Annotated in this window: 53 protein-coding genes, 2 tRNA genes and 1 other RNA gene (1 of these 56 running past the window's edge); 44 read left to right on the top strand and 12 right to left on the bottom strand. The window is 68.9% G+C overall.

Annotated elements, in window-relative coordinates:
* The 7 genes from AX744_RS09200 to AX744_RS09230 form a co-directional block, all read left to right on the top strand.
* A partial coding sequence (locus tag AX744_RS09200; protein ID WP_331709303.1) for a carbohydrate ABC transporter permease occupies positions 1-1,102 on the top strand: 1,102 nt, incomplete at its 5' end.
* Entirely contained in the window at positions 1,099-2,061 is a 963-nt protein-coding gene (locus AX744_RS09205) for a carbohydrate ABC transporter permease (protein ID WP_046747883.1), read from the top strand. The genes AX744_RS09200 and AX744_RS09205, both read left to right, overlap by 4 nt.
* Before the next feature lie 96 nt (positions 2,062-2,157).
* Positions 2,158-3,534: a cystathionine beta-synthase gene (locus AX744_RS09210; protein WP_046747884.1), complete on the top strand. Its 1,377-nt coding sequence runs from the start codon at positions 2,158-2,160 to the stop codon at positions 3,532-3,534.
* A 75-nt stretch (positions 3,535-3,609) separates the two neighbouring features.
* Complete coding sequence (locus AX744_RS09215) at positions 3,610-4,764, top strand: cystathionine gamma-synthase (RefSeq protein ID WP_058632117.1); 1,155 nt, start codon at positions 3,610-3,612, stop codon at positions 4,762-4,764.
* 153 nt (positions 4,765-4,917) lie between these two features.
* A complete protein-coding gene (locus AX744_RS09220) occupies positions 4,918-6,318 on the top strand; it encodes a multidrug effflux MFS transporter (RefSeq protein WP_171011033.1) in 1,401 nt (466 codons plus the stop codon).
* A gap of 31 nt (positions 6,319-6,349) precedes the next feature.
* Positions 6,350-6,982 carry a phosphatase PAP2 family protein gene (locus AX744_RS09225; protein ID WP_058632116.1) on the top strand — a complete coding sequence of 211 codons (633 nt, stop codon included), beginning with the start codon at positions 6,350-6,352 and terminating at the stop codon, positions 6,980-6,982.
* Positions 6,983-7,011: 29 nt separating this feature from the next.
* On the top strand, positions 7,012-7,614 hold the full coding sequence (locus AX744_RS09230; RefSeq protein ID WP_058632115.1) for a GNAT family N-acetyltransferase: 603 nt from the start codon (positions 7,012-7,014) through the stop codon (positions 7,612-7,614).
* A gap of 177 nt (positions 7,615-7,791) precedes the next feature.
* Here AX744_RS09230 and AX744_RS09235 read toward each other — a convergent pair.
* Positions 7,792-7,876: transfer RNA gene (locus AX744_RS09235), tRNA-Ser, on the bottom strand.
* A 188-nt stretch (positions 7,877-8,064) separates the two neighbouring features.
* On the opposite strand from AX744_RS09235, the gene mpaB (AX744_RS09240) reads away from it, so the two are divergent.
* The 13 genes from mpaB (AX744_RS09240) to trhO are packed head-to-tail and all read left to right on the top strand — an operon-like array spanning position 8,065 to position 18,743.
* A complete protein-coding gene (gene mpaB, locus AX744_RS09240) occupies positions 8,065-9,117 on the top strand; it encodes a daptide biosynthesis RiPP recognition protein (RefSeq protein WP_230977812.1) in 1,053 nt (350 codons plus the stop codon).
* Positions 9,117-10,160 (top strand): daptide biosynthesis RiPP recognition protein, encoded by a 1,044-nt coding sequence (gene mpaB / locus AX744_RS09245; RefSeq protein ID WP_061016475.1) that lies wholly within the window; start codon positions 9,117-9,119, stop codon positions 10,158-10,160. The genes mpaB (AX744_RS09240) and mpaB (AX744_RS09245) overlap by 1 nt, the downstream gene beginning before the upstream one ends.
* Positions 10,157-11,416 carry a daptide-type RiPP biosynthesis aminotransferase gene (mpaD, locus tag AX744_RS09250; protein ID WP_061016476.1) on the top strand — a complete coding sequence of 420 codons (1,260 nt, stop codon included), beginning with the start codon at positions 10,157-10,159 and terminating at the stop codon, positions 11,414-11,416. Before mpaB (AX744_RS09245) ends, mpaD begins: the two co-directional genes overlap by 4 nt.
* Positions 11,413-12,603: a daptide-type RiPP biosynthesis dehydogenase gene (gene mpaC, locus AX744_RS09255; RefSeq protein ID WP_061016479.1), complete on the top strand. Its 1,191-nt coding sequence runs from the start codon at positions 11,413-11,415 to the stop codon at positions 12,601-12,603. Before mpaD ends, mpaC begins: the two co-directional genes overlap by 4 nt.
* A complete protein-coding gene (mpaA1, locus tag AX744_RS21210) occupies positions 12,604-12,738 on the top strand; it encodes an MpaA1 family daptide-type RiPP (RefSeq protein WP_257021926.1) in 135 nt (44 codons plus the stop codon). It begins immediately after the preceding gene.
* Positions 12,739-12,779: 41 nt separating this feature from the next.
* Positions 12,780-12,905 carry an MpaA2 family daptide-type RiPP gene (gene mpaA2, locus AX744_RS21215; RefSeq protein WP_257021928.1) on the top strand — a complete coding sequence of 42 codons (126 nt, stop codon included), beginning with the start codon at positions 12,780-12,782 and terminating at the stop codon, positions 12,903-12,905.
* A 36-nt stretch (positions 12,906-12,941) separates the two neighbouring features.
* Positions 12,942-13,061 (top strand): MpaA3 family daptide-type RiPP, encoded by a 120-nt coding sequence (mpaA3, locus tag AX744_RS21525; RefSeq protein ID WP_307723493.1) that lies wholly within the window; start codon positions 12,942-12,944, stop codon positions 13,059-13,061.
* A gap of 55 nt (positions 13,062-13,116) precedes the next feature.
* Positions 13,117-13,938 (top strand): daptide-type RiPP biosynthesis methyltransferase, encoded by an 822-nt coding sequence (gene mpaM / locus AX744_RS09260; RefSeq protein ID WP_231728773.1) that lies wholly within the window; start codon positions 13,117-13,119, stop codon positions 13,936-13,938.
* Positions 13,939-13,982: 44 nt separating this feature from the next.
* Positions 13,983-15,626: a daptide biosynthesis intramembrane metalloprotease gene (gene mpaP, locus AX744_RS09265; RefSeq protein ID WP_061016483.1), complete on the top strand. Its 1,644-nt coding sequence runs from the start codon at positions 13,983-13,985 to the stop codon at positions 15,624-15,626.
* Complete coding sequence (locus AX744_RS09270) at positions 15,623-16,345, top strand: ATP-binding cassette domain-containing protein (protein WP_046747893.1); 723 nt, start codon at positions 15,623-15,625, stop codon at positions 16,343-16,345. Before mpaP ends, AX744_RS09270 begins: the two co-directional genes overlap by 4 nt.
* A 32-nt stretch (positions 16,346-16,377) precedes the next feature.
* Positions 16,378-17,070 (top strand): ABC transporter permease, encoded by a 693-nt coding sequence (locus tag AX744_RS09275; RefSeq protein WP_231728774.1) that lies wholly within the window; start codon positions 16,378-16,380, stop codon positions 17,068-17,070.
* A complete protein-coding gene (locus AX744_RS09280) occupies positions 17,067-17,801 on the top strand; it encodes a hypothetical protein (RefSeq protein ID WP_061016488.1) in 735 nt (244 codons plus the stop codon). The genes AX744_RS09275 and AX744_RS09280 overlap by 4 nt, the downstream gene beginning before the upstream one ends.
* 51 nt (positions 17,802-17,852) lie before the next feature.
* Positions 17,853-18,743: an oxygen-dependent tRNA uridine(34) hydroxylase TrhO gene (trhO, locus tag AX744_RS09285; protein ID WP_061016490.1), complete on the top strand. Its 891-nt coding sequence runs from the start codon at positions 17,853-17,855 to the stop codon at positions 18,741-18,743.
* Positions 18,744-18,765: 22 nt separating this feature from the next.
* Here the strand turns inward: trhO and AX744_RS09290 are convergent, their stop codons facing one another.
* The 3 genes from AX744_RS09290 to AX744_RS09300 are packed head-to-tail and all read right to left on the bottom strand — an operon-like array spanning position 18,766 to position 23,213.
* Positions 18,766-21,036, bottom strand: a complete 2,271-nt coding sequence (locus AX744_RS09290) for a transglutaminase family protein (RefSeq protein WP_061016492.1) — start codon at positions 21,034-21,036, stop codon at positions 18,766-18,768.
* On the bottom strand, positions 21,023-22,213 hold the full coding sequence (locus AX744_RS09295) for a DUF58 domain-containing protein (RefSeq protein WP_058632103.1): 1,191 nt from the start codon (positions 22,211-22,213) through the stop codon (positions 21,023-21,025). The genes AX744_RS09290 and AX744_RS09295 overlap by 14 nt, the downstream gene beginning before the upstream one ends.
* Before the next feature lie 10 nt (positions 22,214-22,223).
* Positions 22,224-23,213, bottom strand: coding sequence for an AAA family ATPase (locus AX744_RS09300; RefSeq protein WP_061016494.1), 990 nt, complete (start codon positions 23,211-23,213; stop codon positions 22,224-22,226).
* Positions 23,214-23,371: 158 nt separating this feature from the next.
* Between AX744_RS09300 and ffs the strand changes: the two genes are divergently transcribed.
* From ffs to AX744_RS09380, 16 genes are all read left to right on the top strand, one after another.
* Positions 23,372-23,468, top strand: an RNA gene (gene ffs / locus AX744_RS09305) — signal recognition particle sRNA small type.
* 69 nt (positions 23,469-23,537) lie between these two features.
* The gene (locus AX744_RS09310) at positions 23,538-24,146 is read left to right on the top strand and encodes a rhomboid family intramembrane serine protease (protein WP_061016496.1); all 609 of its coding nucleotides are present in this window, start codon (positions 23,538-23,540) and stop codon (positions 24,144-24,146) included.
* Positions 24,143-24,835 carry a hypothetical protein gene (locus AX744_RS09315; protein ID WP_061016498.1) on the top strand — a complete coding sequence of 231 codons (693 nt, stop codon included), beginning with the start codon at positions 24,143-24,145 and terminating at the stop codon, positions 24,833-24,835. Before AX744_RS09310 ends, AX744_RS09315 begins: the two co-directional genes overlap by 4 nt.
* Positions 24,836-24,899: 64 nt before the next feature.
* Entirely contained in the window at positions 24,900-27,044 is a 2,145-nt protein-coding gene (pta, locus tag AX744_RS09320) for a phosphate acetyltransferase (RefSeq protein ID WP_061016500.1), read from the top strand.
* Positions 27,041-28,261, top strand: a complete 1,221-nt coding sequence (locus tag AX744_RS09325) for an acetate/propionate family kinase (RefSeq protein WP_061016502.1) — start codon at positions 27,041-27,043, stop codon at positions 28,259-28,261. The genes pta and AX744_RS09325 overlap by 4 nt, the downstream gene beginning before the upstream one ends.
* Before the next feature lie 100 nt (positions 28,262-28,361).
* A complete protein-coding gene (locus tag AX744_RS09330) occupies positions 28,362-29,120 on the top strand; it encodes an HAD-IA family hydrolase (protein WP_061016504.1) in 759 nt (252 codons plus the stop codon).
* A complete protein-coding gene (locus tag AX744_RS09335; RefSeq protein WP_061016505.1) occupies positions 29,117-31,624 on the top strand; it encodes a glycoside hydrolase family 65 protein in 2,508 nt (835 codons plus the stop codon). Before AX744_RS09330 ends, AX744_RS09335 begins: the two co-directional genes overlap by 4 nt.
* Before the next feature lie 45 nt (positions 31,625-31,669).
* Positions 31,670-34,009 carry a DNA polymerase III subunit gamma and tau gene (locus AX744_RS09340; RefSeq protein ID WP_197429202.1) on the top strand — a complete coding sequence of 780 codons (2,340 nt, stop codon included), beginning with the start codon at positions 31,670-31,672 and terminating at the stop codon, positions 34,007-34,009.
* Entirely contained in the window at positions 34,009-34,602 is a 594-nt protein-coding gene (gene recR, locus AX744_RS09345; protein ID WP_046747905.1) for a recombination mediator RecR, read from the top strand. Before AX744_RS09340 ends, recR begins: the two co-directional genes overlap by 1 nt.
* Positions 34,599-35,516: a DMT family transporter gene (locus AX744_RS09350; RefSeq protein ID WP_061016509.1), complete on the top strand. Its 918-nt coding sequence runs from the start codon at positions 34,599-34,601 to the stop codon at positions 35,514-35,516. The genes recR and AX744_RS09350 overlap by 4 nt, the downstream gene beginning before the upstream one ends.
* Before the next feature lie 105 nt (positions 35,517-35,621).
* On the top strand, positions 35,622-36,902 hold the full coding sequence (locus AX744_RS09355) for an aspartate kinase (protein WP_046747949.1): 1,281 nt from the start codon (positions 35,622-35,624) through the stop codon (positions 36,900-36,902).
* Between the two features lie 180 nt (positions 36,903-37,082).
* Positions 37,083-38,153 (top strand): aspartate-semialdehyde dehydrogenase, encoded by a 1,071-nt coding sequence (locus tag AX744_RS09360; protein ID WP_061016510.1) that lies wholly within the window; start codon positions 37,083-37,085, stop codon positions 38,151-38,153.
* Between the two features lie 82 nt (positions 38,154-38,235).
* Positions 38,236-39,708 (top strand): malate:quinone oxidoreductase, encoded by a 1,473-nt coding sequence (locus AX744_RS09365; protein ID WP_046747908.1) that lies wholly within the window; start codon positions 38,236-38,238, stop codon positions 39,706-39,708.
* Between the two features lie 9 nt (positions 39,709-39,717).
* Positions 39,718-40,371: a thymidine kinase gene (locus tag AX744_RS09370; RefSeq protein WP_046747909.1), complete on the top strand. Its 654-nt coding sequence runs from the start codon at positions 39,718-39,720 to the stop codon at positions 40,369-40,371.
* 104 nt (positions 40,372-40,475) lie between these two features.
* Entirely contained in the window at positions 40,476-41,198 is a 723-nt protein-coding gene (locus AX744_RS09375; protein WP_046747910.1) for a FadR/GntR family transcriptional regulator, read from the top strand.
* A gap of 10 nt (positions 41,199-41,208) precedes the next feature.
* A complete protein-coding gene (locus AX744_RS09380) occupies positions 41,209-42,468 on the top strand; it encodes an alpha-hydroxy acid oxidase (RefSeq protein WP_046747911.1) in 1,260 nt (419 codons plus the stop codon).
* Positions 42,469-42,506: 38 nt separating this feature from the next.
* On the opposite strand, the gene AX744_RS09385 is transcribed toward AX744_RS09380, so the two are convergent.
* From AX744_RS09385 to AX744_RS09415, 7 genes are all read right to left on the bottom strand, one after another.
* Entirely contained in the window at positions 42,507-43,349 is an 843-nt protein-coding gene (locus AX744_RS09385) for a DUF1295 domain-containing protein (RefSeq protein ID WP_061016512.1), read from the bottom strand.
* A 52-nt stretch (positions 43,350-43,401) separates the two neighbouring features.
* Entirely contained in the window at positions 43,402-44,157 is a 756-nt protein-coding gene (locus tag AX744_RS09390; RefSeq protein ID WP_061016514.1) for an HAD-IIB family hydrolase, read from the bottom strand.
* Positions 44,154-44,630, bottom strand: coding sequence for a VanZ family protein (locus AX744_RS09395; protein WP_058632090.1), 477 nt, complete (start codon positions 44,628-44,630; stop codon positions 44,154-44,156). The genes AX744_RS09390 and AX744_RS09395 overlap by 4 nt, the downstream gene beginning before the upstream one ends.
* Before the next feature lie 66 nt (positions 44,631-44,696).
* Positions 44,697-44,773: transfer RNA gene (locus tag AX744_RS09400), tRNA-Pro, on the bottom strand.
* A 55-nt stretch (positions 44,774-44,828) separates the two neighbouring features.
* Entirely contained in the window at positions 44,829-45,374 is a 546-nt protein-coding gene (locus tag AX744_RS09405) for a hypothetical protein (RefSeq protein ID WP_061016516.1), read from the bottom strand.
* 9 nt (positions 45,375-45,383) lie between these two features.
* Entirely contained in the window at positions 45,384-46,331 is a 948-nt protein-coding gene (locus AX744_RS09410; protein WP_082738470.1) for a metallophosphoesterase, read from the bottom strand.
* A complete protein-coding gene (locus tag AX744_RS09415) occupies positions 46,322-48,883 on the bottom strand; it encodes a transglycosylase domain-containing protein (RefSeq protein ID WP_061016518.1) in 2,562 nt (853 codons plus the stop codon). The genes AX744_RS09410 and AX744_RS09415 overlap by 10 nt, the downstream gene beginning before the upstream one ends.
* 89 nt (positions 48,884-48,972) lie before the next feature.
* Between AX744_RS09415 and AX744_RS09420 the strand changes: the two genes are divergently transcribed.
* Both AX744_RS09420 and AX744_RS09425 read left to right on the top strand, forming a co-directional pair.
* The gene (locus AX744_RS09420) at positions 48,973-49,197 is read left to right on the top strand and encodes a hypothetical protein (protein WP_021199127.1); all 225 of its coding nucleotides are present in this window, start codon (positions 48,973-48,975) and stop codon (positions 49,195-49,197) included.
* The gene (locus tag AX744_RS09425) at positions 49,194-49,652 is read left to right on the top strand and encodes a RidA family protein (RefSeq protein WP_061016521.1); all 459 of its coding nucleotides are present in this window, start codon (positions 49,194-49,196) and stop codon (positions 49,650-49,652) included. The genes AX744_RS09420 and AX744_RS09425 overlap by 4 nt, the downstream gene beginning before the upstream one ends.
* Positions 49,653-49,742: 90 nt before the next feature.
* Here AX744_RS09425 and acs read toward each other — a convergent pair whose 3' ends face one another.
* Entirely contained in the window at positions 49,743-51,710 is a 1,968-nt protein-coding gene (gene acs, locus AX744_RS09430; RefSeq protein ID WP_058632087.1) for an acetate--CoA ligase, read from the bottom strand.
* Between the two features lie 414 nt (positions 51,711-52,124).
* Here acs and AX744_RS09435 point away from each other — a divergent pair, with 414 nt between their 5' ends.
* From AX744_RS09435 to topA, 6 genes are all read left to right on the top strand, one after another.
* On the top strand, positions 52,125-53,135 hold the full coding sequence (locus AX744_RS09435) for a TadA family conjugal transfer-associated ATPase (RefSeq protein WP_231589625.1): 1,011 nt from the start codon (positions 52,125-52,127) through the stop codon (positions 53,133-53,135).
* Entirely contained in the window at positions 53,126-54,031 is a 906-nt protein-coding gene (locus tag AX744_RS09440) for a type II secretion system F family protein (RefSeq protein ID WP_061016523.1), read from the top strand. The genes AX744_RS09435 and AX744_RS09440 overlap by 10 nt, the downstream gene beginning before the upstream one ends.
* 64 nt (positions 54,032-54,095) lie before the next feature.
* Positions 54,096-54,293, top strand: coding sequence for a DUF4244 domain-containing protein (locus AX744_RS09445; RefSeq protein WP_046746461.1), 198 nt, complete (start codon positions 54,096-54,098; stop codon positions 54,291-54,293).
* A 20-nt stretch (positions 54,294-54,313) separates the two neighbouring features.
* Positions 54,314-54,700: a TadE family type IV pilus minor pilin gene (locus tag AX744_RS09450; RefSeq protein WP_061016525.1), complete on the top strand. Its 387-nt coding sequence runs from the start codon at positions 54,314-54,316 to the stop codon at positions 54,698-54,700.
* Entirely contained in the window at positions 54,700-55,026 is a 327-nt protein-coding gene (locus AX744_RS09455) for a hypothetical protein (RefSeq protein WP_061016527.1), read from the top strand. The genes AX744_RS09450 and AX744_RS09455 overlap by 1 nt, the downstream gene beginning before the upstream one ends.
* Before the next feature lie 80 nt (positions 55,027-55,106).
* On the top strand, positions 55,107-57,671 hold the 5' portion of the coding sequence (gene topA, locus AX744_RS09460) for a type I DNA topoisomerase (RefSeq protein ID WP_061016529.1). The gene runs 297 nt beyond the window's last position; only the first 2,565 of its 2,862 coding nucleotides appear in the window; its start codon is at positions 55,107-55,109; its stop codon lies off the right edge, out of view.

Below are 57,671 nucleotides of genomic sequence, written 5' to 3' on the forward strand. Positions count from 1 at the left end.
CCCGCCGATCCTGCAGGCGGTCGCCGTCGTCATCGCTTTCGCGGTGGTCGTGGCGCTCATCCTGTTCCTCGTGGACATCGCTCCACGCAGGGGAGCGCTCTACACCGGCATCCGGCTGGCGATGTGCCTGCTCATCCCGTTCGCCGTGATGTGGTTCTTCAACTCCTACTACTGGGCGATGGGAGTGGCGGTCGCGGTCGGGGCGCTGTTCTTCTGGCTCGACTATCGATCACGCGACGGCGCCGGCTATCTGATCCAGCTCGTCGCCTTCATGGCACCAGCCATCCTGCTGCTGCTGGTCGGTCTGATCCTGCCGTCCATCCAGACGATGTACTCGTCGTTCCTGAACTCGTCGGGGAAGGACTTCGTCGGGTTCGCCAACTACCTGTGGATCTTCACGCAGTCCGATGGCATCACCTCGGTCGTCAACACGATCATCTGGGTGCTGCTCGTCCCGACCGTGTCGACCATCGTCGGTCTCGCCTACGCGGTGTTCATCGACCGCACCCGCGGCGAGAAGATCTATAAGGTCCTCGTGTTCATGCCCATGGCGATCTCCTTCGTCGGGGCTGGCATCATCTGGCGGTTCATGTACGAGTACCGCGGCCCCCAGTTCGAGCAGATCGGTCTGTTCAACCAGATCATGGTGTGGTTCGGCGGTGAGCCGCAGCAGTGGCTGCTGAACGAGCCGTGGAACACGCTGTTCCTGATCGTGGTGCTCATCTGGGTGCAGACCGGTTTCGCCATGGTGCTGCTGTCCGCGTCGATCAAGGGCGTGCCGCAGGAACTGCTCGAAGCGGCGGAGCTCGACGGTGCGAATGCCTGGGAGCGCTTCATCTCGGTGACGATCCCCTCCATCCGCCCCGCACTGATCGTGGTGCTGACGACGATCTCGATCGCCTCGCTGAAGGTGTTCGACATCGTCAGGACGATGACCGCCGGCAACTACGGCACCTCGGTGCTCGCGAACGAGATGTACACCCAGTTCTCGAAGTTCGAGGCCGGACGCAGTGCCGCGCTCTCCGTGATCCTGTTCATCCTGGTGCTGCCGATCGTCATCTACAACGCACGCCAGATCAAGAAGCAGCGGGAGATCCGATGACCGACACCGTGAAGTCCGAAACCGCTGTCAGCACCCGCGCCATCACGACCGGAGGCGGCATCGAAGGCTCCGCGGGACGCGCTCGCAAGAAGCTGTCGCGCCCCTGGGCGTCCGTCGCCTCCATCGTGATCGCGGTGCTCTGGACGATCCCGACGCTCGGGCTGTTCATCTCCTCGTTCCGGCCGCGCGATCAGATCCAGTCGAGCGGATGGTGGACGTTCTTCGCCGATCCGCAGGTGACGATCGAGAACTATGTCGACGTGCTGCAGTCCGGCACGACGCAGCTCACGATCCTCGAGTCGTTCGTCAACTCGATCGCGATCACGATCCCGGCCACGCTCGTACCGCTGATGATCGCCTCGATGGCGGCCTACGCCTTCGCGTGGATCGACTTCAAGGGCCGCAACGCGCTGTTCATCTTCGTGTTCGCCCTGCAGATCGTGCCGATCCAGATGGCCCTGGTGCCGCTGCTGAGTTCGTTCTCGCGAGGGATCAATCTCTTCGGCCTCCAGGTGACGCAGCCGCTCGGCGCGTCGGACGGCTACGCGCAGGTGTGGATCGCGCACACCATGTTCGCGCTGCCGCTGGCGATCTACCTGCTGCACAACTTCATGTCGGAGATCCCGGGGGAGATCATCGAGGCGGCCCGCGTCGACGGTGCGTCCCGCGGCCAGATCTTCTTCCGCGTGGTGCTGCCGCTGACGATGCCGGCGATCGCATCCGTCGCGATCTTCCAGTTCCTGTGGGTCTGGAACGACCTGCTCGTCGGACTGGTGTTCGCCGATGGAGCTGCCGCGCCGATCACGAAGCTGCTGGCCGAGATCACCGGAACCAGAGGAAACGACTGGTATCTGCTCACGGCGGGCGCCTTCGTGTCGATCATCGTGCCGCTGATCGTGTTCTTCGCTCTGCAGCGCTACTTCGTCCGCGGCCTGCTGGCCGGATCGACGAAGGGCTGACCTTCGAGAGACACCGGGGGCCTTTCGAGAGGACGGATGCCGCGGTCGGGTGCAACACAGCCCCGGTCGCGGCATCCGCGCGTCTACCCTGAAGTCATGAAGTACGCAGACTCGATCGTCGACCTCGTCGGCGACACGCCCCTCGTGAAGCTGAATCGCGTCACCGAGGGTGTGGCGTGCACAGTGCTCGTGAAGCTGGAGTATCTGAACCCCGGCGGGTCGTCGAAGGATCGCATCGCCGCGCGGATCATCGATGCCGCGGAGGCGTCGGGCGACCTGAAGCCCGGGGGCACGATCGTCGAAGCGACCAGCGGCAACACCGGAGTGGGGTTGGCGCTCGTCGCTCAGCAGCGCGGCTACAGCTGCGTCTTCGTGCTGCCGGACAAGGTCGGCGAGGACAAGATCGACGTGTTGCGGGCCTACGGCGCCGAGATCGTCGTGACGCCGACCTCGGTGGCCCCCGACAGTCCCGAGTCGTACTACAGCGTGAGCGACCGGCTCGCGCGCGAGATCCCCGGTGCCTTCAAGCCCAACCAGTACGAGAACCCGAACGGCCCGCGTAGCCACTACGAGACGACGGGGCCGGAGATCTGGCGCGACACCGACGGCGAGGTCACGCACTTCGTCGCCGGCGTCGGTACCGGTGGCACGATCACGGGCACGGGTCGCTACCTGCGTGAAGTCTCTGACGGACGGGTGCGCATCGTCGGAGTCGACCCCGAGGGGAGCGTCTACAGCGGCGGGACCGGTCGTCCGTACTTGGTGGAGGGCGTGGGCGAGGACATCTGGCCCGGTGCCTACGATCCGACCGTGCCGCACGAGATCGTCGCGGTCGGAGACGCAGAGGCCTTCGCCATGACGCGGCGGCTTGCCCGCGAGGAGGGCATCCTCGTCGGCGGATCGAGCGGCATGGCCGTGGTCGGTGCGCTGCGCGTCGCGCGGGATCTGCCCGCGGATGCCGTGATGGTGGTGCTGCTCCCCGACGGCGGGCGCGGCTACCTGGGCAAGATCTTCAACGACGGATGGATGCGCTCCTACGGCTTCAGCGAGCTGGAGGAGGGAGAGACCGTCGCCGACGTGCTCGCCGCTCGTCCGTCGCGACAGGGCGCGGGCATCCCCGACCTGGTTCACGCCCATCCCACCGACACCGTGCTCGAGGCCATCGGGATGATGACCGAGTACGACGTCTCGCAGCTGGTCGTGCTGAGCGCCGAGCCGCCCGTGATGATGGGCGAGGTGGTCGGCACCGTCGACGAGAAGGGGCTGCTCGACCTGCTGTTCCGTGGTGAGGCGAACGCGACGGACGCCGTGGGGGCGCACGTGGGGGAGAGGCTGCCGCTCGTCGGCATCCACGCTCCCGTCGCTCAGGCCAAGGCAGCGCTCGCCGATGCCGACGCGCTGCTGGTGACCGAAGACGGCAAGCCGCACACGGTGCTGACGCGTCAGGATCTGCTCGCCTATCTGTCGCGCTGAGGATGTCGGGATATCGGCCGACCCGGGGCGTAACCGGACGGCCGTCCGTGCGAGCGCGGACGTAGGCTGAGGAGCATGTCCGATCACGCCTTCGCCACCCGAGCCATCCACGCAGGACAAGCGCCAGACCCCGTCACGGGCGCGATCATCCCGCCGATCTATCAGTCCTCCACGCACGTGCAGGACAGCGTCGGGGGCCTGCGCTCAGGGTACGAGTACAACCGTGCGGGGAACCCCACACGTTCTTCGCTCGAGACGCAGCTCGCGGCTCTCGAGGGAGGTACGAGCGCGCTGTCCTTCGCCTCGGGGCTCGCGGCGGAGGACGCGCTGCTGCGCGGGATCCTGAAGCCGGGAGACCACGTCCTGCTCGGCAACGACGTCTACGGCGGGACGTACCGGCTCCTCACCCGGGTGCTGGCGCCCTGGGGTATCGAGACGACGACGGTCGAGCTCGCAGACATCGACGCGCTCCGAGCCGCCATCCGCCCCGAGACGAAGATCGTCTGGCTGGAGACGCCGAGCAACCCGCTCCTGAAGATCGTCGACATCGCGCAGATCGCCGAGATCGCGCATGCGGCGGGTCTCACGGTCGTCGTCGACAACACGTTCGCCTCGCCGGCGCTGCAGCAGCCGCTCGCGCTCGGCGCCGACCTGGTCGTGCACTCCACGACCAAGTACCTCGGCGGCCACTCGGACGTGCTCGGCGGTGCGGTCGTGTTCGCGGACGATCGGTTCTTCGAGCAGGTGAAGTTCCAGCAGTTCGCGGTCGGCGCGGTCTCCGCACCGCTGGATGCCTGGCTGACGACCCGCGGCATCAAGACGCTCGCGCTGCGGATGCGCCAGCACTCCGAGAACGCTCAGGCCATCGCCGAGTGGGCGCAGGCCCGCCCGGAGTTCGCCCAGGTGTACTTCCCCGGTCTCGCCTCTCACCCCGGCCACGACATCGCGGCGAAGCAGATGAGCGCCTTCGGTGGGATGCTGTCGTTCGGTCTCGCGGCCGGCGCCGACGCGGCGCGCGCCTTCGTCGAGAGCACCTCGGTGTTCCAGCTCGCAGAGTCGCTCGGCGGTGTCGAGTCGCTCATCGGATACCCGCCGGACATGACGCACGCGTCCGTACGAGGTACCGAGCTCGCCGTCCCGGAGAACATCGTGCGGCTCTCGGTGGGCATCGAAGACGTGGGCGACCTGATCGCCGACCTCGAGCAGGGACTCGACCGCATCTCGCGCTGATCGAGGCGCCTTCTGAGACGCACCTCCGCGGATCCGCGGGGGTGCGTTCTCCGTTCTCGTCCGTGTGGAAGCGGGCCGGGCGGCGGTAACATGGGGGCTTCCCCTGATCGAATCGATTCGACCATTGCATCCCCTGAACTCTGGAAGGACGTCGTGTCCGACGCTCCCCGCACTGATTCCCTCCCCGTCGTGAAGGCGGAGGATTCCGCCGATGACGCACCGAAGATCTCGCCGCCGGAACGCACCGCGACGGGAAGCATCCGCATCCCGACCGCGACCGGCGCCATCCGCACCCTCGGCGCGAACCCCGCGACCGCGCCGATCATGCTGCACCCGGGCGATGCCATCTCCCTCGGCCGTCGCACGCTGTACATCATCCTGCTCGGCGCGCTCACGGCCCTCGGCCCGTTCACGATCGACCTCTACCTTCCCGCCTTCCCGGTTCTGGAGCAGGACTTCCAGACCACGGCAGCCGCCATCCAGCTGACCCTGACCGGAACGATGATCGGCTTCGCGCTCGGTCAACTGGTGGTCGGTCCGCTCAGCGACAAGGTCGGGCGCCGTGTGCCGCTCATCGCGGTGACCGCTCTGCACGTGCTGGCCAGTGTGGGCGCAGCCTTCGCCCCGGATCTCGCGCTGCTCAGCGTGGCACGCGTGCTCATGGGTATCGGCGCTGCGGCCGGAGGAGTCGTGGCCATGGCGATCGTGCGCGACCTCTTCGGCGGGCGTCGACTCGTCGTCATGCTCTCGCGCCTCGCCCTGGTCTCCGGTGTGGCTCCGGTCATCGCGCCGCTCATCGGCTCCTGGCTCCTCACGCTCATGCCGTGGCGCGGCATTTTCGGGGTGCTCGCGGCCTACGGCATCGTGATGCTGCTGTCGACGATCCTGTTCATCCCGGAGACCCTTCCCGTCGCGCGGCGTCAGGACCGTGGCGGTGCCACCATGCTGCAGCGGTACCGTTCGGTGCTGTCCGATCGGGTGTTCCTGGGCGTGCTCGTGATCGGCGGAATGACGTTCTCCGGTCTGTTCTCGTACCTGTCGGCATCGCCCTTCCTGTTCCAGGTGACGCACGGGCTCGACGCGCAGCAGTACGGTCTGCTGTTCGCGGTGAACTCGCTCGGCGTCGTCGTCGGAGTCCAGACCGCGTCACGTCTGGCCGCGCGCTTCGGGCCGCAGTGGGTCATGGCCTACTCCACCGCCGTGCTGCTCATCGCCGGAACGGCCATCATCGTCACCGACCAGCTCGGTCTCGGGCTGTGGGGTACGGTCATCCCGCTGTTCGTCTTCATGACAGCCTGCGGATTCACGTTCCCCAACGTGCAGGTCCTCGCGCTCGACCGTCATGGGAAGGCCGCAGGGACCGCCGCATCGATCATCGGTGCGACCAACTTCGGTGTCGCCGGGCTCATCTCGCCGGTCGTGGGCTGGCTCTCGCATGACGCGGGTATCACCGCGACCACCATGGCCTCCGTCATGGTCGGCTGCGCCGCGATCGGCATCCTGTCGCTCTGGTTCGTGGTGCGCCCGCGCACGGTCGGGATGCTCGCTCCCTGAGCGTTCAGGCATCGTCCGACAGAATGGGACGATGAACAGGCGGATGCTGCTGTGGTGGGGAGTGGGCCTCCTCGCGCTCGCGACGATTCTCGGCGCCGTGGTGGTGTTCGCCTACCCGCAGACGCCGGGCTTCGACAACTGGTGGAACGACACCATCGCGGGAGCGAGGGCCGACTGGATGGTCGACTTCGCCCTCGTCCTGAACTGGGTCGGCGGGGGATGGGTCGCGATCTTCGGGGTGCCCTTGCTGGTGATCTTGGCGCTCGTGCTGGCGCGTCGGTGGCGCAGTGCGCTGTTCGCCGCGCTCTGCTTCGCTGCGAGTGCCGCCGGTGTGCAGGTGCTCAAGCAGCTCTTCGGCCGCGCGCGACCCGACGACATGCTGGTGGTGAGCGACTACGGCTCCTTCCCCTCAGGGCATACCGCGAACGCCGCGACCATCGCCCTCGTGCTCTGGGTACTGTTCCCGCGGGTCTGGGTGGCGATCGTCGGTGCGGCGTGGATCCTCGCAATGGCGCTCTCGCGCACCTTCCTGTCGGTGCACTGGGCCAGCGACACCCTCGGCGGCGCTCTGGTCGGTGCCGGCGTCGTGCTGGTGCTCGCCGCCTGGCTGCTTCCGTGGGTGCAGCAGAACGGGAAGCCGGCGGTCGAGGCGCCGATAGGCTGAGAGGCCCCGTTCCCTCCAGAGGAGTCGTCTTGTCTCGCATCCGTCCGTACCGCCCCACCGATCGTGCCGCGCTGTACGAGATCTGCGTGAAGACGGCCGATGCCGGAGCGGATGCCACCGGCGTCCTCTCCGACGACTCGCTGTGGGGCGACCTGTTCGCCGTGCCCTACGCCGAGCGTCATCCGGACCTCGCGTGGGTGGTCGAGAGCGACGACGAGCGGACGATCGGCTACATCGTGGCGACCGACGACACCGACGACTTCTACACGTGGTTCCGAGAGGAGTGGTGGCCCGCCCTCGAGGCCCGCTACCCGCGACCGGCCGAGATCGTCACCCGCGAGGACAGGATGATCGACTACGGCTACAGCCGCGCGGCCGGCATCGAGCCGAACGTCGTCGACCACCCCGCCCACCTGCACATCGATCTGCTTCCGGAGACCCAGGGGCAGGGACTCGGGCGCCTACTCATCGAGACGCTGTTCGCCGAGCTGACCCGACGCGGAGTGCGCGGCCTGCACCTCGGCATCGACCCGGACAACACGGGCGCAGCCGCCTTCTACGAGCGCCTCGGCATGACGCGACTGCCGGCGGAACCGGGCGGACAGATCTACGGCGTGCGCTTCGACGACTGAGCGGAGGACCGCGCCCGACACGAACGAGAAGAGCCCCCGCTGGCGCGGAGGCTTTTCTCGTTTTCGGCGGTGACGGCGGGACTCCGGTGCTCGCTGCGCTCGCGCCTCCCCGAATCCCCAGCGCTCGATGAATACGAGAAAAGCCCCCGCTGGCGCGGAGGCTTTTCTCGTTTTCGGCGGTGACGGCGGGATTCGAACCCGCGGTTGCTTGCACAACACACGCTTTCCAAGCGTGCTCCTTCGGCCGCTCGGACACGTCACCAAGGAACAACCTGTCCATCCTATCCGATGCGGGGAGGGCTGCGTGACAGGGCGGGAGTCCGCGCGCGAACGTCCATCGATGTGAAATATTGCACGTCACCCGTCACGTGTATAGCCTCATGTGAGGACGTATCGTCTTCGATCGCGATACGACGTTTCTCTGGGGGAAGCATGCAGGCGAGTTCGACGATGACGAGACGCAGCCACCGCACCGTGACGGCTTTCGAGCAATACGTGAGCGGACGGCGTGCTCTCGGCGATGGGGCGGTGTTCTTCCTCGAGACGGCGACGCATCTGGCCGATGTGCTCCGGGAGGCGGGGCGGAACGACGTCGTGTTCACGCCGTCGCGTTCGACCTCCTTCGCGCAGGAGAACGTCATGGAGTACGGCGGTCGTTTCCGAGAGCCGGGTGACCGACTGGTGCTCGACGCTCATCACGTCGTCGAGCTGCAGGAGTACGTTGCCGCGCCGTTCCTCTCGATCGTCTCGCCCACCGTCATCCGTCAGGGAAGCGCCGAAGGGCTTGCTGCCTTCCTCAGCGATGCCGACACGGCCAGAGACGACGGGATCTTCGTCGGCCAGCTGCTGAGCCCCATGGCGACTCTGGAATCCCGCGCGTCGTTCCTCGCCAGCGCTGCGTGCGGTGGCGGCCTCGTCCGCGTGCACGTGACGGCGGACGGAGAGTATCGCGACGGCCCGGACGGAGCACTACTCGGCCAGGTGGGCGACGCGAGAGCGGAAGTGCGGGTCGCCGCCGACGGAGTCGGCGGGCGCGGAAGGCCGTTCGCCCGCATCATGGATCCTCGCGTGCTCGATGCCGACCTCGACGACCGTCCGTGGTTCGGGCGCTACCTGGCAGCGCTCGATGCGCTGCGGGATTGGCGCGGGAGCCGTGGCCGTCCGACCATCTCCGGCTTCGGGGGACACCTCATCAGAGCCTTGGACGAGAGTGCGGCGTTTCCCGTCGTCGTGTCGGCCGACGCTCCTCTGCTCATGACGGACGACGGAGAGGAGTATGTCCTGGTCGATCCGCATCGCCGCATACATCTCCGACTCGGAATCGATGCTGCGCGGGCAACCGAATGCCTGCTGGCCACCGGAGACGAGTCATCGGCGACAGGGTTGCTGGCCTTCGAACTCGGCGTGCGGCCGACGGGCATCGCGCCGCTGATGCACAGACTCGGCGACCAGCTGCGCGATGCGGGGATCGATCTCGGCGCGAGTCGGCGGGCCGCCTCCTGATGCCCGGGCAGAACGCGACGGATCCGCACCTCCTCGGAGCGCGAGCATTCCGGGAGTGGATCACCGGAGAGCGGGAGCATCACTCACGGATCTTCTTCGTGGAGCGCGGTGCTGAGACGGATGCCGTCCGCCACGTGGCGGGCAGCGACGACCTGGTCCTGCTGCCCGAGGGCACCCCGTCGTGGGAGGGCGTCGCCGGCGTCGGCAGGTACGACGGCGCCGTGAGTGAGCCCGGGGACGAGGTGTTCTTCGGTGAGCGCGGCGTCGAGCTCCAGGACTACGTCGCCGCGGCGTTCATCCAGATCATCGGGCCCACGGCGGTCCGGTTCTTCGATGCCTCCAGCTGGCAAGCCTTCATCGACGACGCGGAACTCGCTCGGGACACGGGGGTGTTCCCGACGGCGTTGATCGATCCGCGCGTGCTCTTGGCCGATCGGCACACGCTATCGGTGCCCGACGGTTCCGATGTCCCGAGCGCGTTGCACATCGGTGACGACGGAGCCGTCAGAGCCGGCGTGCAGGGCGAGGTGCTCGGAGAGGTCGGCGACCTGCCTGCGATCCTCGCCACCCCGTTGCCGCGCGCGGCCTCCCTGTCCGGCATCGCGCCGAGGGAGCGGATCGCCGGCGACCTCGGAGCTCACGAGTGGATCGGGCGCTACCTCCGGGCCACCGACCTCATCAAGATGCTCGGGCTCGGGAACGGGACGGCGCGGATCTCGGGCTTCGGCTGGCTGCTCGTCGACGACGACCTCGCCGACGCCGAGCCCCGCTCATCGGACCCCTTCCTCCTCGACACCCCGGAAGGCTTCGTGCTCGCGGACACGACGACTCTGCGTCGTCAGCTGCTCTCACCGCAGACGGCCCGCGTCGTGGCCCTCGTCCAGACCTCGAGCACACCCGACCGCGCGACGGAACGCGTGGCCCGCGCGCTCGGCATTCCGGACGACCACGCCAGAGCGCTGTGCCGCGAGGCGGTCATCGCGCTGGGGATCCACGGCGGCAGACCTCTCTCCGGACGGCTTACAGAGGAGGCGCCACGATGACCGCACCGCACGCCCTGTGGACGTCGATGCTCCCCGCGGACACGACCTTCGCGTCGGATCGCGTCGCCGTCGGCGCCACCGGACACCGGATCGCGTTCGCCGACGGCTCCACGCGCCTGTGCGCCACGAGCGGCCTCTGGAACGTGCCGCTCGGTTTCGGGAACCCGGCCATCGGCGAGGCCGTCGCCAGGGTCACGCGTGACGCGTCGTACCTGTCGCTGTTCCGGGCGCCGCATCGCTACGCCGAAGATGCGGCGGATGCCCTCATCGAGCTCGCCGGTCCTGGCCGGTACGACCGGGTCATCTTCTCCACCTCGGGTGGTGCGGCGAACGACGCGGCCATGAAGCTCGCACGGCAGTACTGGGCGCAGACCGGCTCGGCGGCTCGGTCGCTGGTCGTGGGGTTGAAGGGCAGCTATCACGGCACCATGTACGGCAGCCACGTCCTCAGCGGGGACGACCTGCTGCAGTCCGTCTACGGCGTCGACCGTCGCGCGGTCCGCCACGTCTCCCACGCCGACGACGGCGAGGAGCTGGCTGCGCTGTTGCAGCGGGAAGGCACCAGAGTGGCCTCGGTGGTCGTGGAGCCCGTGCTCGGCAGCGGCGCATATGCGCTGTCCCGTGCGTTCGTCGAGCGCCTTCTCGCACTGCGCGAACAGTACGGATTCCTGATCGTCGCGGACGAGGTCGCGACGGGATTCGGGCGCACCGGAACCATGCTCGCCACCGACAGGTGGGCCGCGCCGCCCGATGTGCTCATCCTCTCGAAAGCGCTGACGAACGGCGTGATGGGTGCGGCCGCCCTCCTGATCGGTCCGCGTATCGCCACGGCATTCATCCGAGGCGGGTGGACGTTCGTGCACGGTGAGACGCAGGCCGGAACCCCGGCGTGTGCCGCGGCGATCGTCGCGGTGATCGAGGAACTGCGGCGCATCGACGTGGAGACCGTCACCCAGGCGCTCGCGACCGAGGTGCAGGACCTGGCCGCGCGGCTGAAAGCGGACGGCGTGGTGACCGAGATCACCGGGAGCGGATGCTTCGTCGGTCTGGGTCTGCGACACCCCGACGAGACGGGGCTGTCCGGCCAGGAGGTGCTGGAGGTCGTCTCGGCCATCGCCCGCTGCGGTGTGCTGGTGCAGCCGGGCCCGAGCTCCATCGAGCTGATACCCGCGTACGGATTCGACGCGGCGGAGCTCCGCGAGACCGAGACCGCGGTGCGAGCGGGGCTCGCCCACACGCGGGGTGCAGCGGCATGATCACGGACTTCTCGGCGCGTGTGCCCACGCTGTGGTACGGAGACGGGAGCGCATCGCGCACGATCACGCGCCTCACCGCCGGACACGACACCCTCGTGATCGCGGACACGGCCGTCCCGTCGTCGCACCTGGCCGGATGCGCGGCACGGCGGATCGACGTCGACGCGCAACGGGCGGACGTGACGACCGTGCGAGAGATCGCGCGGCAGATCATCCGCCGTCCGCCGCGGAGGGTCGTGGCCGTCGGGGGCGGGAGCATTCTCGATGCGAGCAAGATCGCCGCGCTCGTGCTCGTGTCTCGACGGATGTTCGACTACGCCATCGGCCACGCGTCGCGATCGGCCCTCACCGTACTGCCCGATGCGGCGCCGGCTGTCGACCTCCTGGCCGTGCCGACCACGCTCGGCACCTCGTCGGAGACGAACTGCGTGGCCGTTCTCGAGAACGACCAGGGCTACCGTCTCATCGTCGGCCGTGCTCTGCGACCGCGGCATGCCGTGCTCGATCCGCGCCAGCTGAGTTCCCTCCCCTCCGCGGCGGTGACCGAGGGGGCGCTGGAGGCGTTCCTCCGTGTCGCCGGTGCCTCGACGAGTCCTCGGCGAACGGACAGAGCGCGCAGAGACGCCAGCGTCCTCGGCAGGGCCCTCCTCGCGGCGGCGTCGCACGACACCGTCTCGACTGCGGGACGATCGCGTCTGGCACGTCTCAGCGCCGCCACGCAGCGCACATCGGCGCTGCGTGGGGGCGATCCCTTCAGCGCGCGGCACTGGTACCTCGCGAACGAGGTGGCGTTCCGACTGGGCGTTCGCAAGATGGTCGCCACGGCGGCGGTCTGCGGCGCCGTCTGGCGCCGCATCGGCGCCGGTGACTCACGATGGGGCGATGCGCGCAGCCTGGAGCGCTTCTGGACCGAGGTTGCCGGCGTGATCGACCTGCCCGTCGATCCCGCCACCGGCATCGAGGCACTCGTCGAGCGATGGCGGATCCCGCTTCCGTCACGCCCCGCGGCCCATGAGATGCGCCACATCGCACTCACCACGGAGCGCGCATGGGGAAACCGTCAGCCGATGCTGCCCGGCCTGGTCGAAGGCGACTTCCACGACGTGCTCCGCGAATCCCGCTGGAGCAGCCACGCGGTCGGTGCAGGTGACCGACCGTCGATGTTCGAGCCGAAGGAGGTGAAGTGAATGAAGGAGAACACGCAGAAGACGATCCAGTTCCAGGAGCTGGACGCGATGGAGGCGCCGAGCTGGGACAGCTTCTATCAGGGCGTGATCGGTGCTCTGGTCCTCATCGGGATCGGCGCGGCCGCTGCCACCTGACGCGATCCCGACGAGGTGGTCGACATCGGAAAGGAGGAAACATGCAAGCCGCAATGCCGACGCTCGAATTCACAGAGCTCGAAGCCATGGACGCGCTGAACGACACCGATGACTACATGCGGGGATTCGCCGTGGGCGTCATCATCGGAATTCTCGCTCTGACCTAGACAGCTGCCGAACGGACCAATCGAAGGAGGTGCACTGTGCAGACGACGTCGCTGGAGTTCTCGGAACTCGAACAGATCGACGCGCCCACCGAATGGTGGGAGCACGCGAGCTACATCATCGCCATCATCGGCGGGGCGGCAGCCATCGCGACCTGACCGGAGTGCGGGCGGGTCCTCTCGCCCGCACTTCCCCTCCGATCCCAGAGAGGCCATGAGCCGAATGCCAGACCTGATCACCGACACCGTGTCGGCACTTCTCGACGGCGCCGATGCCGTGGCGCAGCCGCTCGATCTGTACACCGGGGCGGGGACGGACTTCTACGAGCGGCTCGTCGGCCCTGATCGCGTGGAGGTCCGCGAGGTGCTGGGGCTCGCGAGAGTCACCGCCGACCCCGTGCTCGACATCGCGGCGGGGAGCGGGCGACTGACGATCCCGCTGCTGCGATCCGGCAAGCAGGTGACCGCGATCGACACCTCGCGAGACATGCTCTCGCACCTCCGCCGTGCGATGCCCGACCACCCGAGGCTCGACTGCGTCGTCGCGGACATGCGCGATTTCCACCTCGGACGCCGCTACGGGCTCATCGTGCTCGGAGCCACATCCGTGACCCTGCTCGACCGCGAGGATCGATCGCTGCTGTTCGCGCGCGTGCATGAACACCTCACCCCGGACGGGGTATTCGCCCTGACCGTCGCGGGTGGCGCCGCCGCGGAGAGCCTGGCGTCGGCGAGAGACGAGGAGATCACGGTCCCCGGACCCGCCGGAACGGAGACCTATCTCTTCTCGCAGCAGATCGAGGAAGGCGGCGCCGTCCGCGTGGTCAACTGGGTTCGAGAGTCCGACATCGACGCCGGTGCATCGGTGCCCGTGCTCACCAGCCGCTTGCACGTACTCGGTCACGAGGTCCTGTCGAGCGAACTCGTCGAGGCGGGATTCGCCGCGCCCGATGTCGCTCCCGTCCGTTCGCCGGGGGGAACGGACATCCTCCTGCTCACGACATCGCGAGGTCGCTCCCCGGGAGGCACGGGATGACGGCGGTTCTTCGGAAGCTCTCCCGTAGGCGGGCATCCCCGGCGATGGAACCGCTGGGAGCCGACACCTGCCCGCTGCTGGCCCACGGTGTCGTCTTCGAGAGCACGGGCGAGGACGCGGCGTGGATCGCCGTCGTCGACGGGGTGCCATCGTCGAGGGTGTCGCCCGCGGTCATCGAACTGCTGACGGCGATGGACGGCGGGACCACGGTGCACGCCCTGCACCGACGGTTCGCCGCGTCGGAATCGCCGGAGAGCTTTCTGCGACTGGTCGGACGGTTCCGGGACAACGGACTGCTCGAGGGCGGTGCGAAGCGCGCACCCGGGCGCATCAGCTACCGGCCGCCGTTCACCCTGCAATTCGCGACCCTTCGCGCGCCCACCCTCTTCGCACGTCTCGACGGCGCAGTCTTCCGCCCGTCCTCTCGCGTGCTTGTGGCATCTGTGGCCGTGCTCCTCTGCGCCGGGCTGGTGGCCGCGATCCTGCAGGCCGGCGACCTGCGAGACGTCCTCACCCGGCCGTTGCCGCTGGGTGCGGTGCTGACGCTGATCGTCCTGCTCTCGCTCATCACCCTGCTCCACGAGGGTGCTCACGGACTCACCCTCACCAGGTTCGGCGGCAGTCCCCGACGAGCCGGGTTCATGATCTTCTATCTCACACCCGCGTTCTTCGTCGACGTCACGGACGGATGGCGGCTCGCCGACCGACGACACCGCGTGGCCGTCGCGCTCGCAGGTCCGGCGGTGCACGCCGTCGTGGCGGCGGCCGCGGTGCTGCTCGCGCTCGCCGCGCCCCGGTCCACGGTCAGAGACGTGCTGCTGCTTCTGGCCACGTCCTGCGTCGTCATCGTGCTCGTGAACCTCATCCCGTTCGTGCGATTCGACGGCTACATCGCCCTGATGAACGCCCTCGACACGCCGAACCTCCGTGGCAGGACCATCAGCGACGGTGCGAACGCGCTGAGCCGCCGGCTGTTCGGCGGAGCGCCGGTGAACCGGAGCGTGCAGACGTGGTGGAGCGTGCCGTTCGGTCTCGCGAGCCTGCTCGCCCCGGTCGTGATGGTCGTGCTCGTGGTGACCAGGACGGTGCACGCGTTCGCCGACGGGGGACCGGTGCTCGGTCTGTTCGTGGTCGCGCTCGAAGCCGTCGTCGTCCTGGTGGGCTGCGGCCTGCTGGTGCGCGCGCTCTCCCGCGTGCTGCGCTCCGGCGTCTCCCGAGTCCGCTTCGTCGGAGTGTGTGTCGCCCTGGCTGCGGCGGTCGTGATCACCGGCACGCTGCTGCCCGTTCCCGCCACGGCGACGTTCGGGTTCGTCGCCGACGACGGTCGGGTGAGCCTCGTCCAGGGAGGCGAAAGGACCGCGGTCGAGGTGCCCGACGGCGCCCGCGTGCTGTTGAGCAGTCGCGGCATCCTCATGAACGAACCGCTGGGGGTGGGCAGTGTCCGCCCCCAGCCGCCGCAACCGATCACGGTTCCCGTGGACGCCCTGTTCCCCGTCAGAGCCGAGGGACTGACTGTTCCCGCCGTGGTCGTCGGGACCGTCGACGTGGAGATGCCGGAGCGGAGACTCCCGTCGACCGGCCAGGCCCGTATCGACCTCGGAACGACCAACGTGTGGCAGATGCTCTGGATGCGGGGTGTGATGGCGCCGCTGTCGCCCCTGTGGGCAGAAGAGGAGGAGAGGCAATGAAGACGAACCAGCCTGCGATCGAGGTGCGAGCGCTCACCAAGAGGTTCGGGCATCGGGCGGCGGTCGAGGACCTGTCGTTCGCCGTGCCGCGCGGTTCGATCGTCGGTCTGCTCGGGCCGAACGGCGCGGGCAAATCGACGACCCTGCGGGCCATCGTCGGTCTGCTCAGGCCCACGAGCGGCGACTGTCTGATCGACGGGGAGCCGTTCGCGGCGCGGCGCGATCCGGCGTCGCGCGTCGGAGTGCATATGGACGGCTTCGGGTTCGAACCGGGCATCACCGCGCGGCGGCATCTGGAGATCTGCCGACTCGCAGCCGGCGCGCCCCGTCGACGCGTGGACGAGGTGCTCGAAGAGGTCGGCCTCGCGGATGATGCCCGTCGTCGGGTGAAGGCCTTCTCGACGGGCATGACGCAGCGACTCGGTCTGGCGGCCGCACTGATCGGCTCTCCACGCACCCTCATCCTCGACGAGCCGGCGAACGGCCTCGATCCCGACGGCATCCGCTGGCTCCGCCGCTTCCTCCGTGACTTCGTCGCGCGGGGAGGGACGGTCCTGGTCTCCAGCCATCAGCTCCCGGAACTCGAACAGGTCGTCGACCAGGTCGTGGTCATCAAGCGTCGCGCGCTCTTCGCCGGCCCGCTCAGCGAGCTCGTGGCGGGAGACGTCGACTCGCTCGAGAGCAGGTATTTCGATCTCGTCGAGGGAGCATCGGCATGAGGGGTGTCATCCGCGGGGAGATGCTGCGGTCCGTGAGCGGTCCCTCGGTTCTCGCCGTCTATCTCGTCGCGGTGCTCATGCCGCTGTTCGTGCTCTTCTCGGACGGTTCGCGCTTCGATCTCGGGGGTGTCGCTGCCGGGGTGGCGACCGCCCGTCTCCTCGAGCCGCTGGCGTGGTCGGTGATCTCCGCCGCGTTCGTCAGCGCCTACGCGGTGACCAGGGAGTACTACTACGCGTCGATGGACCGGACACTCACGGCAGTGGGGTTCCCGCGAACCTTCGGCGGAAAGCTCGTGGCAGGCGTGGCGGTGGCCGTCGCCCTGTCGCTCGGTGTCTTCGCGCTGTGGACCGCGGGCGTCTTCGTCTTCCTCGTTCAGGACGGTGTGGCTCCGACCCTCACCCAGGAAGCCTGGCGCATCTACGCGGGGGCTCTGGTCGGCACGATTCTCGGTGCGCTCATCGGCGGCGCGATCGGCTGGATCACCCAGAACTACTACGCCACGGCGATCATCGTCCTCGTGTTCCCGATGGCGCTGGAGTTCGCATTGCTGCGCACGGCGCCGGAGGTCGCGAAGTTCTCGCCCGGCCTGGCCATCGCCGCCATCGGTGTGCCCGGGTATCAGGGCAGGCTGCTGGAGCTCGCCCCTGCCGTCGCCGTCGGGCTCGCGTGGACGTTCGGGCTGCTCGCGATCGCCTGGGTGCGAGGGCGCCGGAGCGCTGCGTGATCGGTCGGGCGCTGCGTGCTCAGACGCGCAGCCTCGCGGGCGATGTCGTCCTCCTCGGGGTCGCGGTCGCGGCGTTCGCGATGTCGCTGACGCTGGCGGCGAGCATCCCGTCCGAGGTCGCGAATGCCTCCGTCGACGCCCGCGCGGAGCTCGCAGCCCCGCTCAGCACCGTCCTCGCGACCTACGCGGGGATCCTCGCCGCCGTCTACGGCTCGTTCCGGTACACGATCGACCGTCGGGACGGGGTGGTCGCGCAACGTCTGACGATGCAGCGACGGTGGGTGATGCTCCTGGTCAGGACGATCACGTGCGCGGTGGGCGGTGCCGTGGTCGCGCTCGCGGCCGTGCTCGGCGGACACTCGGCGCTGACGATCGTCATGGGAGGACTCCCGGTGGAGTGGTCGGTGCTTCTCTCCACCCTCGTGCTCGGCGCGCTCGCCTCCCTCTGGGGCATGGGGATCGGACTCATCGTGCAAGCCCACCTCGCGGCACTCTTCGTCTCGGCTCTCTCGATGGGGGTGGCGGTCATCGTCGCGATGTTCTGGAGCACCGGTGCCGCGTATCTGCCGCTTCTCGCATTGCTCGAAGGCTTCCGGTTCGACATGGGCGCAGTGGGGATCCCACCGCATCAGGAGCTGACCGGGCCGGTCGCTCTCCTGGTCTCCGCCGGATGGGTGCTCGCCGCGCTGATCGCGGGAGGAGCCGCTTTCCTTTCCCGCGACGTGAGATGACCGCGCCACGGGGAATGCGGGGGGCGCAGGCGGACGACGTAAAATCCCTAGGTGGCAACACCAAAGATCGTCCTCTTCTACGCGTTCACCCCGCTCGCCGACCCGGATGCCATCCGCGTCTGGCAGCGTGACCTCGGCGAGGCACTGGGCCTGCGCGGACGCCTGCTCATCTCGAAGGACGGCATCAACGGCACGCTCGGCGGCGACATCACCGCGCTCAAGAAGTGGCTGCGTTCGTTCCGCTCGTACCGCCCGTTCGCCGGTGCCGACATCAAATGGAGCGAGGGGACCGGTCTGGACGCCGAGGGTCGCAGCCTCGACTTCCCGAAGCTCAGCGTCAAGGTGCGTGACGAGATCGTGTCGTTCGGCGCACCGGGGGAGCTTCGCGTCGACGAGGACGGTGTGGTCGGCGGCGGCACCCGGTTGACCCCGGAGGAGTTGCACGGCCTCGTGGAAGAACGCGGCAACGACGTGGTGTTCTTCGACGGGAGGAACGCCCTCGAGGCGCAGATCGGGCGCTTCCGTGGGGCCATCGTGCCCGACACGGAGACCACCAGGGACTTCGTCGAGCTCCTCGACTCCGGCGTCTACGACGATTTGAAGGGCAAGCCCGTCGTCACGTACTGCACAGGTGGCATCCGCTGCGAGGTGCTGTCCAGCCTGATGACGGCCCGCGGGTTCGGTGAGGTGTATCAGCTCGAAGGCGGCATCGTCCGATACGGCGAGAAGTTCGGCGACGACGGGCTCTGGGACGGATCGCTCTACGTGTTCGATGGTCGAGGGTCCGTCGACTTCTCCGACCACGCAGCCGTCATCGGGGAATGCATCGGGTGCGGCGCGCCGACCAAGCGCACCGCGAACTGCCCCGATCTGTCGTGTCGATCGCAGTTCGTGGTCTGCGAAGGCTGCGACGCCGTGCGCTGCACCGCTCACGCCGCCTGAGCGGTCGGCACCGCGGCACTGCTCAGGCCGTCGTCACGCCCGGCTCGGCGGCTCGCGGAGCGTACAGAGAACGCGGCAGCACCACCGCCTGCACCCTCGTCCTGCGGTCGGCGCTCCGACGCAATCCGGTCAGCACCTCCTCCACGGGCTCGGCGAGATCGTCGGCCCTCTCGTCGGCGCGGGCGTAGTTCGAGCGCTCGACCGCGTCCGTGAGCTGCCGCATCGCCTCGGCAGGGATCTGATGCTGTGCCACCAGGCCGGCTGCGCGCACTCGGGGGGTGTCGGCGTCCGAGACGGGGATCTGCAGGTCGATCAGCGTATCCCGCAACTCGGCCCATGCAGCCGCGGAGTCCCCTCGGCGCGCTCTGCTCAGGCGCATGCGGCGTTCCACGAGGCGGATCATCGCAGGAAGCAGGAGCACCACGGCGACGCCGAACGCAGTGAAGACGACCGGCGTCGGGTCGAGGCGACGCAGCTCGTCGCTGCTGGCCGAGTCGCCTCCGGCGTCGTTGCGATCGATCTCCGGACCGGACGTCTCCTCGGCCTGCGGCGCCGTGGTCGGAGCGGGTGTCGACGGGGTTCCGGCGCTGCCGCCCTGCGTCGCTCCGGGACGGAACGCGGTGGGCACGCCCAGGGAGGCGGTGGGCTCGAAGGGCACCCATCCGATGCCGGGGAACAGCACCTCCGGCCAGGAGTGCAGCCGGTCGCTGGTCACGGAGAACACCGACTCGCTGCCGCGCTTCTCGTCGGTGAGGGAGCCGGGGAGGTACCCCACGACGATGCGCACCTGCATGTCGAGGCTCTCCGCCATCAGAGCGAACGCCCCGGCGAAATGCACGCAGTATCCGGAACGGACGTCGAGGAACTCCGCGACGGCGTCGGCTCCCGTCCCGTCGAAGCCCTCTTCCACCGGCGTCTCGAGTGAATAGGTGAACTGCGAGCGGAACCAGTTCTGCAGCGCGACGAGCCGGTCGTAGTCGGTGCTCGCGGCCGCGGTCACATCGTCGGCGAGCTCGCTGATGATGCCCGGCAGCTCGACCGGTTCGGCGTCGGGGTCGACCACCGGCGACGCGGCATCGACCGCCCTGATCTGTTCGAGGGTGGGGATGAGCCGCGTGGAGGTGACCGTGTAGTCGTTGCCGACGGCGTCCGCGCCCCGGGAGTAGAGCGTGCGATTGTCCGGAGCGATCCGCCACGCGTCGCTGAGGCCCTGCACGGCGGTTGCGGGATAGGGCACGGGTAGCCAGGAGCTCGACATCCGCAGCACCCTGATCGAGGTGTTCTGCTCCTCCGTCGCGATGTCCTCTGCCCATTCCGGGGGCCCGAACCCGTCGTCCTGCGCCTGCAGATCGCTGTCGTCGGGCTGCCAGACGCGGCCGTCGAAGCGGGAGAGGGTGGTCAGGCGCAGGTAGGGCGCGGTCTCGCCCTCGGCGGCCACCGTGAGCACCTCGACCGGGTTCGGCTGTCGCAGATCGTCACCGAGGCGCAGCGAGGCGTCCACGGTCACCCCGGTTCCGTTGCCGGCGAGGCTCGCGGTGACGGGAAGCAGTGGGGCGATGGCCACGGTCGTCGCAAGCGCGGCAGCCCCCACCGCCACAGCCAGAGACGTCGACGAACGGCGAGGGGACTCGGGATGCTTCCTGGCCGTGTAGCGGAGCAGCAGCAGTGCGATCACGCCGAACAGCACGAACCAGGCGACGTTGGTGTCGCCGAGCGTGACGATCATCGGCACCGCGCCGACGACTCCGGTCAGGAGCACCGCCAGCACGGCCGACCGGTGCGCCACGAGGTGGTCGAGCAGGATGGCGACCACCGCGAAGCCGACGCCCATCGCGGCCGCGAGGCCGGGGGACGGGTCCAGAGGAGCGGACCCGAACACGACCGCTTCGACCGCGGAGGCGCCCAGCACGCCGAACAGCGTCGCGGTCTCCGACGTCGGGATGATGCCGAAGAGAGCCGTATCGCCGGCGATGAGCAGCGTCACCACGGCGACGGCGACCACGATCTGCACAGCGAGCGTGGCGAGGTCCTGCACCCAGGCAGCCCGGCGACGCAGCAGGTGCCGCGCGAGCATTCCCGACCCGGCCACGGCGACGATGACCGCGATCACGGTGAACGACCACGCCCCGGGTGCGATCACCGAGGTGAACGGCCACATGGCCACGAGTGCCGCCGTCGCCGCGAGCGCGCCGGGACCGACGGCCCCGGGGGGATCGTCGTGGTCGCGGTGCCAGAACGCCGGCCTGCGCTCGACGGCGGCGGGGCTCGGCGGGGCGTGCTCAGCGCGGAACATCGCCGACTCCGATCCGTGCGGAGACGGCATCCTCCCACGCGGCCGAGATGTCCTCGCCGAGGGGCGCGACGGTCCACCCATGACGTGCCGCCGCTTCGGTGGCCCCCGGAAGAAGCTCGGTGCTGAACAGCATCGGCGCTGCGGCGCCCGCCGACCTCAGCAGTGTGGCGTCCTCCTCATCGAGGCGCCCGGTGATGTAGACGAGCGGTCCGGGAGGCGTGCCTCCGATGAGTGCCATCAGGTCGCGGCTCTCCCCGCGAGGCGTGACCATCGCGAGCGCTGCGAGCAGGCTGTCGCGGTCGTCCTCGTGCCCGCGGAGGGCGCCGAGCAGCGTGCCTGCGCTGTCGATCACGTCGACGCTGTACCCCTCGGAGGCCAGATGCACGGCCGCGGACGCGCACAGCGAGACGGCGGATTCGAAGGCAGGATCGACGTCGCTCCCCTGGGTATCCCAGCGGCGCCCGCTCCGGTCCAGCACGACCACCGCGTCGGGGCTGGACTCCTCCTCTTCCTGGCGAACCATGAGCTGACCGCGGTGTGCCGTGGCACGCCAGTGGATGCGCCGCATCGAATCCCCCGGGATGTAGCCGCGCGGCGAGAGGTTGTCACTGCCCTGTCCGAGCCTGGTCGATGAGGTGTGCGCTGTCCCCCCGGCCGCCCCGACCCGCACGGCGAGCGGGGCGAGGGCGAACACCTCTGGCACCACGGTGACGCTCCGGGTCTCGCCGAACGCCTGCTCACGCTGGGCCAGCCCGAACGGGTCGACGGTGCGCAGCATCAGCGGACCCAACGGCCAGACGCCTCTTCTGACACCGGTGATCAGGTAGCTGAGCTGCCCGTTCTCCGGAGGATACTCGCCGCCGGAGTCGCCCGACACCGCGTCGGGGAGCACATCGTGCCAGAGCCCGCGGGGGACGCGGATCGCGCGCAGCGAGAAGCGCACGGTCACGCGGGACGTCTCGGACACCGTCAGCAGATCGGTGGAGATCTGCCGCGTGACGGTGCCGGATCGTCGGGGCAGCCTGACGGCGAGGAGGGAGAAGAGCGTGACCGCCGCCAGCAGCACGCCGAGGTACAGCAGGATGCGGGTGCCCAGCAGGTTCGCGGCGATCATGCAGCAGAGCGCGGCGACGAGCGCTCCGGCGCCGCGACCGGTGAGGGCTCGTCGTCGTCGCATGATCGGTGTGTCAGGAACGGGTCGCGACGGGTACGCGCACCCGCTCGACGATCTGGGTGAGAGCGGCCTCGACGGGCTGGGCTCCCGTGCGATGTGCGCCGCGCGCCGGAAGCAGACGGTGCGCGAGGACCGGGATGAGCAGGGCAGTGATGTCATCGGGGATCACGTAGTCGCGGCCGTCGAGCGCCGCCCACACCTTCGCCGCCCTGACCAGCTGCAGCGTGGCCCTGGGGCTGGCGCCGAGGTGGAGGTTCGGGTCGTTGCGCGTCGCCTGCGCGAGGGCGACCGTGTACTCCTCGAGGGCCGGCGCGACGTGCACGGACCGTGCCCATGCGATGAGCTGCGCTATCGAGGATGCATCGGCGACGGGCGAGACGGCGGCGAGCGGGCTCACCACGTCCCGCTGGCGCAGCATGAGGGCCTCGGCCGCGGCGTCGGGGTATCCCATCGAGATGCGCATCATGAACCGATCGCGCTGCGCTTCGGGGAGGGCGTACGTGCCCTCCATCTCCAGGGGGTTCTGGGTCGCGACGACCAGGAACGGCTGGGGGAGCTGGTGGGTGGAGCCGTCGACCGTGACCTGGCCCTCCTCCATCGCCTCCAGCAGGGCGGACTGCGTCTTGGGGGAGGAGCGGTTGATCTCGTCGGCGATCACGATGTGCGCGAACACGGCACCGCGCTTGAACTCGAACTCGCGGTCGACCGGGTTGTAGACCGAGACGCCCGTGACGTCGCCCGGCAGCAGATCCGGGGTGAACTGGATGCGTCGCACCGTCGCGTCCACGCTGGCGGCGAGAGCCCTGGCGAGCATCGTCTTCCCCACGCCGGGAACGTCCTCGATGAGCAGGTGCCCTTCGGCGAGCAGGCATACGAGAGCGCTGCGCACCGCATCCGGTTTCCCGTCGATGACCTGGCCGATCGAACCGAGGATGGCCGACGTCTGCGCGGCGAAGCGTTCGGCGTCGATCGTCACCGGCATCAGGGGGGCGTTCTCTGGCATGCGTTCCCTCTCACATCGCGGCGCTGCGGTGCGCGTCACTCGATCGTAACCCTGCGCACGATGCGCCGCTCTGGCAGGTTCCCCTGAGGATGCGTGCACCGGATAGGCGCGCAGGGGAGCGCGGTTCGAAACGCGGCGCCGGTCGGGTTAGGATGGTTGACGGCTCTCCGCGTGGCGGCATCCAGGCCAATTCCCCCAGGGCGGAAACGCAGCAAGGGTAACCGGGCTCTGCTGGGTGCGCGGAGGGTCACTTTCATTTCCGGCGGGCGGGCGGGTCCGTCCGACGCTCAGTCGTCTCCTGGCTGCACCTGCGACAATCGTCCGGTGACCGTCACCCCGCCTCAGGCGCAGCACCCGCTCGGCCGATTCGCCTCACCGGTGCTGCTGCTCGTCGCCATGTGGGTCGTGCAGTTCGCCGACGCGATCCTCCCCGGCTCCTTCACCGGCTTCGGGTTGCGCTCCTGGGACGCCTCCGGACTCGGGGGCATCGTGCTCGGGCCACTCCTGCACGCGAACTGGCAGCATCTCATCGCGAACTCGGTGCCGTTCCTGGTGCTCGGGTGCCTCGTCGCCGTGGAGGGCACCCGCCGGTTCTGGGCCGTCACGGCCGTCGTCGCGCTCGTCGGCGGCATCGGCACCTGGGTGTTCAACGCGCCGGGCACACTCACGGTCGGCGCATCGGGGCTGGTGTTCGGTTACTTCGGCTATGTCGTCATGCGGGTGTTCGCCCCCGGCCGCGTCGCGCACCGCATCCTTTACGCCGTGATCGCCGTGGTCGTGATCGGGGTGTACGGGGGATCGATGTTCGCCGGCGTCTTCGGTGTCGCCGAGGGCATCTCCTGGCAGGGGCACCTGTTCGGCGCCATCGGCGGCGGCGTGGCCGCCTTCGTCGGTCGCCGCCCGAGAGCCGAGCGCGGAGCCCTGCCCGTATGAGTGCCGCACCGGCGTCGCGGGCGAAGCGCAAGCCGGCGGCGAGGAAGACGACGCGGCGAGGAACCGCGAAGCGCCGGCGCAAGCCCGGTGCTCGACGCCAGGCGGCGAATCGCCTCCGGCGCCGGAAGATCGCGCAGCGCCTTCTGCTTTCCGCCGGTGCGCTCATCGTGGCCGTCGGCCTCTTCGTCCTGATCCCGCTCGGTCTCGCGCGCGATCCCGCACCGATCTGCATCGACGATCCGCAGACGTTCCCCACGGCGGGGATCGAGGGCTGGAGCGGCGAGCAGCTCGAGAACGCCGCCACGATCATCCGCACGGCGGGGGCGCTCGGCTTCGGACGGGACGGGCAGATCCTCGGTGTGATGACGGCGATGGGCGAGAGCAGCCTGCGCAACATCGACTACGGCGACTGGGAGACGCGCGGATTCACGAACCCCGACGGTTCGCGCACCACCAGCATCGGACTGTTCCAGCAGCAGGAGTGGTGGGGCAGCGCCGAGCAGAGGATGGATCCCGCGACGGCGACGACGCTGTTCTTCGAGCGGCTCGGACGGCTCCCCGACTGGCAGACGATGGAGCCGTCGCACGCGATCCATCGGGTGCAGATCAACACCGACCGCGACTACTACTCCCGGTTCGGGGCCGACGCCACGGCTGTCGTCGACGCCCTGTCCGGACCGTGCGGGTGACGCCAGGCAATTGATCCGGTGCGACGCTCGGTGCGTTCATCGACGCCGCGCCTAAGCTGAAGCCGTGGCGCAGAGCATCTACATCACCTCGGCCGAAGGCCATACCGGCAAGTCGACGATCGCCCTCGGGGCTCTCGATGCCCTGATGCGCGTCTCGCCGCGGGTCGGCGTGTTCCGGCCCATCGCCCGGTCGGTCACGGAACGAGACGAGATCCTGGAGCTCCTGCTCGCCCACGACGGGGTGAACCTCGACTACGACGACTGCATCGGCGTCACCTACGACGATGTGCGCGCCGACCCCGAGGCGGCGCTGTCGACGATCGTGGCGCGATTCAAGGCCGTCGAGGCGCAGTGCGACGCCGTGGTCGTGGTCGGCAGCGACTACACCGATGTGGCGAGTCCCGCCGAGCTCGGCTTCAACGCCAGGATCGCGGCGAACCTCGGTGCGCCGGTGCTGCTCGTGCTCAGCGGCCGCGACCAACAGCGTCAGGCCGAGCAGCTGGGCACGACGACGGCTCGTCCGGCCGCGGCGATCGCGCAGATCGCCGCTCTCGCCCTGTCCGAGCTCGCGGAGGAGCGTGCGGAGCTGTTCGCCGTCGCCGTGAACCGCGCCGATCCCGCAGCGCTCGACGACATCGTCGCTGCCGTGCACGCAGCCCTGCCGGCCGAGAGCACACCCGTGTGGGCGATCCCCGAGGACCGCGCACTGGTCGCGCCCTCGATCCGCGGCATCCTCGCCGCCGTCGACGGCACCCTGCTCAAAGGCGATGACGGCCGGCTGACGCGAGAGGCGCTGACGATCGTCGTCGCCGGCATGTCGATGGTCAATGTGCTGCCGCGGCTCACCGAAGAGGCCGTGGTGGTGATCCCCGCCGACCGTACCGAGGTGCTGCTCGCCGCGCTGCTGGCCGATTCGTCCGGCACCTTCCCGCGCATCGCCGGCATCATCCTGAACGGACCGTTCCCGCTGCCGGAGCCCATCGTGCAGCTGCTCGACGGCTTCGCGTCGTCGGTGCCGATCATCACCACCGATCTGGGCACCTACGACACGGCGGTCCGGGTGATGAGCACTCGAGGACGCATCTCCGCCGACTCGCGAACACGGTACGACCGTGCGCTCGCCCTCTTCCAGGCCCACGTCGACATCACGGAGCTGACGGAGCAGCTCGGGCTCGCGGAAGCGCACGTGGTGACGCCGCTGATGTTCCAGTACGGACTCATCGAGCGCGCCCGCGCGGACCGCCGTCGCATCGTGCTGCCGGAAGGGGACGACGACCGCATCCTCCGCGCCGCGGCGACGCTGCTGGCGAGAGAGGTGGCCGATCTGACGATCCTCGGCGACGAGGCGGCCATCCGTGGTCGGGCGGCCGAGCTGGGGATCGACATCGCTGCGGCTCAGGTGCTCAGTCCCAACGACCCCGGCCTCGTCGAGCGCTTCGCCGCGGAGTACGCACGGCTGCGGGCGCACAAGGGGATCACCATCGCTCAGGCCGCCGACACCGTGACCGACGTGTCGTACTTCGGCACCATGATGGTGCATCTCGGACTCGCCGACGGCATGGTCTCCGGCGCCGCGCACACCACGGCGCACACGATCCGCCCGTCGTTCGAGATCATCAAGACCAAGCCGGGTGTGAACGTGGTCTCCAGCGTGTTCCTGATGGCGCTCGCCGACCGCGTGCTCGTCTACGGCGACTGCGCCGTGATCCCCGACCCCACCAGCGAGCAGCTCGCCGACATCGCGGTCTCGTCGGCGACGACCGCCCGGCAGTTCGGCATCGATCCACGGGTGGCGATGCTCTCGTACTCGACGGGGGAGTCCGGCTCCGGTGCCGATGTCGACAAGGTGCGCGCGGCCACGGCTCTCGTGCGCGAGCGCGCCCCCGAGCTTCCCGTCGAGGGCCCGATCCAGTACGACGCGGCGGCGGACGCGGCAGTGGCCAAGGCCAAGCTCCCCGACTCTGCCGTGGCGGGCAGGGCGACCGTGTTCGTGTTCCCCGACCTCAACACCGGCAACAACACGTACAAGGCCGTGCAGCGCTCGGCCGGCGCCGTCGCGATCGGACCGGTGCTGCAGGGCCTCAACAAGCCCATCAACGATCTCTCCCGTGGTGCCCTCGTCGCCGATATCGTCAACACGGTGGCGATCACGGCCATCCAGGCGCAGGGAGCAGAGCGGACGACAGAGCAGACGGAGGACCCGGCATGAGCGCCATCCTGGTCATCAACAGCGGATCCTCGTCACTGAAGTACAGCCTGATCGACATCGAGCAGGAGAACCTGCTCGCGAGCGGACTGATCGAGCGCATCGGTCAGCAGGCCAGCCCGGTCGCCCACACCGTGCGCCCCGTCGTCGACGGCGATGCCGTGCCGACGATGCTCGATGCCACCTTCCGCAGCGAGCGGCCGATCGCCGACCACGCTGAGGCGTTCGAGGTGATGCGAGAGCAGTTCGCCGCTCACGGCCCCTCGCTCGACGACCACCGCCCCGTCGCGGTCGGGCATCGCGTCGTCCACGGTGGTGCGCGCTTCTACGCCCCGACCCTCATCGACGCCGACGTGGAACGTCAGATCGACGAGCTCGCGGTGCTCGCGCCGCTGCACAACCCCGCGAACCTCGCCGGTATCCGTGCCGCGCGGGCGGTGTTCGACGAGGTGCCGCACGTCGCGGTGTTCGACACCGCCTTCCACCAGACGCTCCCGCCCGCCGCCTACACCTATGCGATCGACGCCGCGCTCGCCGCGGAGCATCGGGTGCGACGCTACGGCTTCCACGGCACGAGCCACCAGTACGTGAGCGAGTCGGCCGCCGCGTTCCTCGGCCGCGACATCTCCGAGCTCCGTCAGCTGGTGTTCCACCTCGGCAACGGCGCGTCGGTGACCGCGATCGACGGCGGCAAGTCGGTGGAGACCTCGATGGGCCTCACGCCGCTCGAGGGCCTGGTCATGGGCACACGCTCCGGAGACATCGACCCGGCGGCGCTCGTGCACCTGTCGCGCCGCGCCGGCCTGTCGATCGACGACCTCGATTCCCTGCTCAACACCCGCAGCGGGCTCGCCGGCCTCGCGGGGCGCAGTGACATGCGCGACATCCTCGCCGGTGTCGAGGCCGAGGACGACGCGGCGATCCTCGCCTTCGACGTCTACGTGCACCGCCTGCGTGCGTACGCAGGTGCCTATATCGCACAGCTCGGGGGAGTGGACGTCATCGCCTTCACGGCCGGTGTGGGCGAGAACGCGGCCCCGGTGCGCGCTGCGGCCATGGCGACGCTCGGGTTCGCCGGTGTGGAGATCGACGGGGCGAGGAACGAGGCGCGCGAGCGGGGCATCCGGCGCATCTCCGCGGATGCGTCTCGCGTCACGGTGCTGGTGGTGCCCACCGACGAGGAACTGCAGATCGCCAGGCAGACGGCCGAGCTGCTCTGATCCGCTCTCGGGGGTTACCCCGTGGCGCGTCACCGCATTACGCTTGCACAGTGGCACGGAGAGGTGCCGGCCCGACGATCGCCCTTCTCCTGGAGGCTCTGTGCCCGAAGCACTGCCCGACCTGTTCCACGCTGACGGCGTGCTGTTCGACCTCGACGGCGTGCTGACCCCCACGGCCGAGGTGCACATGCGTGCGTGGAAGGCCGTCTTCGACGACGTCTTCGCCCGATGGGGCATCACTCCGCCGTACAACGATGCCGATTACTACGACTACGTCGACGGCAAGAAGCGCTACGACGGCGTGGCGAGCCTGATGCGCAGTCGCAACGTCGAGCTGCCATGGGGCGACGTCGACGACGACCCCTCAGCCGAGACCGTGTGCGGTATCGGCAACCGTAAGAACGCCGCGTTCGCCGCATCGCTGCGCGGTCAGGGCATCGCCGCGTATCCCGGCTCGCTCGCCCTCGTCGAGGCTCTGCACGAGGCCGGCATCCCGCTCGGGGTGGTCTCGAGCTCCAAGAACGCCGAAGAGGTCCTCGGCGCCGCCGGCATCCGCTCCTTCTTCCGCATCGTGGTCGATGGCGTCGTCGCCGAGCGCGATGGTCTGGCCTCCAAGCCCGCAGCCGACATGTTCGCCGCCGGTGCCGCCGTCCTCGGCGTCGACCCGGCCCGCGCCGTAGCCGTCGAAGACGCCACGTCCGGCGCCGCTTCCGCCGCCGCAGCCGGTTTCGCGACCGTCGTCGGCGTCGACCGGGGCACGGGCGCAGACGCCCTCCGGGCCGCCGGTGCGACCGTCGTCGTCGACGACCTCGCCGTCTTCCTTCCCGCCTCCCGCACCGAGACCCCGGAGTCCGCATGATCGATCGCGACCGCTTCCCCGTCGACCCGTGGCGTCTGATCGACACGCATTACTCGGAGGAAGGCGTCGGCGAGACGCTGTTCTCGGTCGGCAACGGCTACCTGGGTCTGCGCGGCAACCACATCGAGGGTCGCGGCGCCCAGGAGCACGGCACCTTCATCAACGGGCTGCACGAGACGTGGCCGATCCGCCATGCCGAACAGGCCTACGGCTTCGCCGAGGTCGGGCAGACGATCGTCAACGCACCGGATGCCAAGGTCATGCGGGTGTACGTCGACGACGAGCCGATCTCGCTCGACGACGCCGACGTGCGCGAGTACCGTCGCACCCTCGACCTGCGCACCGGCGTGCTCGAGCGCTTCGTCGTGTGGGAGACGCCGTCGGGCAAGCGGGTGCGGATGCGTGACGAGCGGATCGTGAGCTTCGAGGAGCGCCACCTCGCGGTACTGCGACTCGAGGTGGTGGTCGAGAACGCGGATGCGCCGGTCACGATCAGCTGCCAGCTGCTGAACAGGCAGGACGGCGCCGGTGTCTACGCCGGTACGCCGATCGGCACCAAGGCCGCGGCGTTCGACCCCCGCAAGGCCGAGAAGATCGCCGATCGCGTGCTGGAGCCCGCCGAGCACTGGCAGGACGGGCTGCGCTCTGCGCTCTCCTACCGCGTCGCCGATTCGGGGATGACGGTCGCGGTGGTCGCCGACCACGTGGTGGAGACCGAGAACGAGTTCAACGCCCGCACGCTCGTCGAGCCCGACATCGCGAAGAACGTCTTCCGCGTGCAGGCGAAGGCCGGTGTGCCGATCACCGTGACCAAGCTCGTCAGCTACCACACGTCGCGTGGCGTGCCCCCGAGGGAGCTGGTCGGCCGGTGCCGGCGCACGCTCGATCGGGCTGCGGACGAGGGCGTCGAGACGGTGTTCCGTCGTCAGAGGGAGTGGCTGGACGCGTTCTGGGACCGCAGCGACGTGCAGATCGGAGGAAGGGACGACCTGCAGCAGGCCACCCGCTGGTGCCTCTTCCAGCTCGCTCAGGCATCGGCGCGCGCCGACGGCGCCGGAGTGCCGGCCAAGGGCGTCTCGGGTTCGGGATACAGCGGCCACTACTTCTGGGACACCGAGATCTACGTGCTCCCCTTCCTCACCTACACGTCGCCCCGGTGGGCTTACAACGCCCTCCGCGCACGGGTGGGGATGCTGCCGGCCGCACGGCGCAGGGCGGCCCAGCTCAACGAGGCAGGAGCCCTGTTCCCGTGGCGCACGATCAACGGCGAGGAGGCCTCCGCCTACTACGCCGCCGGCACCGCGCAGTACCACATCAACGCCGACATCAGCTTCGCGCTCGGCAAGTACGTGCGTGCCACCGGGGACGAGGAGTTCCTGCGCCGCGAGGGCGCGGACATCGCGATCGAGACCGCGCGGCTGTGGGCGACGCTCGGGTTCTGGCGTGCTTCGCGTCTGGTCGAGGAGACCGGGGCGGGCGACGGGATCGACACGTTCCACATCCATGGCGTCACCGGCCCTGACGAGTACACGACGGTCGTCAACGACAACCTGTACACGAACGTCATGGCGCGCTACAACCTCCGCTACGCGGCCAAGGTCGTGCGCGAGATCCGCGAGAGCTATCCCGAGGACTACGTGAAGCTCGTCGATCGCACGGGACTCGGACCAGGAGAGGCCGAGGCCTGGGACCGCGCGGCCGAGGCGATGTACATCCCCTACAGCGAGGGGCTCGGCATCCACCCGCAGGACTCGCTGTTCCTCGAGCGCGAGGTCTGGGACCTCGCCAACACCCCGGCCGAACAGCGTCCGCTCCTGCTGCACTTCCACCCTCTGGTGATCTACCGGTTCCAGGTGCTCAAGCAGGCGGATGTCGTGCTCGCGCTGTTCCTGCAGGGCAATCACTTCACGCCGGAGGAGAAGAAGGCCGACTTCGACTACTACGACCCGCTGACCACCGGCGACTCGACGCTGTCGGCCGTCGTGCAGTCGATCCTGGCGGCCGAGGTGGGGTACCAGGACCTCGCGCAGAAGTACTTCGAGCAGTCGCTGTTCGTCGACCTGCACGACCTGCACCACAACGCGGCTGACGGCGTGCACGTGGCGTCGGCGGGCGGGGTGTGGACAGCGCTGGTGTGCGGTTTCGGCGGTATGCGCGACTATGCCGGCGACCTCAGCTTCGACCCGAGGCTCCCTGCCGGATGGCCGTCGCTGTCGTTCCCGCTGCAGTGGCAGGGGTCGACCTTGAGGGTGACGGTGACGAAGGACGAGCTCCGCGTGGAAGTGCGCAACGGGCCGCCCGTGCCCTTCAGCGTGCGGGACACGGCCTACATCGCGACGGTGGAGGATGAGGTCGTCGTGCCGCTCGCCGATCAGGGTCCGCTGATCCCCGGACGGCCGACCCTCCGGCAGTTCGCCGACGCCCGACGCGAGGACGGGACGCGCATGTCGGCGTCCGTTCCCGTGATCACCACGGCGATCCCGGTGATCGAACCGATCGACTGACCGCTCGGCCCGCCGAAGGTCGGTGGCACGCCGTAGGCTGTTGTGGTGACCACAGCCCTCTACCGCCGCTACCGCCCCGAAGCATTCGGCGAGATGATCGGGCAGTCCCAGGTGACCGATCCGCTGATGACGGCGCTGCGAGGCGACCGGGTCGGCCACGCCTACCTGTTCTCCGGTCCTCGCGGGTGCGGGAAGACGACGTCTGCGCGCATCCTGGCGCGGTGCCTGAACTGCGCCGAGGGGCCTACCGACGTGCCCTGCGGAGTGTGCCCGAGCTGCGTCGAGCTGTCGCGCGCCGGCGGTGGATCGCTCGACGTGGTCGAGATCGACGCCGCGAGCCACAACGGCGTCGACGACGCGCGCGACCTGCGTGAGCGGGCCACCTTCGCCCCGAGCCGCGACCGCTACAAGATCTTCATCCTCGACGAGGCGCACATGGTGACGCCCCAGGGGTTCAACGCGCTGCTGAAGCTCGTCGAAGAGCCGCCGGAGCACGTCAAGTTCATCTTCGCGACCACCGAGCCCGAGAAGGTGCTCGGCACCATCCGCTCGCGCACCCACCACTATCCGTTCCGACTCGTGCCGCCTGCCGCGATGCTCGAGTACGTCGCCAAGCTGTGCGCCGAGGAGGGCGTGATCGTCGAGCAGGGTGTGCTCCCGCTCGTGGTCCGCGCGGGTGGCGGTTCGCCGCGTGACACCCTCTCGCTCCTCGACCAGCTGATCGCCGGGTCGGACGCTCCGGCCGGGTCCGAGACGGTCACGGTGGGCTACGCGCGCGCTGTCGCCCTGCTCGGATACACGCACGCTGCGCTGCTCGACGAGATCGTCGACGCGCTCGCGGCCGGCGACGCCGCATCAGCCTTCCCCGCGATCGACCGTGTGGTGCAGACCGGCCAGGACCCTCGCCGCTTCGTCGACGACCTGCTCGAGCGTCTGCGCGACCTCATCGTGATCGCGGCGGTCGGGCCCGGAGCCTCCGCCGTCCTGCGCGGGGTCGCGGAAGACGACCTGGAGCGCATGCGGGCTCAGGCCGACGCATTCGGCTCCGCCAGGCTCTCGCGCACGGCCGATGTGGTCAGCGCCGCCCTCGACGACATGTCCGGTGCCACCTCGCCACGGCTGCACCTCGAGCTCATGGTCGCGCGCGTCCTCGCCGGAGCGACCGACACCGCCGCGTCGGCGCCCGTGGCTGGAGGCGAGCGCGCGGCCACGGCTTCGGCCCGTCCGACTGCTGCTCCGGCCGCGGCAGCCCCGGCAGCTCCGGCCCCGGCAACTCCGGCCCCGGCAGCGGTAGCACCGTCTGCACCCCCGGCAGCCCCAGCTCCGGCGGCTTCTGCATCGGTTCCGTCCGCCGCTCCTTCGGGGGCGCCCGCCGCCGCTGCAGCGGAGCCCGCGGCACCGGCGCCCACCGCGGCGGAGTCCGCCCCCGCCGATCAGCGCCCGGCAGACGAGCAGGGAGAAGGCGCGCGAGGCGCAGACGAGACCGCCGGCGTCGCTCCCGAAGCAGCAGCCCCCGAGGTCGCCGCACCGCAGGGGCCGGTCACCTTCGAGCGGATCCGTGCAGCGTGGCCGGCGGTGCTCACGCGTCTCGAGAGCATCAGCCGCACGTCCTGGTTGCTGGCCACGGCCGTGCAGCCGCTTGCCTACGTCACCGAGACCGAGGTGTTGACCCTCGGGTTCACCAGCCAGCACGATGTGGCGAAGTTCAAGGGCACGACCCCTGGCTCCGGTCCCTCCGATCACCTGCGGTCGGCGATCGAGAACGAGCTCGGCGTGCGCGTGAAGTACCTGCCGGCTCCCATGCCGGCGGGAGGTGCTCCGCGTCAGCCCTCGCCGTCAGGGGCGTCGACGCCGGCGGATGCCGCTCCCGCATCGGAGCCTGCGTCAGCGGGTTCCCCCCGTCCGCAGTCCCGCAGCGCCTCCGCCTCGGCGGTGACGGAATGGGCTGTCGCGCCGATCCCGACCGCGACCGAGCGGCCGGTGAACCAGGCTCCAGTTCCGACGGCGCCCCTCGCCGTCGACGACGAGCCCGAAGAGGTCGAGGCTGCCGCTTCGGCTCCCGCGCCCCCCTCCGACGGTGCCGTGGACCGAGACGAGCCCCCGCTGCCCGGCGATGACGAGGCTCCGGCCTTCGACGATGAGCCGCCGTACGACCCTTCGTACGAGCCGCCCGCAGAGTCGCCGCTCCCGCAGCAGGCGTCTCCTGCGCGGTCCGCGCCGCAGACGCAGCGCACCGCTGTCGCCGCCGCCGCCCCGCCGGTCGTCGTCGAGCGCCAGCCCTCCGCCGGGGGAGTGCAGCGCTACGGTGAGGCCGTGATCCGCCAGGTGCTCGGCGCGACGTTCGTGCGCGAAGAGCCCTACGAGCCCCCGACGAGGTTCTCCTGATGTATGACGGCATCGTCCAAGAGCTGATCGACGAGTTCGGACGGCTTCCCGGTATCGGGCCCAAGTCCGCCCAGCGCATCGCATTCCATATCCTGCAGACGCCGACGTTCGATGTCGCGCGTCTCGCCGAGCTGCTCGGCGAGATCCGTACCCGCGTGCGGTTCTGCGAGGTCTGCGGCAACGTCGCCGAGCAGGAGCGCTGCGCCATCTGCCGCGATCCGCGCCGCAGTCAGGCGCTGATCTGCGTGGTCGAAGACGCGAAAGACGTCGCGGCGATCGAGCGCACCAGGGAGTTCCGCGGGCTCTACCACGTGCTCGGCGGAGCGATCAGCCCCATCGCCGGCATCGGTCCGGACGATCTGCGCATCGCCCAGCTGATGACACGCCTCGCCGACGGCACGGTGCAGGAGGTCATCCTCGCCACCAACCCGAACCTCGAGGGGGAGGCGACCGCGAGCTACCTCAGCCGTCTGCTCACGACGATGCAGATCACGGTCTCCCGCCTCGCTTCCGGGCTGCCCGTCGGCGGAGACCTCGAGTACGCCGACGAGGTCACCCTCGGTCGTGCCTTCGAGGGCCGGCGCATCCTGTGAGCCCGAACGCGGGCTTCTCGCGGCGCGGCTGGCTCCTCTTCGGGGCCATGGCGCTGCTGTGGGGAGTGCCGTATCTGTTCATCAGCGTCGCGGTCGAGTCGTTCTCCCCGCCGGCGATCGTGGCGGGGCGCACTCTCATCGCGGCTCTCCTGCTGCTGCCCTTCGCGATCCGCAGCGGAGCGCTGCGAGCCGCTCTGAAGCACTGGCCCTGGGTGCTCGCCTTCGGTGCCGTCGAGATGGCAGGGCCTTTCGTGCTGCTCGGGCATGCCGAGATGACGCTGCCCTCGGGCATGACCGGTCTGCTCGTGGCGACGGTGCCGCTGTTCGCCGCCCTGATCGCCCTGGGCGGCGGTGACCGCGGAGTGCTGAGGCCCGCCCGCGGCATCGGACTGCTGGTCGGCTTCGTCGGCGTGGCGGTCGTGGTCGCCGGTCCTGGACTCTTCGGCGGCGAGGTCAGCCTTCTCGCCGCTGGTGAGGTGCTCCTGGTCGCCGTGCTGTACGCGATCGCGCCGTTCATCGTGGCGCGCAAGCTCAACGACGTCCCCTCGCTCGGCACCATCACCCTGTCCCTGCTGATGATCGGGATCTTCTATCTGCCGATCGGAGCGCTCACCCAGCACGAGGTGCCCACGCTGCCGTCGATCGCCGCGCTTCTCGCACTCGCAGTGATCTGCACGGCGGTGGCGTTCCTGGCGTTCTTCGCGCTCATCCGTGAGGTCGGACCGGTGCGCGCCCCGCTGTTCACCTACATGAATCCGGTGGTCGCGATCATCCTCGGTGCCATCGTCCTCGCCGAACCCCTGACTCCCGGTCTGCTGCTCGGCTTCCCGCTGATCATCGTCGGATGCTGGTTCGCTGCCACCGGCGGCCGCCTCCGTCCGGTCTCGCCCCAGGCGCTCCCGCCCTCGCTCTGACGCCTGCTCGCCGCGCACCCGGCAGGCGTCACATGCGCGGCGGGGCATGCGCGCCGATCGTAGAATGAGCGTGGGCGGATCCGCCCATCATCCCAGGGAGTGATCGTGGCCCTCATCGTGCAGAAGTACGGCGGCTCATCCGTCGCCGACGCAGAGAGCATCAAGCGCGTCGCCAAGCGCATCGTCGACACGCGTCGCGCAGGACACGACGTCGTGGTCGCCGTGAGCGCCATGGGCGACACCACCGACGAGCTGCTCGACCTCGCGAACGAGGTCGCACCGATCCCTGCTCCGCGCGAGCTGGACATGCTGCTCTCCAGCGGAGAGCGCATCTCGATGGCGCTGCTGGCCATGGCGATCCACTCGATGGGCTTCGAGGCGCGCTCCTTCACCGGCAGCCAGGCGGGCATGATCACCGACTCGCAGCACGGTGCCGCCCGCATCGTCGACGTGACGCCGGTGCGCCTGCGTGAAGCCCTCGACGAAGGGGCGATCGTGATCGTGGCCGGGTTCCAGGGCTTCAACCGCGACACCCGCGACATCACGACCCTCGGTCGTGGAGGATCCGACACCACCGCCGTCGCGCTCGCCGCCGCGCTCGACGCCGACGTGTGCGAGATCTACAGCGACGTCGACGGCATCTTCACCGCCGATCCGCGTGTGATCCCGAAGGCGCAGAAGCTCGACCACGTCTCGAGCGAGGAGATGCTCGAGCTCGCAGCCAACGGGGCCAAGGTGCTGTACATCCGCGCCGTCGAGTACGCACGCCGCCACGGGGTCCTCATTCACGCCCGGTCGACCTTCTCGTCGTCCGAGGGCACGTACGTTCTGGGCGAGGGCATGAAGAACCCTCGCGAAGCCGAGGGAGCAGTCATGGAAGAACCGATCGTCGCCGGCGTCGCCACCGACTTCAGCCAGGCCAAGATCACGGTCGCGGGCGTGCCCGACGTGCCGGGCAAGGCCGCCGAGATCTTCAAGATCGTCGCGAAGTCGGGCGCCAACGTCGACATGATCGTGCAGAACGTGTCGGCGACCGGACGCACCGACATCTCCTTCACTGTGCCGAAGGCGGATGCCGCCGGTGCCCTCAAGGCCCTCGCGGGGGAGCAGACCGAGGTCGGGTTCCAGAACCTGATCCACGACGACCAGATCGGCAAGCTCTCGGTCGTCGGGGCGGGCATGCGCACGCACTCGGGCGTCTCCGCGACGCTCTTCGAGGCGCTCTCCGCCGGAGGAATCAACATCGAGATGATCTCGACCTCCGAGATCCGCATCTCCGTGGTGCTCCGCGACACCGACCTCACCGAGGCCGCTCGCACCGTGCACACCGCCTATGGGCTCGACGGCGACGCCGAGGCCACGGTCCACGCCGGCACCGGCCGCTGATCTCTGCCGTTCCCCCTCGTTTTCCTGCCGACGACTCGAGTGCGGGGAGCGGAGAGCCGGCACTCCTTCCGGTCGCGGTAGACTCACCGCAACCCTGACACCGGCGCCAGGCGCAGCCTCAGCACCCCGACGCCGCGCCCGAAGCCTCGTACGCAGTACCGCACGACGCCAAGGAACATCATGACCCGCATCTCCGATTCAGGACTCTCCGTCGCCATCGTCGGCGCCACCGGCCAGGTGGGCACCGTGATGCGCGAGATTCTCGCCGAGCGGTCGTTCCCGATCCGCGATCTGCGGCTGTTCTCGTCCGCGCGCTCTGCCGGCACGGCGATCGAGTTCGGCGGCGCCACCGTCATCGTGGAAGACGTTGAGACCGCGGACGCTGCGGGGATCGATATCGCCCTGTTCTCGGCCGGTGCCACGGCGAGCCGTGCCTACGCACCCCGATTCGCCGCAGCCGGCGCCGTGGTCGTCGACAACTCCAGCGCCTGGCGCATGGACCCCGAGGTGCCGCTCGTGGTCAGCGAGGTCAACCCGCACGCGATCGACGAGCGCCCCAAGGGCATCATCGCGAACCCGAACTGCACCACGATGGCCGCGATGCCCGTGCTGAAGGCGCTGCACGCGGAGGCCGGTCTCGAGCGTCTGATCGTCTCCACCTACCAGGCCGTCTCCGGGTCCGGTCTCGCCGGTGCCCAGGAGCTCCTCGGTCAGGTCGAGGGAGTGCTGGCCCAGGGCGACACCCTGCGCCTCGTGCACGACGGATCCGCGGTCGACTTCCCCGAGCCGGAGAAGTACATCGCGCCCATCGCGTTCGATGTCATCCCGTTCGCCGGCAACCTCGTCGAGGATGGCGACAACGAGACGGACGAGGAGAAGAAGCTCCGCAACGAGAGCCGCAAGATCCTCGAACTCCCCGATCTTCGCGTCGCCGGCACCTGCGTGCGCGTACCGGTCTTCACCGGGCACTCGCTGTCGATCAACGTCGAGTTCGCCGACGACATCACGCCCGAGCGTGCACGCGAGGTCTTGAGCGCTGCGCCCGGCGTCGTGCTCGACGAGGTGCCGACGCCGCTGCAGGCTGCGGGGCAGGACCCGAGCTTCGTGGGTCGCATCCGTGCCGACCAGTCCGCCCCCGAGGGCAAGGGGCTCGTGCTGTTCCTGAGCAACGACAACCTGCGCAAGGGTGCCGCGCTGAACGCGGTGCAGATCGCCGAGATCCTGGCCGAGCGCCTGGCGGTCATAGCCTGACTGCATCCCCGTCATGTGGAAGCGGTCTGGTGGAACCCGCCGCATGGTCGGCGGCAGCGCGCCCGCGAACTAGACTGGCTCGGTGACTGAAAACGTCGATGTCGTCCTGATCGGCGGTGGCATCATGAGCGCCACCCTGGGTACTCTCCTGCACGAGCTGCAGCCGGAGTGGAAGATCGTCGCCTTCGAGCGACTCTCCGAGGTGGCTCAGGAGAGCTCCAACCCGTGGAACAACGCCGGCACGGGCCACGCCGCCCTGTGCGAGCTGAACTACATGCCCCAGCAGGGCGACGCTCCCCTCGACCCCGCCAAGGCGGTGTCGATCAACGAGCAGTTCCAGCAGAGCCGTCAGTTCTGGTCGTCTCTGGTGGAGCGGGGCGTGCTCGACGAGCCGTCGACCTTCATCAACGCGACACCGCACATGACGTTCGTGCGGGGCGAGAAGGACGTCGCCTACCTCAAGAACCGCTACGAGGTGCTGAAGAAGCAGCCGCTGTTCGCGGGCATCGAGTACAGCGAGGACTCTCGCGTCATCAACAAGTGGGCGCCGCTGCTCATGCAGCAGCGGCGGAAGGGCGAGCCCTTCGCTGCGACGCGTGTGCCCGCCGGTACCGATGTCGACTTCGGCTCCCTCACGCACCAGCTCTTCGACCACCTGACCGACGCTGGCGTGTCGTTGCGCACGAATCACGAGGTGCGCAGCCTGAAGAAGCAGAAGGACGGAACCTGGCTGGTCAAGTACCGCAACAGCATCGGTCACACCCCGAGCGAGGTCAGGGCCCGCTTCGTGTTCGTCGGTGCGGGTGGCTGGGCGCTCAAGCTGCTGCAGAATTCCGGCATCCCCGAGATCAAGGGCTACGGCGTCTTCCCGATCGGCGGGCAGTTCCTCAAGACCACGAACCCGACCATCGTCGCTCAGCACAAGGCGAAGGTGTACTCGCAGGCGTCGGTCGGCGCTCCGCCCATGTCGGTCCCGCACCTCGACACCCGTGTCGTCGATGGCGAGGCCTCGCTCATGTTCGGACCGTTCGCGACCTTCAGCCCGAAGTTCCTGAAGAACGGCTCGATGCTCGACATCGTCACCCAGGTGCGTGCGCACAATCTGCTGCCGATGCTGCAGGTCGCGGTGAAGAACCCCGACCTCATCACGTATCTCGTGAGCGAGCTGCTGAAGAACCACGCCAAGAAGGTCGACAGCCTCCGCACCTTCATGCCCACGGCCAAGGATGAGGACTGGACCCTCATCGATGCCGGTCAGCGCGCCCAGGTGATGAAGAAGGACCCGAAGAAGGGTGGCATCCTGCAGTTCGGCACCGAGGTCGTCGCGGCGGCCGACGGTTCCATCGCGGGCCTGCTGGGGGCGTCGCCCGGAGCATCCACCGCCGTCCCGATCATGCTCGACCTGCTCAAGAAGTGCTTCCCGGCCGAGTACCCGGGGTGGGAGCCGGAGCTGCGTGCCCTGATCCCCACATTCGGTGAGAAGCTGAACGAGAACCCGGAGCTCGCGGAGAAGTCGACCGAAGCCACGGCAGCCGTCCTCGGCATCAACGTCTGAGATCGTCCCGTGGCGAAGCTCTACTTCCGCTACGGCGCGATGAACTCGGGCAAGTCGACTGCTCTGCTGCAGGCTGCCTACAACTACGAGGAGCGTGGGCAGCGGGTGCTGCTCGCGAAGCCGGCGATCGATACCAAGGGCGCGTCCGAGATCGAGAGTCGGCTGGGCGTCACACGCCGGGTCGACTTCCTCATCGCCCCCGACGACGATGCACGAAGGGTGTTCGCGAAGCATCGTGAGCGCATGCAGCATGCGACCGACGACGAGCTGCTTCCCGAAGGCCCGCGCGACGTCGCGTGCCTGCTGATCGACGAGGCGCAGTTCCTCACCCCGACTCAGGTCGACGACCTCTTCCGTATCGCCGTCGTCGACGGCATCCCGGTGATCGCCTACGGCATCCGGAACGACTTCCTCACGCACGCCTTTCCCGGTTCCGCGCGCCTGCTCGCGATCGCGCACTCGCTGGAGGAGCTCAAGACCATCTGCCGGTGCGGACGGAAGGCCGTGTTCAACGGCCGCGTCGTGGGCGGGCGCTTCGTGTTCGACGGCGACCAGGTCGCCATCGACGAGGGCGCGACCGGGTCGGCGTCGCCCGAGCTGACCACTTACGAGTCGCTGTGCGGCACCTGCTATCTCGAGGAATCCGGCGGACGCCTGGGCTGAGCCCGCCACCCTCCACCCGGGCCCGGCGCAGCGGGTGTGTCGGCGACCCTGTTTGCGTGGTCTGACCACACGCGATACTCTGTGGTCAGACCACAGGAGGATCGATGGCGGACCAGCCGGCACGCGCTTGGCGCCTCGTGCTCGAGCACATCGAACGCGACCTGCTCGACGCGCGCCTCGGCCCGGGTGACCGACTGCCGTCCGAGCGGGATCTCGCCACCGAGCTCGGCGTCGGGCGCTCGAGCGTCCGTGAGGCGTTCCGCGTGCTCGAGGTGATGGGGCTCATCCGCACCGCGACCGGTTCCGGCCCGCAGTCGGGGGCCATCGTGATCGCGACGCCCACGGGAGGCATGTCAGCGCTGCTGAGGCTTCAGGTCGCGGCGCAGGGCTTCCCCCTCGACGATGTCGTGCGGACTCGTCTGGTGCTCGAGGATGCGGTGGTGGTGGCGATGGCCGGCGCACCGGAGCGTGACACGAGCCGCGCGCGGGAACTGCTCGCCGCGATGGACGAACCCCTGCTCTCGCCATCGGAGTTCCTCGCCCTCGACGCTCAGCTGCACCTCTCGCTCGCCGAGGCCAGCGGCAACACGGTCATCGCCGCGATGATGGCTGGCCTGCGTTCCTCGATCGAGTCCTACGTGCAGGCGGGTGTCGCCACCATCCCCGACTGGGAGGCGATGTCGGCCCGGCTCCGTGCCGAGCACCGCGCGCTGGTCGCCGCGATCGATGCCGGCGACGTGGATGCCGCGCGGTCCCTGATCCACACGCACATCACCGGCTACTACACGTCCACGGGCCTCACCCGTGAGATTCACCCCCAGATCTGAGAGGCACATCATGGTGCAGCGCCAGTTCCCGAACCCCGCCGAACTCCTCGAGCTGATGAAGTTCAAGAAGCCGGAGCTCGACGGCCGCAAGCGACGGCTGGAGGGGGCCCTCACCATCGACGACCTGCGCCTGATCGCCAAGCGACGCACGCCCAAGGCGGCCTTCGACTACACCGACGGAGCCGCGGAGGGCGAGCTGTCCCTCACCCGGGCCCGTCAGGCTTTCCGGGACGTGGAGTTCCATCCCGGCATCCTGCGTCCGGCTCCCACGGTCGACACGACCGTCGACATCCTCGGCGGTCCGTCCGCTCTGCCTTTCGGGATCGCGCCCACCGGCTTCACGCGCCTGATGCAGACCGAGGGCGAGACCGCCGGCGCCGGAGCTGCCGCGGCCGCCGGCATCCCGTTCACGCTCTCCACGCTCGGCACCACCTCGATCGAGGGTGTCAAGGCTGCCAACCCGCAGGGGCGCAACTGGTTCCAGCTCTACGTCATGCGCGACCGCGAGATCTCCTACGAACTCACCCGTCGTGCGGCGGCGGCGGGCTTCGACACCCTCCAGTTCACGGTCGACACTCCGGTCGCCGGTGCGCGCCTTCGTGACAAGCGCAACGGTTTCAGCATCCCGCCTCAGCTCACGCTCGGCACGATCATCAACGCGATTCCGCGGCCGTGGTGGTGGTATGACTTCCTCACCACGCCGAAGCTCGAGTTCGCCTCCCTCAGCACCACAGGGGGCACGGTGGGGGAGCTGCTGGATGCGGCGATGGACCCGACGATCAGCTACGACGATCTCGCGGTGATCCGCGACATCTGGCCGGGCAAGATCGTCATCAAAGGCGTGCAGAACGTCGAGGACTCGGTGCGCCTGCGTGACGCCGGAGTCGACGGCATCGTCCTCTCGAACCACGGAGGGCGTCAGCTCGACCGCGCGCCGATCCCCTTCCATCTGCTGCCGGAGGTGCGTCGGGCGGTCGGCGACGACTTCACGGTCATGATCGACACCGGCATCATGAACGGCGCCGACATCGTCGCCGCGGTGGCGCTCGGCGCGGACTTCACGCTGATCGGGCGGGCCTACCTCTACGGTCTGATGGCGGGTGGACGTCAGGGCGTCGACCGCACGATCGCGATCCTGCGCAGCGAGATCGAGCGCACGATGCGCCTGCTGGGTGTCGCGTCCCTCGCCGAGCTCGAGCCCGCGCACGTGACCCAGCTGACCAGGCTGGTTCCCGTCGCACGCGCCGCCGCGGAGGCCCGCGTGAGCTGAGATCCTGCCTGAGCGTCAGCACCCGGTGGGCGCCGGCTTCAGGACTGCGTGGCCACGGATCGCGTGCGTGGAGGCCACGGCACGAGCATCGATGTCGTGCGGCGGTAGTCGGCGTATGCCGGGTACTTCGACGCGGTGATCGACTCGGTGAAGATCGTCGAGCCGATGAACAGCACGGTGAGGAGCGCGGGTCCGATGATCGTCGGGTTCAGCACGCCGCCGATGATTCCGGCGCCACCCGCGACCGCTGCCGTCGCACCGATCGCGTAGAAGGCCCACCACTGCGCCTGCTCGAAGAAGAAGTTGGGGTGCCTGCTGTACCGGAACAGTCCGGTCGTGGCGAAGCCGGGAGGGAGGGTGCCGCCCGCCTTCTTCTTCCGCTGATGGAACACCCACTGCTGCTGGTCGGCGATCGTCTCCCCGACCAGGAACGCGAGGAACGCGGCGATGAACAGCGCATCCCATCCGGTGAGCGCAGACGGATTCCGGGCGGCGAGGGCAGCCGGCAGCGTGATGAGCACGAGCAGCGCCATCTGGTAGCAGATGATGAACAGCAGGTTGAAGATCTGGAACTGCCAGGGACGCATGCGTCCTCGGAGGATCGCCCAGCGGTAGTCCTCCATCCCGGTGTAGCCGCCCTTGCGGGCGAAGTTGAAGGTCAGCCGGGCTCCCCACGCCGTCGCCAGGACAGCCATCAGGACGACGCCTGCCGAACCCTCGCCGTTCACGAAGGCCCCGGCGACGAAGATCCACACATAGGCGACGGGGACGATCGACCAGGCGCGATCGACCCAGGAGGTGTCACGGGTGATCAGGGAGAGCACCCAGCAGGCCGCACTGGAGACCGCGGCGACGACGATGACGATCAGCAGGGCATCCATGACGCCATGCTAGGACCATGCGGCGGTGGCGTGCCGCACGACACCATGTGGATCAGAGGGTCAGCAGGAGTGCGTCGAGTCTGTCGGCGGTGTCTTCCCAACCCTCCACGGCGATGGAGGGCACGCCGATCGCGAGCACCGGATAGTCGTTCCCGCCCTCATCGAGCCGGTCGCCGTAGAACAGCATGTCGGTGAGGGCGATGCCGGTGTGTTCGGCGAGCTGCCGCATGCCGAAGGCCTTGTCGATGCCTGCCTGGGTGATGTCGATGGAGGTCGATCCACCGGAGCGGACCTCGAGGCCGGGCAGACGTGCGGCGACGGCGTCCCGCAGAGCGCTCCGCTTGGCGCCCGTCGGGTCCCACTCGTGCTTCGCCTCGCGCGGTGCGCGCTGCCCGAGTGCCGAGAACGTGATCTGGGATCCGCGGTCTTCCAGGATGTCGCCCCACGGCTCGGCTTCCCACAGCCCGAGGCGCTCGGCCTCCTCGCGCAGAGCCGTGAGAGCCGCCTGCTTGTCTGCGTCGCTGAGATCGTGCGCGTAGACCGGTGCGAAGTCCGTGCCGTCGTGGCGGAGGTAGCGGGTGCCGCAGGTGGGCAGCAGGTGCAGGCGCGCGAGGTCAGCGGCATCCGCATCGCCGAGTCGGGCGACGACCTGCGAGCGGAACTGCGCCTCGTTGCCGCCGGAGATGATGGCGACGTCGACGGTGCGCAGGAGCGCGCGCAGCAGATCGGCGATCCTCGGGTCGATCAGACCCTTCGAAGGGGCGAGCGTGTCATCGAGATCGAAGGCGACGAGCGTGGGCGTGGTCATGATGTCTCCAGCCTAGAACGTGGACGCTGAGAAGATCTCGGGGCGAGCAGCAGGGTGAAGACGACCGCGACGGCGACGCCGAGGATCGCGCCGGTGGAGTTGGCCACGACATCGTTCACGGTCGCTGCGCGGTGGGGAAGAGCCACGCGCTGAGCGGTCTCGATCATCGCGGACAGCAGCGGTCCCACCAACAGTGCGAGGAACCACACGCGACGGGGGAGGAGCAGGAAGGCGAGGATGCCGACCGGCACGAAGACCAGCACGTTCGCGATGATCTCGAGCCGCGTGAAGTCGAGCCACTCCCAGCCGAGACGGTGTGTGGTCGTGAGGATGACGTCGAGCAGATTCGGCATCGAGTCCTCGACCTTCGACGGCGTGAGGGTGAGGGCGGCGAGGCCGATCAGGAAGGGGACGCTGAGGGCGAGCCCGCATACCCGGGTGAACCGGCGCGGCGGTGGGAGCAGAGAGCTCATGCGTTCCCTTCGTGCACGGTCCCGGTACAGAGAAGGCCGCCCCTGAGGGCGGCCTTCCGGTGTTACTGGTCGGGGTGACAGGATTTGAACCTGCGACCTCTTCGTCCCGAACGAAGCGCGCTACCAAGCTGCGCCACACCCCGTTTGCAACCCTCCGAGTCTACAGGGAAATGCTCCCCGCGCCGAATCGAGGCCGGATCACACCTGTGCGGTGATGCGTACGGTGATGAGCGCGACGATCAGGAGCAGGAGCCCTCCGCCCGTGGATGCCGCGAGCGTGATGAGGCGCGCACGCCCGCGTGGCAGAGCCATGCAACCGGCGGTGACCAGGATGGGCCAGACATTCGACGTCGTCAACACCCACACGGACAGCATCCCGACGGCACTTTCGCTGTTCCCTCCGCTGGCGCCCAGACCGATGGCCCACGCGACGATCACACCCCAGATCAGCGTGAACAGGAATGCGAGAGCGGCGAGAAGCACGCGCGCAGGGGGACGCACGAGCGAGCGGATTCCACGGAGGAGAGCCATCGCGGGCAGCAGGACACCGATGATGAACACCGCGAGCAGAGTGAAGGCGGATCGAGGCCAATCCGCCAGTGCGAGCGGTGGGCGCGTGGCCTCACTGACGAGGGGCAGAGCGAGCACCGAGAACGTCAGTGGGATCAGGAGGTACATCGCGCTCGCCCCGAAGGCTGCGGTCCGTGCCGTCTTCGCCTCGCCGGGCGGAAGCAACTGCGTCACCCGGCGCGCTCAGCGCCGAGGCTGTGCCGTGAGCGTGAGAAGCGTCGCCTCGGGTCGACAGGCGAAGCGGACCGGCGCGTAGATGGAGTGTCCGCACCCCGCGCTGACGTTGAGCGGCACGGTGCGTCCGCCGTGCGACCAGGTGCTGAGCCCCTTGGCCTGCTTGAGCGGGATGTCGCAGTTCGCCACGAGAGCCCCGTACCCGGGAATGCACACCTGACCGCCGTGCGTGTGGCCTCCGAGGATCGCATCGGCGCCGAGATCGGTGAAGCCGTTGAGCACCCGCTGATATGGCGCGTGCGTGACGCCGAGGACGGGCGTCGCCGCGTCACGAGCGCCGAGTGCCGAGATCGCGTCGGGAAGCTCGTCCAGCCGATCCCAGTCACGGTGGGCGTCGTCGACGCCGAAGAGATCGACGTCGGTGCCTGCGATGCGCAACCGTGCTGCGGCATTGTTCAGGTCGGTCCAGCCCAACTCATCCGTGAAGTACCGGTCCATCGCGTCGGTGTCGAGCAGCTCCGGTTTGTGGTTCTTCTTGGATGGGCCGAGGAAGTAGCGGAAAGGGTTCCGCGGAGACGGCGCTGCCACGTCGTTCGAGCCGTGCACGAACACGCCGGGGATACCGGCGAAAGGAGCGAAGGCACGCCGGATGCCGTCGAGTCCGTTCTCATGGCCGAGGTTGTCCCCGGTGTTCACGATGAGGTCGGGCTTCAGTTCGGCGAGGGAGGCGAGCCAGTCCTGTTTGCGATGCTGCCACGGCGCCATGTGCGCATCGGAGATGTGCAGGATGCGCAGCGGTGCTGCGCCGGGCGGGAGGGCCACTGCTGAGGCCTCGCGCACGGTGAACAGGTACCGCTCGATGCCGATGCCCCAGATGGCAGCGCCGGCACCCACGGCCCCCACCGCGCCGAGCGCGATGAGGGCCGGGTGCGCGCCGCGTCGTGCCGCTACTGGCACGTCACACGCACGGCGGTGGACTTGCTGGCCGCAGTGCCCGGCGCAGGGTCGGAGTTGCCCACGACGGATGTCGGCGGATTGCACGAGTTGTCGAACTCGATGTCCGTGAAGCCGGCCGCCCCGAGCGCAGCGGTCGCCTGAGCTCTCGACATCCCCACGAGGTTCGCGGGGACGGTCGTCCCCTGGCCGTTACTGGTCGTGAGCGTGACCGTCGCGCCGTTCGGAGCTTCCCCTGTGGGGTCCTGACCGGCGACCAGACCGGCGGCGAGATCGCTGTCGACCGCCCCTCCGACGGAGACCTGGAAGCCGGCGTCGGTGAGGATGCCGGTCGCCTCCTCGACGGACTTGCCCACGACGCTCGGAACCGTCGTCAGCTGCTGTCGGGTCAGCTTGCCGTCCGGCTTCGGGAAGGCGTCTCCGCCGTACGCGGCGTTGGCTGCCCCCTGCGCGGCCTTGGCCAGGGGGTATCGCATGTCGTTGAGGTTCCAGCCGTTGGCCCGCTTCTGGTAGATGTTGGCCTGACCCTGCCAGCGACCCGCCCAGACGGCGGTGGTGACCTTGGTGCTGGACTCGATCATCATGGTCGACCAGCGGTCGTGCGTACCGGTCTTGCCGATGAGGGGAGTGCCGTCGTTCGGGTTGGCGCGGGATCCGGTGCCACCGCCGCTCATCACGCTCTGCAGCGCGAAGGCGGCAGTCGCCGCGATCTCGGGCTGCAGCACGCCGTCGGTGCAGGACGACGCGGGCAACTCGCGGTCTTTACCGTCGGCGCCGACCACGCGATCGATCGCGCGAGGCGTGCAGTACTTTCCGCCGCTCGCGACGGTCGCATAGGCGTTCGCCATGGCGAGAGGAGAGATGTTCTTCGGTCCCAGCACATCGAAGGGGACGTTCTCGTCGGTGACCTTGCCACCGTTCGCGAGCGTCACACCCATGCGGTCGGCAACCTTGTTGATGTCGCAGACATCGAGCTTCGACGCCATCGCGAAGTACCCACTGTTGAGGGAGTTCCTCGTGAAGTTCAGCACCGAGCTCGTCCCGCCGCCGCCGCCGCCGAAGTTGCCGATCTTCTTCGTGTCGGTGCTCTGCTTGGCGCCGCACACGGGGATCCTCAGATTCGTCTGGACGCTTCCGTTGAGCACCTCGTTGACGGAGTGGCCCTTCTCGAGCCAGTCGATCAGCGTGAACAGCTTGTAGGTCGATCCGACCTGGAAGCCCCCAGAGTTGCCGTGGTCCTTGTCACCGGCGAACACCAGCGATGTGTAGGCCTGGTCGTCGGTGGGCGTCTCGGTGAACATGGTGTTCTGCGTCATCGAGAGAATTCGTCCGGTGCCGACCTCGACCGAGACGCCGGCGGCGCCGAAGTTCTGGTTGTCGGCGTTGGCGGGAACGATCTCGGACATGCTCTCGGCGGCCGGGTTCTGGATGCGGTAGTCCAGCGTGGTGTAGATCTTCAGGCCACCGCGGCGGAGCAGATCCGTGCGCTCCTGCTGCGTCTTCCCGAAGGCCTCGTCGTTCAGGACGATCGACTTCACGTACTGGCAGAAGTACGCGCTGGTTCCGGCGGATGCACACCCCTGCGTCGGGGGGTTGAGCGCGGGCGCGATCTCCGATGCGTCGGCCTCGTCGTACTGTGCCTGCGTGATCTTGCCGTCGGCGAGCATGCGACCCAGCACGTAGTGACGGCGGTCCTTCGTGAGTGCGTACCCATCCGCGGCCGTGTTCAGCGCCACGCCCTCGGAGTTCGTGATCGTGCCTTCCGGCTTGTCGATCCGGTAGGTGTTCGGGTTCTGCACGATGCCGGCGAGAGTCGCCGACTGCGCGACCGTGAGGTTCGCGGCCGTCGTGGAGAAGTAGTAGTTCGCGGCCGCCTCGATGCCGTACACGGTTCCACCGAAGTTGGCGATGTTCAGGTAGCCGAGGAGGATGTCGTTCTTGGAGAAGTCCTTCTCGATCTGGATCGCGTAGCGCATCTCCTGCAGCTTGCGCTCGATGCCCTTCGCCCCTGTCGCGTTGGTGGCGTCGAGCCAGCACTGCTGGAGGTCTTCCGAGTAGGTGTCAGACGTGGTGTCGACGTCCTGCTCGCACTTCTGGATCAGGACGTTCTTCACGTACTGCTGGCTGATCGTCGACGCACCACGGCTGGAGGTGCCTCGTACGTTGTCGACCAGGGCCTTCACGGTCGCGCCGATGTTGACGCCGCCGTGACTGTAGAAGTTCTTGTCCTCACTCGACAGGATCGCGTCGTAGAGGGTGGGGGAGACCTGCTCGTAGGTCACCGGCACGCGGTTCTGCTCGTAGAACGACGCGAGCTCGACCTGCGAACCGTCGGGGGCGGTCGCGTAGATGGTCGACTGCTCCATCGGCGTGCTCGGGTCGAGGCTCTCGGGGAGCTGATCGAAGAGGGTGAGAGCCTGGGTGCCTGCGAGGCCGGTCATCGCGAGCACCGGGGTGACGCTGGCCGTGACGAGGAGACCGGCGACGGCGCTCAGGCCGACGAGCCCGACGAGACCGCCGAGCACGCCTCTCACCGTGCGATTCTTTTGGGGCATACGCTTGATCGTAGGGGAGTTCCCTGAATACCGCCTTTGACGAGCCCGCCCCGGATTTCCGGTGCCGCGCCCCGATCGACAGGAGTGCCATGACCACGTGGGAGTACCTCACCACGCCGCTGCTGATCCACAACACGGCAGCCATCCTCAACAACTGGGGCAAGCAGGGCTGGGAGCTCGTGCAGGTCGTGCAGGGGCCCGAAGGTGGGCTCGTCGCCTACCTGAAGCGCCCCGTCACGTCCGACGCGTCGACGAATGCCGGCCTCGCCGCCGCAGAGCAGGCCGCCCGTCAGTTCGAGGGAGGCCAGGCATGAGCGTCTCCGCCCGCCTCGCCGAGCTCGGCATCGAGCTGCCTCCGGTCGCCGCCCCGGTCGCCGCTTACGTCCCTGCGGTCGTGCACGGGGGCCTCGTCTACACCTCGGGCCAGCTACCGTTCGTCGACGGTGCGCTGCCGGCCACGGGCAAGGTGGGCGCCGACGTCTCCGCCGAGGATGCGAAGACCTACGCCCGCACGTGTGCGCTGAACGCTCTGGCCGCGGCGGCGGATGCCGCGGGTGGTGTCGACCGCATCGGCGGTGTGCTCCGCGTCGGCGGGTTCGTCGGATCCGCGGACGGTTTCACGGGGCAGCCCGCCGTCATCAACGGCGCGAGCGAGGTGCTCGGTGAGATCTTCGGTGATGCGGGGCGCCACGCACGCGCGGCTGTCGGCGTCGCGGAGCTCCCGCTCGGCAGTCCGGTCGAGGTCGAGGTGACGTTCCTCCTCGCCTGAATGCGTCCCGGCGGCGTCCTCCGCCGTGTCCGCAAGAGAAACGCGCCTCCCCGAGATGGGGAGGCGCGTTTCTCTTGCCTGCTGCTCGTCCTACTTCACCTGCGCCGAGATGATGCTCATCACGGCCGTGTCGGCGAGCGTCGTCGTGTCTCCCACCTCGCGGCCCTCGGCCACATCGCGGAGAAGGCGACGCATGATCTTGCCGGAGCGGGTTTTCGGCAGCTCGCCGACGATGTAGACGTCGCGCGGACGGGCGATGGCGCCGATCTGCTCGCCGACCCACAGGCGCAGCTGCTGCGCGAGGCCCGCGGGCTCGTGCGCGGCGAGGTAGCTCTCCTTGATGATGACGAAGGCCACCACGGCCTGTCCTGTGGTCTCGTCCGAGGCTCCGACCACGGCGGCCTCCGCCGTCGCCTCGTGCGCGACCAGGGAGGACTCGATCTCCGCGGTCGACAGGCGGTGGCCGGAGACGTTCATCACGTCGTCGACGCGGCCCAGCAGCCACAGGTCGCCGTCGTCGTCGAGGCGCGCGCCGTCGCCCGCGAAGTAGTAGCCCTGGTCCTCGAACTTCTCCCAGTAGGTCTCGCGGTACCGTTCGGGGTCGCCCCAGATGCCGCGGAGCATGCTCGGCCACGGCTCGGTGATCACGAGCAGCCCGCCGCTGCCGTTGCCGACCTCGACGCCCTGCTCGTCCACCACGTCGATCGAGATCCCGGGGAGCGGCACCTGAGCCGAACCCGGTTTGGTCTCCGTCACGCCGGGGAGGGCGGACACCATGATCGCGCCGGTCTCGGTCTGCCACCAGGTGTCGACGATCGGCGTCTTGCCGGCGCCGATGACCTCGCGGTACCACATCCACGCCTCGGGGTTGATGGGCTCTCCCACCGAGCCGAGCAGTCGCAGCGACGAGAGATCGAACTTCGCGGGGACGCTGCGGCCGATCTTCATGAACGAGCGGATCGCGGTCGGCGCGGTGTAGAAGATCGACACCTTGTACTTCTCGATGAGCTCCCACCAGCGGCCGGGGTGCGGGGCGTCCGGCGTCCCCTCGTAAAGCACCTGGGTCGCACCGTTGGCGAGGGGTCCGTAGGCGACGTAGCTGTGCCCGGTGATCCAGCCGATGTCGGCCGTGCACCAGAACACGTCGGTCTCCGGGTGCAGGTCGAAGACGTACTTGTGCGAGTACGCCGCCTGGGTCAGATACCCGCCGGAGGTGTGCAGGATGCCCTTGGGCTTCCCGGTGGTGCCCGACGTGTAGAGGATGAAGAGGGGGTTCTCGGCGGGGAAGGCCTGTGCCGTGTGCTCGGCGGAGGCTGCGGGGACGGCGTCATGCCACCAGATGTCGCGGCCTTCGATCCAGTCGACCTCGTTCTCGCCGCGCTTGACGACCAGGACGTGCTCCACGGTCTGCTGCTCGCCGTCTCCGCGGTCGGCGAGTGCCTGGTCGACCGCGGGCTTGAGTGCGGAGACGCGGCCCTTCCGGTAGCCGCCGTCCGCCGTGATGACGAGCTTGGCGCCGGCGTCGTCGATGCGCGAGCGGAGGCTGTCGGCGCTGAATCCTCCGAACACCACGGAGTGGATGGCGCCGAGGCGGGCGACGGCCAGCATGGAGGCGATCGCCTCGGGGATCATGGGCAGGTAGATCGCGACGCGGTCGCCCTGACCGATGCCGAGTCCCTCCAGCACGTTCGCGACGCGCTTGACCTCGTCGGTCAGCTCGGCGTAGGTGATGCGGCGCGAGTCGCCGGGCTCGCCTTCCCAGTGCAGCGCCACGCGGTCGCCGTTGCCGGCCTCGACGTGGCGATCGAGGCAGTTGTACGCGACGTTCAGCTCGCCGTCGTCGAACCACTTCGCGAAGGGCGGGTTGGTCCAGTCGAGCACCTGCGTGAACGGCTTGTGCCAGTGCACCAGCTCACGGGACTGCTCGCCCCAGAAGCCCTCGCGGTCGGCGGCCGCCCGCTCGTAGAGCTCGGGCGACGAGATGGTTTGGGCGACGAACTCCTCCGACGGTGCGAACTTCCGGGTCTCGTCGAGAAGATGGTCGATCTGGCTGCTCATCGGCAGGCGCTCCTTTGCGGCATACGGGTCTTGCGAGCATGGTCGTGGGGGTGGGCGACCAGGTCAGGGCGAATCTATCCCTGCGGCCTCGCTGCGCATACTGCCGAAAGTCGGTAGTGTTGCCGGTTTTGTCAGGACGGTCGCCTTGCGTACACTCGACGACAGCCGAATTCTCATTCCGGCCTTGGCGTGCCCGATTCCCCCAATCGTGGAACGTCGTGGGCGGCATCTCATTCCCCCCGTGAGATGCCGCCCATTCCTTTGGGAGCGCTCTCTGCGTCCTCGGAGCATCCTCGGGTCCGGCCGGCAGCCAGGCACTGCACCACGGGGTGACGAACCGGCTTCTCCACAGGCGCTGGAGGATCCGGATTTCTCGGGACTTCCCCCTCCGCGACTGCGCATAACGTCGCCGTCATGCCTGATTCCTTCGTCATCCAGCCCAGGGGAGTGCGCTCGCTCGCGTCCGAGGAGACCACGTCGCCGGCACCCCTCCGTCTGGATCCCGTGTTCGGACCGCTTCTTCCTCACATCGACGACGCGGTGACCGATGTGTTCGTGAACGGTGCGGGCGGGCTCTATGTCGACCGGGGGAATGGCGCCGAGCCGGCTGCCGCCTGGAGGGCCTCGGAGCGTGAGGTTCGTGACCTCGCCGTCGCACTGGTCGGGCTCGGCGGACGCCATCTCGACGACCAGGCGCCCTGCGTCGACGTCCGCCTCGACTCGGGCGTCCGTGTGCATGCCGTGCTCTCTCCGGTGTCGACGACAGGAACCGCGCTCTCGATACGCATCCCCCGGGTGCGCGCCGCGGACCTTCGATCCCTCTCTGCGCTCGGCGCGTTCGATGCGCGCCAAGAGGCCTGGCTTCTCGGCCTGGTGGCCGAGCGGGCGAACATCCTCATCACCGGGGGAACGGGAACGGGCAAGACCACGCTGCTCTCCGCTCTGCTGTCCGAGGTCGCGCCGGGGGAGCGCATCGTGACGATCGAAGACGTCGCCGAACTGCGGCCGAGGCATCCGCACCACGTCGCTCTCGAGGCGAGGCAGCCGAATCTCGAGGGCGCCGGCGGCATCACGTTGAGCCGCCTGGTCCGTGAGTCTCTGCGCATGCGGCCGGATCGCCTGGTGGTCGGCGAGTGTCGCGGAGAAGAGGTCCGCGAGCTGCTCACCGCACTCAACACCGGACACGATGGCGGCGCAGGCACCCTGCACGCCAGCGGGCTCCGTGACGTTCCCGCCCGCCTCGAAGCACTGGGCGCCCTCGCCGGCATGGATGCGGTGGCACTCGCGCGACAGGCCGTGAGCGCATTCACCATCGTCCTCCATCTCGACCGTGCCCCCGGCGGCATCCGTCGGATCCGCCAGGCGGGCCGGCTCGTCATCGCAGCGGATCGGCTCGACATCGAGGAGGTGCAGCCGTGGCGGTGAGGCGATCTCCTCGCGCGGCGCAGCGGCGGGATGCGACCTCAGCGGACGCTGCGACGTCGGTGCAGACGCTGGCTGTGCTGCTGCAGGCCGGAGCGGTCCCCCTCGTCGCGTGGCGGCATCTCGCCGCCACCGACGACGTGCCAGCACGCGCCGTCGTCGATCGGCTCGATCGTGGCATCCCGCTCCTCGACGCCATCGAAGCAGAGGGCGGGGCCTGGGTCGATCTCGCCGCGGCCTGGGAGGTCGCGACGACGGTCGGGGCCCCGCTCGCCGAAGTTCTCCGCATGATCGCGGAGACGTTGCGGGATGCCGCCGCTGCTGCCGATGATGTGCGCATCGCTCTCGCGGAACCGGCCGGGACGGCGCGTCTGCTGCTCTGGATGCCCATGGCCGGGCTGCTCCTCGGTTTCGCGCTCGGCTTCGACACCCTCAGTGTCATCTTCGGGAGTGTGCTCGGGGCCGCCTGCGTGATTCTCGGCCTCCTCCTCGTGGTGGCGGCGCGGCTGTGGACATCGCTGCTCCTGAGGAGAGCGGCGCCGGAACCCAGCACCCCCGGCATGCGGGCAGAACTGGTCGCGATCGCGCTCGCCGGTGGCGCCTCCATCGACCGCGCGCTGCACCTGGTCTCGCAGACATCCGTCTCCGGAGGCGGCGACGAGCGGGTCGCCGCCGTGCTCGAGCTGTCCCGCGCTGCAGGGGTGCCTGCCGCAGAGCTCCTGCGGGCAGCGGCCGCCCAGGACAGGCATGCCGCGAGGGTCCAGGGGCAGCTCCGTGCGGCGAAGCTCTCGACACGGCTCTTGTTCCCGCTCGGTATCTGCACGCTGCCCGCCTTCCTGCTCCTCGGCGTCGCGCCTCTCCTGCTCAGCGTCCTCGCATCCACTCCGATGCCCCTGTGACCGCCAACAGTCCATCAGCACCATCCGATGCCTATGCATCGCCCAGAGAGAAAGAAGGAACACCATGAAGAACATCCCTGCGCTCGACCGCCGACGCGCGGCCATGCTGTTCGGCGACGACACCGGGGCGGCCACAGCCGAATACGCGATCACCACGATGGCCGCGGTCGCCTTCGCCGGGCTCCTCGTCGTGATCATGCGCTCCGATGAAGTCCGCGGCATCCTCACGGACCTCGTGCGGCGCGCGCTCACGGTGTCGTGATGTGGGCAGGGAGACGCGCGATGACCGAGCTTGGCGGTGGCGGTGGCGGTGGCGATGCGGCGCCGACGCCGCGACATGCGGACGAGCGCGGATCCGCCGCAGCGGAGCTGGCACTCGCGCTTCCCGCCGTCGTGCTCGCGCTCCTTCTCGGGGCAGGGGCGCTCGGAGCGGCGTCTCGCCAGGTCGCGCTGCAGGACGCCTCCGCGGACGCGGCTCGTCTTCTCGGACGTGGCGAGGGACACGGTGCGGCAGAGCGGGTGGTTCATGCTGCCGTGCCAGGGGCGCAGATGTCGTCCTCGCCCCGGGGCGACCTCGTATGCGTCACCACCTCCGTCGATGTCTCCGTCGGCGCGCTGATCCGCATGCCGCTGCGGGCCTCGAGCTGCGCACTCGAGGGAGGACTCTGATGGCCGGTTCGGCGCTGGCGGCTGGCATACTCGCGGTCGCGGCCACCATTTCCCTGGGTCTCGCCGTTGTCGGAGGTGCGGCCGTGACGGCGCAACGAGCGGCGGGTGCGGCCGATGCTGCGGCGCTCGCCGCTGCCGATGCGGCGAGCGGTGCCGTGACCACATCCGAGCAGCCCTGCGCACTCGCCGAGAGGGTCGCGCTCGCTGCCGGCGCGACCCTCACCGGCTGCGTCCTCGAGGGCTTCGTGGCGACCGTGGAGGTGCAGGCGGCGTACGCTGGACTCGCAGCCGTCTCCCGAGCCCGTGCCGGGCCACCCGAGGGATAGCGACGGCAGCGCGACCTCGCTCACTGTGAACGACCCCACACAGTGGTGTGTATGGTGTGCTTCGAAGAAAGGACGCACCCTTGGCTGAAGGCAAGAAGCTCGTCATCGTCGAGTCCCCGACGAAGATGCGGTCTATTCAGGGATACCTCGGCGACGGCTACGAGGTGCTCAGCTCCGTCGGCCACATCCGCGACCTCGCTGACAAGAAGGACATCCCGGCTGCGGACAAGCAGGCGTACGGGAAGTACTCCATCGACATCGACAACGGGTTCGACCCGTACTACGTCGTCTCCGATCGGAAGACCAAGACGGTCGCCGAGCTCAAGCGTGCGCTGAAGAGCGCCGACGAACTCCTGCTCGCCACTGATGAGGACCGCGAAGGCGAGGCGATCGCCTGGCACCTGCTGGAGACCCTCAAGCCCAAGGTCCCGGTCAAGCGCATGGTGTTCCACGAGATCACCAAGGACGCGATCCAGGCCGCCGTCGGCAACACCCGCGAACTCGACCACGACCTCGTCGACGCGCAGGAGACCCGCCGCATCCTCGACCGCCTGTACGGGTGGGATGTCTCGCCCGTGCTCTGGTACAAGGTCAAGACCGGGATCTCGGCCGGTCGTGTGCAGTCCGCCGCGACGCGCCTCATCGTCGACCGCGAGCGCGAGCGCATGGCGTTCACCTCTGCCGAGTACTGGGACGTCGATGCGGCAGCCGCGGCGACGGGTACCTCGTTCAAGATCCGACTCGTCCGCGTTGACGGCGGCCAGCTGGCACGCGGCTCGGACTTCGACGACGACGGCAAGCTCAAGAAGGCCGTCGTCATCCTCGACGAGGCCGCGGCCACCGCGCTCGCCGCGGCTGTGGACGCCGTCGGCACCGGGAACGTCACCAAGGTCGAGGCCAAGCCGGGAACGCGCAGCCCCTACGCGCCGTTCACGACCTCCACGATGCAGCAGGAGGCGGGCCGCAAGCTGTCGATGGGCGCCAAGCAGGCCATGGGTGTAGCCCAGCGTCTGTACGAGAAGGGCTACATCACCTATATGCGTACCGACTCCACGTCGCTGAGCACCCAGGCGGTGCAGGCGGCACGGAGCCAGGCGGTCTCGCTCTACGGCGATGCAGCGGTGCCGCTGAAGCCGCGCGTCTACAAGTCGAAGAGCAAGAACGCCCAGGAGGCCCACGAGGCCATCCGCCCCTCGGGCGACAACTTCCGCACGCCGGCTTCCCTGTCATCCGAGCTGGATCGCGATGAGCAGCGCCTCTACGACCTCATCTGGAAGCGCACCGTCGCCAGCCAGATGTCCGACGCCAAGTACGAGACCACGACGGTCACCATCGCCGTCGACGCGGGGGAGAGGAAGGCCGAGTTCACGGCATCCGGAACCGTCTACACGTTCAAGGGCTTCCTGGAGGCGTACGAGGAGGGTCGCGACGAGAAGCGCGGAGATGCCGACGCCGCGGAGAACCAGTCGTTGCCTGCCGTCGCGGTCGGCGACCAGCTCGCCGTGTCGGATGCCGAGGCCAAGGGCCACCGCACCACGCCGAAGCCGCGCTACACCGAGGCCTCGCTCGTGAAGGTCCTCGAGGAGAAGGGCATCGGACGTCCTTCGACGTTCGCCTCGATCCCCGAGACGATCCTCGACCGTGGATACGCGGTCAAGCGCGGGCAGGCGCTCGTGCCGACCTGGCTCGCGTTCAGCGTGGTGCGTCTGCTCGAAGAGCATTTCGCCGACCTCGTCGACTACGACTTCACGGCTGCGCTCGAAGACGACCTCGACACGATCGCCCGTGGCGAGCAGAACCGCGTCGAGTGGCTCAAGTCGTTCTACTTCGGCTCTGACGCCCACGTCGGGCTGCGCCAGGTCGTCGACAACCTCGGCGAGATCGATGCCCGCGCGCTGAACTCCACGCGCATCACCGACACCGCCACGCTGCGCTTCGGCAAGTACGGCCCGTACCTCGAGGTGGCCGACCCGGCGAATCCCGAGGCCAAGCCGCGCATCGTCAACGTTCCGGAAGACCTGGCGCCGGACGAGCTGACCGCCGAGAAGGCGCAGGAGCTCATCGACGCTCCCGTCGCCGGTGACCGCGTTCTCGGGGAGAATCCCGAGAACGGCAAGATCATCGTCGTGAAGGACGGCCGGTTCGGGCCGTACGTTCAGGAGAACGATCCCGTGTCGGAGGATGCCGCTGTCGATGAGGCGACCGGCGAGGTCGTCGACAAGCCGAAGCCGAAGCGGGGCGCGAAGAAGGAAGCGGCTCCCAAGCCGCGCACCGCGTCGCTGTTCCGTTCGATGTCCGTCGACGAGATCGACCTCGAGACGGCGCTGCAGCTGCTGAGCCTCCCGCGCGTCGTGGGCGTCGACCCCGAATCCGGCGATGAGATCACGGCGCAGAACGGGCGGTTCGGACCGTACCTGAAGAAGGGCACCGATTCGCGATCGCTCGAGTCGGAGTCGCAGATCTTCGACGTGACGCTCGAGCAGGCGCTGGAGATCTACTCCCAGCCGAAGTACGGCGCCGGACGCAGGGCCTCCAGCGCGCTCGCCGAGTTCGAGGCCGACCCGGTCAGTGGCAAGCCGATCCGGATCCGTGACGGCCGCTTCGGTGCGTACGTGACCGACGGCGAGACGAACGTCACGATTCCG

It is taken from the genome of Microbacterium sp. CCH5-D1, assembly GCF_001557335.1.
GTDB lineage: Bacteria > Actinomycetota > Actinomycetes > Actinomycetales > Microbacteriaceae > Microbacterium > Microbacterium oxydans.

What these genes read in the sequence shown, in the direction of transcription:
- AX744_RS09205 (WP_046747883.1), top strand. Translation starts at nt 1,099, where the DNA reads ATGACCGACACCGTGAAGTCCGAAACCGCTGTCAGCACCCGCGCCATC.
- AX744_RS09415 (WP_061016518.1), bottom strand. Translation starts at nt 48,883, where the DNA reads ATGCCCCAAAAGAATCGCACGGTGAGAGGCGTGCTCGGCGGTCTCGTC.
- AX744_RS09325 (WP_061016502.1), top strand. Translation starts at nt 27,041, where the DNA reads ATGAGCGCCATCCTGGTCATCAACAGCGGATCCTCGTCACTGAAGTAC.
- AX744_RS09210 (WP_046747884.1), top strand. Translation starts at nt 2,158, where the DNA reads ATGAAGTACGCAGACTCGATCGTCGACCTCGTCGGCGACACGCCCCTC.
- mpaD (WP_061016476.1), top strand. Translation starts at nt 10,157, where the DNA reads ATGACCGCACCGCACGCCCTGTGGACGTCGATGCTCCCCGCGGACACG.
- AX744_RS09445 (WP_046746461.1), top strand. Translation starts at nt 54,096, where the DNA reads ATGAAGAACATCCCTGCGCTCGACCGCCGACGCGCGGCCATGCTGTTC.
- AX744_RS09385 (WP_061016512.1), bottom strand. Translation starts at nt 43,349, where the DNA reads ATGGATGCCCTGCTGATCGTCATCGTCGTCGCCGCGGTCTCCAGTGCG.
- mpaC (WP_061016479.1), top strand. Translation starts at nt 11,413, where the DNA reads ATGATCACGGACTTCTCGGCGCGTGTGCCCACGCTGTGGTACGGAGAC.
- acs (WP_058632087.1), bottom strand. Translation starts at nt 51,710, where the DNA reads ATGAGCAGCCAGATCGACCATCTTCTCGACGAGACCCGGAAGTTCGCA.
- AX744_RS09455 (WP_061016527.1), top strand. Translation starts at nt 54,700, where the DNA reads ATGGCCGGTTCGGCGCTGGCGGCTGGCATACTCGCGGTCGCGGCCACC.
- AX744_RS09395 (WP_058632090.1), bottom strand. Translation starts at nt 44,630, where the DNA reads ATGAGCTCTCTGCTCCCACCGCCGCGCCGGTTCACCCGGGTATGCGGG.
- AX744_RS09315 (WP_061016498.1), top strand. Translation starts at nt 24,143, where the DNA reads ATGAGTGCCGCACCGGCGTCGCGGGCGAAGCGCAAGCCGGCGGCGAGG.
- mpaB (WP_230977812.1), top strand. Translation starts at nt 8,065, where the DNA reads ATGACGAGACGCAGCCACCGCACCGTGACGGCTTTCGAGCAATACGTG.
- mpaM (WP_231728773.1), top strand. Translation starts at nt 13,117, where the DNA reads ATGAGCCGAATGCCAGACCTGATCACCGACACCGTGTCGGCACTTCTC.
- AX744_RS09335 (WP_061016505.1), top strand. Translation starts at nt 29,117, where the DNA reads ATGATCGATCGCGACCGCTTCCCCGTCGACCCGTGGCGTCTGATCGAC.
- AX744_RS09360 (WP_061016510.1), top strand. Translation starts at nt 37,083, where the DNA reads ATGACCCGCATCTCCGATTCAGGACTCTCCGTCGCCATCGTCGGCGCC.
- AX744_RS09300 (WP_061016494.1), bottom strand. Translation starts at nt 23,213, where the DNA reads ATGCCAGAGAACGCCCCCCTGATGCCGGTGACGATCGACGCCGAACGC.
- mpaA1 (WP_257021926.1), top strand. Translation starts at nt 12,604, where the DNA reads ATGAAGGAGAACACGCAGAAGACGATCCAGTTCCAGGAGCTGGACGCG.
- AX744_RS09215 (WP_058632117.1), top strand. Translation starts at nt 3,610, where the DNA reads ATGTCCGATCACGCCTTCGCCACCCGAGCCATCCACGCAGGACAAGCG.
- AX744_RS09425 (WP_061016521.1), top strand. Translation starts at nt 49,194, where the DNA reads ATGAGCGTCTCCGCCCGCCTCGCCGAGCTCGGCATCGAGCTGCCTCCG.
- mpaA2 (WP_257021928.1), top strand. Translation starts at nt 12,780, where the DNA reads ATGCAAGCCGCAATGCCGACGCTCGAATTCACAGAGCTCGAAGCCATG.
- mpaB (WP_061016475.1), top strand. Translation starts at nt 9,117, where the DNA reads ATGCCCGGGCAGAACGCGACGGATCCGCACCTCCTCGGAGCGCGAGCA.
- AX744_RS09435 (WP_231589625.1), top strand. Translation starts at nt 52,125, where the DNA reads ATGCCTGATTCCTTCGTCATCCAGCCCAGGGGAGTGCGCTCGCTCGCG.
- mpaP (WP_061016483.1), top strand. Translation starts at nt 13,983, where the DNA reads ATGGAACCGCTGGGAGCCGACACCTGCCCGCTGCTGGCCCACGGTGTC.
- AX744_RS09420 (WP_021199127.1), top strand. Translation starts at nt 48,973, where the DNA reads ATGACCACGTGGGAGTACCTCACCACGCCGCTGCTGATCCACAACACG.
- AX744_RS09380 (WP_046747911.1), top strand. Translation starts at nt 41,209, where the DNA reads ATGGTGCAGCGCCAGTTCCCGAACCCCGCCGAACTCCTCGAGCTGATG.
- AX744_RS09390 (WP_061016514.1), bottom strand. Translation starts at nt 44,157, where the DNA reads ATGACCACGCCCACGCTCGTCGCCTTCGATCTCGATGACACGCTCGCC.
- AX744_RS09225 (WP_058632116.1), top strand. Translation starts at nt 6,350, where the DNA reads ATGAACAGGCGGATGCTGCTGTGGTGGGGAGTGGGCCTCCTCGCGCTC.
- AX744_RS09295 (WP_058632103.1), bottom strand. Translation starts at nt 22,213, where the DNA reads ATGCGACGACGACGAGCCCTCACCGGTCGCGGCGCCGGAGCGCTCGTC.
- AX744_RS09270 (WP_046747893.1), top strand. Translation starts at nt 15,623, where the DNA reads ATGAAGACGAACCAGCCTGCGATCGAGGTGCGAGCGCTCACCAAGAGG.
- AX744_RS09375 (WP_046747910.1), top strand. Translation starts at nt 40,476, where the DNA reads ATGGCGGACCAGCCGGCACGCGCTTGGCGCCTCGTGCTCGAGCACATC.
- AX744_RS09450 (WP_061016525.1), top strand. Translation starts at nt 54,314, where the DNA reads ATGACCGAGCTTGGCGGTGGCGGTGGCGGTGGCGATGCGGCGCCGACG.
- recR (WP_046747905.1), top strand. Translation starts at nt 34,009, where the DNA reads ATGTATGACGGCATCGTCCAAGAGCTGATCGACGAGTTCGGACGGCTT.
- AX744_RS09290 (WP_061016492.1), bottom strand. Translation starts at nt 21,036, where the DNA reads ATGTTCCGCGCTGAGCACGCCCCGCCGAGCCCCGCCGCCGTCGAGCGC.